The following is a 57,671-nucleotide window of genomic DNA, read 5'->3' on the forward strand; positions in this document are numbered from 1 at the left end:
GCGAGGGTCAATGTTTTATTTCAGCTTTTTGACAATTAAATGAATTTAGTATGAAAGCTATACAAATAAAGGGCTGCAGGATACTTTTAGTTTAAAAAACACCCATAACTTATGTATCAATTGATGATGTATTCGTAAGGTTTAAACTAAGCTGTATGTTAAACAAACAACACACAGCTTTATTTAAAATTAAAGATTTATTTAGATGCTATTTCCCATACGGCAATAGAGCCTGATATTTCATTTCCAACGATTAAGAGTGGGTTTCCAGTGGCACTTTGCTCTGCTGAAACGAATACTATTCCTTCAGGTGCTAAATCGCCTGTAATATTCGCTCCTTTAATTAAGCCTCTATTATAGAAGTAGTCTTCAAATTGCACATTGTATGGATTAGTAATGTCGTAAGCCATAATACCGCCCATACGTTCTAAACCAATAAAAGCAAATGTACGATCGTCAATTGTACCAATAGCCAGTGCTTCAGGCTCTGCGCCTTTATCATCTGAACGTGAGTCTCCATTGTTTTCATCTTCATTATTGTTAAATGATTCACCATGCACAGATGCTGTTATACGTGCTATATCGTCACCTGAATCAAAAACCACCAGCCCATTGCTATCCCAAATAGTAAAAGAACGTGCGCCATAGCCGTAAAGCGATTCGTATTGTCCGTCGTTATTGGTATCACCTTTTATTGTTGTTACTTTTAAGCGACCAATATCGTTATCGTCGTTATTTAAGTAATCAAAATTAGCAGCAAGATTTAAGTCTTCAACGCGGCTTTCATCTATATAAGCTAAGCAGCCATCGTCTTCATCGTAATCAAGTCCGCCCTTTGCTATACAGTCTGCTTCATCCGTTGTATCAAAAAAGTATTCTCTTGCGTCACCTTCGTTGGCAGTGACTATAAAGTTAGCGCCTTTCCAACTAAAGCTTGAGATAGTATCGGGCTGGTACATACCATAGAGCCCTGGGTATGATTTAAAATTAACGCCGCCATCTTTATCTGAGGCATCAAGTTGTAAGCTTGACCAATTTTTAAAGCCTAAGCCCTTTAGCTCAAGACTGTTGTCTTGTAGGTTAACTATTGCAAGTGCATTGTTTTCTTGAATAGATACATAAGCATATTTGTTATCTTTAGAAATGCTAACGTACTCGGGCTCTAAATCCATAGCTACTGTGGTATTTATTAGATTACCGTTAATAGTACGACCATTTGGATTTGCAAAAACTACCCCTTGCGCTTCTAGTTCGGTTTGTTTGTTGTTATAGGCTTTAAAATCAATATTTATTGCTGTATCGACTATTACATTATTTGTTATATCGATAATACTAATAGAACCTTCAGGATCTACGCTGTAGTCGCCACTTGGTTCACCTTCGTTAGCAACCACTGCCTTTGCGCCATCATGGGTGAACGTCACCATGTCTGGTAAAAATCCGACTGTAACATTTTTAATAAATACAGGTGAGTCGCCGCTTATATCGTAAAAAGCAATTTGACCTTCATCACCCGTGCTTTCAGCAGCCATTGCAACCGCTAGTAAATTATTGTTTTCATCAATAGCAATGCTGTTTGCATCGCCTTGGGTGTTGTCGTTTAAAGGTAGCGTAATGACCGAGGTTAAGTTTGTGGCGCTTATAACCCCTTCGTTATCTTTAACAAGTGCGGCAGTATCAAAGGCGTCTGCGGGTAAAATATTAACAACAGCATCATCACCTGAACTGTTAATAGCGTAAATCCATTTTTTAGATGCTTGATATGCAACTATTTCAGCTGCACCTTCTGGGCTTTGTGCATTTAATACACCTCTACCCACAAGGTTAATATTTAATGCTGAATTGGCATTTATACCATTTAACCCATTAGTTCCAGGTGTGCCCTGTTCTCCCTGTAATCCTTGAGAGCCGTTTTGACCATCGTCACCATCAAGTGAGCAACCAGTAAAAACAGATACAAGTGACAGCGCGATAATTGACTTTTTAAACATGTGATTTTCCTTAGTATTGTATTTGCTAAATATCAACACACCGGCATGACAAGATTATGGCAATTTTAATACAGCCTCTTAGTCTAAGTAATTAGCTTATACGCTAGCGGAGTTATTAAAATTAAAGCGGCCGTATAGCCAATCGTTTTTACAGTCGAGGAATACTCTCGTTTAATTGCAACCCCTAGCAAAGGTCTAAATACATCAATACGTGTAATACCCCATGCAATAACACCGCAAAAAGACCAAGTCCCTGTAATAATAATGAATGGTTCAACAACAGCCCCTAAACTTAAAGGTTGCAGTAAAAAACACAAAATAATCAATATGCTTTGATGCAATAAATAAAAGGGAAACACCCATGTATTGAGTTGCTTTAAATAGTAGATATTAAAATTTAAAAATCGGTGAGCGAGCGCAAGTACAAAAAATACACCTACAACACGTTGAATATTGTAGCTACCGCTTAAAATAAAATGAGGAAGAGTAAACACCTTCTGATAACTTAATATTATAAGTACAAACAAAACCGCAAAACTCAAAGCCAGTAATACCAAGTTTTTATTTAAGCAGTTCCAAAAATAAGTGTTTTTAGCAAGTATGTATCCTGCGAGTAGCAGTATTAAGCCGTTAGTTTCTCTGATTGAATCGCCAGTTAAGTAATGGCTTGTAAATAGTGTGGCAATAATAAGTAAGGTAATTAAAAACCCAAATGATATCCCCCCTTTAACAAAGGCTTTTAAAGGCGCAATAAAGGGCAAGCGTGCAAAAAGAGTTAAAACAATAATGATCAGCATAAATTGCCACAACGAGCGCAAATACCATAAGTGATTTACATCCACATTCGGCCACACACCAGACTGATAATTAATAAAAAGCGTATTGTTAGTCTCTATAAAAGCTAAATAAAATTGCCAATAGCTAATATCAATAACACCTTGCTGTGACATTTCTGCAAACAGCTGTAAAGGCACGATTAACCATAACCCCACCAGCAAGGGTAATAGTAAAAAAATAGAGCGGTATAAGGTGAAATGTAACCAAGACTTAAAGCTGCGTACTTTATCAATCATAAAACGCAGTGCTACGCCCGATATAAACCAAATGAGCAACATGCGCCAAGGTGAAAACACCAACATTAAATATTCAACATACTGTGATGTATAATTACTTTTAAAATGAAATCCCCAGTTTTCGCTATACAACATGCCAATGTGATAAAAAATTAGCAACGCAAATGCGATTACCCTAAGCCAATCAAGATAATATTTACGCGAATTAACTAATGAAGGTTGTTGTGTTTGAGTGTTCATGCTTTTACTACTTTATGAATTTTATGCGTTATTCATACCTAAAGCTCTCGCTAAAACTATCTATAAGTGCTTATATTACAAGCAATAGTGATAAAAGGTGGTATACAGGGATAAGCGTGCCACGTCAGCAATAAGCATACATTTATGAACCTACAGCACTTTCAACGTTTTCAAAGCATTTACGCATCAGTACTACTGTGTGCTTACGTATTAATTAATAATACAGTAAACGCTACAACCCAAATAATGGAAGCCCAAAGAGAAGGGGCTTTAACTTTTTTAGCGTGGGAACCATTTGTTTGGGAGTATTCAAGTGCCTTGAGTACTTTGCTTATATTCCCTATTTTAATTTGGTTTTTAAGATACTTACCTTTTAATTGGCAAAACATTACGGCCTCATTAGGTATGTACTTTGGTGCCTCTATTATATTTAGCGTGTTACACGTTGGTATTATGGTAGGAGTTCGTAAATTCATATATTTGTTGAATGATGGGTCTTACAACTTTGGACTTAGCTGGTTTGAGCTTATTTATGAATACCAGAAAGACGCTATAAGCTTTGTGTTTTTCATAGTACTTATCAAAGTATATCAATACGTGATGCAGCAGTTACTAGGTGAAGCCTCTTCAATTGAAGAAAGTGAGCAACAAACGACATCGACCATAAACCGCTTATTAGTTAAAAAGCTCGGTAAGGAATTCATTATAAAAATAGAGGATGTTGATTGGCTTGAATCGTCAGGTAATTATGTAAACCTACATATAGGCTCACGCATATATCCGTTAAGGGCAACGCTTACAGCATTGAGCAAACAACTTGAAGTACAGGGATTTTGTAGAATTCACCGCAGCCATGGCGTAAAACTCAATAAAGTGGAGTCCATTACACCACTCCCCAGTGGCGACAGTGAAATAAAACTAACAACAGGTAAAGTACTTAACTTATCTAGACGCTATAAAGAGCAATTTAAATTTCAACTTAAATAAAAAGGCTACCTAAGTAGCCTCTATTGTTATTTTTTAACAGGTCGTTTCCAGCCAGTTAAATTACGCTGCTTAGAGCGTGCGATTGCTAGTTGATCATCTTCAACAGTACTGGTGATCACAGAGCCTGCACCAATTGTTGCAGTTGCACCTATATTTACAGGGGCAACGAGTGATGAATTAGAGCCAATAAAGGCATTATCGCCAATAATAGTTTTTGCTTTATTAACACCATCGTAGTTACAGGTAATAGTGCCTGCACCAATATTTACTTTTTCGCCAATTTCAGCATCACCTAAATAACTTAAGTGGTTGGCTTTAGAGCCTTTACCTAATCGGGTTTTTTTCATCTCTACAAAGTTACCAATGTGCGAGTCTTCTTCCATTACAGCGCCAGGGCGAAGGCGAGCATAAGGACCCAGCGTACATTTATCAGCAACTGTGGCATCTTCAATCAGTGTATTAGCTTTAATGACAACGTTATCGCCAATACTACAATTTTTAAGTACGCAGTTAGGGCCAATTTGTACATTGTTACCAAGCGTGACTGTGCCTTCAAAAATAACGTTTACATCGATAAGTACATCTTCTCCGGTGGTAACTGTTCCTCGCACATCAATACGCGCAGGGTCAGCAAGTGTTGCGCCATTTAACATTAACTCTTCTGCTTGCCATGCTTGATAAGCACGCTCTAAGCCTGCAAGTTGTACGCGGTTGTTTGCGCCTTCAACTTCCATTGCATGGTCTGGCTGAGCTGAAGTGATCTCTACACCTTCACGGTGAGCCATAGCAACAATATCTGTAAGGTAGTATTCGCCTTGTGCATTGTTGTTAGATAGATTGCCTAACCATGTTTTTAAAAGCTTACCGTTAACCGCCATAATGCCGGTGTTTACTTCGCTAATAAGTAACTGCTCTGCACTTGCATCTTTTTGCTCAACAATACCAACAAGCTTGCCATTTTCACGCAGCATACGTCCGTAACCATTTGGGTTAACCAAATTAACTGTTAATACCGCTAAACCATTTTTAGGTGTTGTAGCTAATAAGCGCTCAAGCGTTGATTGCTTTGTAAGTGGTACATCGCCGTATAAAACAAGTACGGTGTCGTCGTCATTAATGTGTGGGTTAGCTTGAGCTACTGCGTGGCCAGTACCAAGTTGTTCTGCTTGGAGTACCCAATTTACATCGTTATCGGCAAGTTGTTTTTGTAATAGTTCGCCGCCGTGTCCGTAAACTAAGTTTGTAGTTGTTGCACCTAATGCCATCGCATTATCAATGACATGCTGCACCATTGGTTTACCTGCAACGTTGTGCAGAACTTTAGGTAGAGCAGAGCGCATACGAGTACCTTTACCCGCAGCAAGAATAACTGTTGTTAGAGCCATTAAAACAATTTCCTTTTTTCGTTGTTTTAGCTAAATAAGTTTTATGTTTGATCAGAAGATTACGTAAATCACTTCTTGTGCAAATACTCAGTAGGTTAGTTTATTAGTACTGAATCTTGACTGAAAAACACACTTAATTGAATGGCGTTATTGTAGCGAGGATTGGTTAAGGATATAAGTGTAAATGTGTAGATAACAATCTGATAAACCCATTATTTAGCATTTATAAAAAACGGCTATTAAATATCTAAATTATAGGCACAAAAAAGCCCACTCAAAGTGGGCTTTTAAAAACCGGATAGGCTTACTTGTGACGTAATTGCTGAATTACGCGTAACTGAGCAACTGCTTCTGCCAGTCGCGTAGCCGCTTGCTGATAATCAAACTCAACAGCTGACGAATTCGCCATATGTTCTTCAGCTTCACGTTTAGCTTTTTGTACAGAATCTTCATCTAAATCTTCACCACGAACCGCAGTATCTGCAAGAATCGTGATGTGATTTGGTTGAACTTCTAATGTACCGCCAGCAACATATATCACATCTTCGTGACCAAATTGCTTAACTAAACGTACCATACCAGGTTTAAGGGCAGTTAGTAGTGGAGCATGGCCTAGGTTTACACCCAGCTCGCCTTCACTACCAGATACTTGAATCGATTCAACAAGACCAGAGAACAAACTCTGCTCAGCGCTTACTACGTCAAGATGTACAGTCATAGCTGTCATACTACCCTCCTAGTTACATGCCTTTGGCTTTTTCTTGAGCTTCTTCGATAGAGCCAACCATGTAGAACGCTTGCTCTGGAAGGTCATCAAACTCGCCGTTTAAAATGCCTTTAAAGCCAGCAATTGTATCTTTTAGTGATACGTATTTACCAGACGCGCCTGTAAACACCTCTGCCACGAAGAATGGCTGAGATAGGAAACGTTGGATTTTACGTGCACGAGATACAAGTTGCTTATCTTCGTCAGAAAGCTCGTCCATACCTAGGATTGCAATGATGTCTTTAAGTTCTTTATAACGCTGAAGAACTGTTTGAACGCCACGTGCAATACCATAGTGCTCTTCACCAATTACTTGTGGATCAAGCTGACGTGAAGATGAATCAAGTGGGTCTACCGCTGGGTAGATACCAAGCGATGCGATATCACGTGAAAGTACTACTGTTGCGTCTAAGTGAGCAAAGGTAGTTGCTGGAGATGGATCTGTTAAATCATCCGCAGGTACGTATACCGCTTGGATTGAAGTAATTGAACCCGTCTTAGTAGAAGCGATACGCTCTTGAAGTACACCCATTTCTTCAGCAAGTGTAGGCTGGTAACCTACCGCTGATGGCATACGACCAAGTAGTGCAGATACTTCTGTACCAGCAAGTGTATAACGGTAGATGTTATCTACGAAGAAAAGTACATCGCGACCTTCGTCACGGAACTTTTCAGCCATAGTAAGACCAGTTAACGCTACGCGTAAACGGTTACCTGGAGGCTCGTTCATCTGACCGTATACAAGCGATACTTTATCAAGTACGTTTGAATCGTTCATCTCATGGTAGAAATCGTTACCCTCACGTGTACGCTCACCAACACCTGCGAATACTGAGTAGCCGCTGTGCTCGATTGCGATGTTACGGATAAGTTCCATCATGTTTACGGTTTTACCAACACCAGCACCACCGAATAAACCAACTTTACCACCTTTAGCAAACGGACATACAAGGTCGATAACCTTGATACCTGTTTCTAAAAGTTCAACTGAACTTGATTGCTCTTCGTAAGAAGGCGCTGCACGGTGAATAGACATACGGTCTTCTTCGCCGATTGGACCCGCTTCATCGATTGGCTCACCAAGTACGTTCATGATACGACCAAGTGTTGCAGTACCAACTGGAACTTGAATCGATTCACCTGTATTCATAACTAAAGCACTACGACGTAAACCATCAGTAGTACCCATAGCGATAGTACGCACTACACCGCCACCTAGCTGTTGTTGGACTTCTAAAGTCAAACCAGCTAAATCGCCATCTGTAACTCTTAGTGCGTGGTATACCGCTGGCACGCTATCTTGTGGAAATTCAATATCCACAACGGCGCCGATAATTTGGACGACCTTACCTAAACTCATGTCTATTCCTCTCGTTAATCTTTACCCGAAGCATTAAACTGCTGCTGAGCCAGAACAAATCTCACTAATTTCTTGTGTGATTGCTGCTTGGCGAGCCTTGTTATAAACAAGCTGTAGCTCATCCATAAGGTCACCTGCGTTATCAGTTGCAGCTTTCATTGCAACCATACGAGCAGCTTGTTCAGAGGCAGCATTTTCTACTACACCTTGGTATGCTTGAGACTCAATAAAGCGTACTAACAAAGACTCTAAAATAGCCTCTGGGTTTGGCTCGTATAAGTAATCCCATGTGTGAGCAGATACTTCTTCTTCAGCTTTTGGCAAAGGGAGTAACTGATCTATAATTGGCTCTTGCTTCATGGTATTAACGAACTTGTTATATACCAAGAATAAACGGTCTATTTTGCCTTCAGAAAATGCATCAAGCATTATTTTTACAGGACCAATAACATCTTGTACTGAAGGTTTATCTCCTAGGCCCGCTTTTTTAGCGAGTAGTTGACCACCAAAACGTTGGAAGAAACCAGCTGCTTTACTACCTAAAGTAGCAAATTCAGCATCAACACCTTTTTCTTTCCACGCTTTAACATCAAGTGCAACTTTCTTAAACTCGTTTGAGTTTAGACCGCCACACAGACCACGGTCTGTAGAGATAACAATATAACCAACTCGTTTTACTTCACGATCTTTTAAGAACGGGTGAGTAAAATCAAGATTTGCTTGAGCAACACGACCAATTACTTCACGTAATTTGTCAGCGTATGGACGGCTTGAAGCAACGCGTTCTTGCGCCCTTTTCATTTTAGACGCAGCAACCATTTCCATTGCGCTAGTGATCTTTTGAGTATTTTTAATACTCCCGATCTTGCTTTTAATCTCTTTTCCGCTGGCCATGACTCTCTCTCCGAATCAAGGTGTGCTTTAGTTTCCTAAAGCGCACCATTAATAACTAAATTACCAAGTTTGCGTAGACTTGAACTTCGTTAGAAGTTCTTTAAGCTGCGCTTCGATCTCGGCATTTAAGTTACCAGTTTCATTGATTTGAGCCACAAGCTCTGCGTATGTGCTACTTGCATAAGAAAGTAAAGCAGCTTCAAAGTCACCGATTTTCGAGATTTCGATGTCTTGAAGGAAGCCTTTTTCAGCAGCAAATAACGACAAAGACATATCAGCAACAGACATTGGCGCGTACTGTTTCTGCTTCATTAGCTCTGTTACACGCTCACCATGCTCAAGTTGAGCACGAGTTGCATCATCAAGGTCAGACGCGAACTGCGAGAACGCAGCTAATTCACGGTACTGAGCTAGGGCTAGACGGATACCGCCACCTAGTTTCTTAACGATTTTAGTTTGTGCAGCACCACCAACACGCGATACCGAGATACCAGCATTTACTGCCGGACGGATACCTGAGTTGAATAAGTCAGTTTCTAAGAAGATCTGACCATCGGTGATAGAGATAACGTTAGTCGGTACGAACGCAGAAACGTCGCCGCCTTGAGTTTCAATGATTGGCAATGCCGTCAATGAACCAGTTTTACCTTTTACTTCACCATTGGTGAACTTTTCAACGTAATCTGCGTTTACACGCGATGCACGCTCTAAAAGACGAGAGTGAAGGTAGAATACGTCACCTGGGTATGCTTCACGGCCTGGTGGACGCTTAAGTAGTAATGAAATTTGACGGTAAGCAACTGCTTGCTTAGACAAATCATCATATACGATTAATGCGTTTTCACCACGGTCACGGAAGTATTCACCCATAGTACAGCCCGCGAACGGTGCTAAGTACTGAAGTGCCGCAGATTCAGAAGCAGATGCAACAACTACGATAGTATTTGCTAGTGCACCATGCTCTTCTAATTTACGAACTACGTTTGCAATAGTAGACGCTTTTTGACCAATCGCAACGTACACACACTTAACGCCTGTGTCTTTTTGATTGATGATTGCATCGATTGCTAGTGCAGTTTTACCTGTTTGGCGGTCACCAATGATAAGCTCACGTTGACCACGACCAACTGGAATCATCGCATCAATAGATTTATAACCAGTTTGAACTGGCTCATCTACAGATTTACGCTCGATTACACCTGGTGCGATTTTTTCTACAGGTTCAAACCCGTCGTTATCTAGAGCGCCTTTACCATCGATTGGAGCACCTAGTGTGTTTACAACACGACCAAGTAGACCAGGACCAACAGGAACTTCTAAAATACGACCAGTAGTATATACTTTTACGCCTTCAGTAAGGTCAGCGTACGGACCCATTACTACTGCACCAATTGAGTCGCGCTCAAGGTTTAGTGCGATAGCATAACGGCTGCCAGGAAGCTCAATCATTTCACCTTGCATACAGTCAGCAAGACCGTGGATGCGGATGATACCGTCAGTAACAGATACAATAGTACCTTCGTTACGAGCTTCACTTACAACTTCGAACTTCTCAATACGTTGTTTGATCAGATCTGAAATTTCAGTGGAATTAAGTTGCATGCTCTTTTTCCCAATTACGATTGTAGTGTTGTAGCTAAGCGGCTTAATTTACCGCGAATAGTACCGTCGATTACAGTGTCGCCAGACCTAATAATAAGTCCGCCAACCACTGACGCGTCTTCACTACAATTCAGCTTAACTTTGCGTGCGAAACGTTTTTCAAGTGCCGCTACCAATGACTCTTGCTGCGCAGCAACAAGAGGAGTTGCAGAAATCACATCTACTTCGATTTCTTTATCGTATTCTGCTTTAAAATCAGCAAATAACTGTGCAACTTCAGGTAGAGCTATCAAACGTCCATTTTCAGCCATCACCTTAACTAGGTTCTGACCTTGTTCGTTGAGCTGCTCAGCACAAAGTTGAATAAATAATTCAGCTTGTGCAGTAGCTGTAGGCATACTCGCTAAAACAGATGATGCTTGCTCATTGCTGGCTACGTGGCCAGCAAAGAACAACATATCGTTCCAGCTTTCAAGAGTGCCTTTCTCAACGGCAAGTTCAAAAGCCGCTTTAGCGTATGGGCGAGCGATAGTAGTCAAATTAGACATGCTCATACCCTCCTAATTACAGCTCAGCGACAAGTTTTTCAACGATGTCACTATGTGCGGCTTGATTAATTTCACGCTCTAAAATACGTTCTGCACCAATCACTGCCAGCGTTGCTACTTGCTTACGTAGCTCTTCTGTTATGCGATTACGTTCAGACTCAACTTCAGAGTGCCCTTGAGCAATGATACTTTCACGCTCTTGCTGACCACGAAGTGTTTCTTCGTCAACAATTAGCACTGCACGCTTTTTAGCTTGATCAATGATATCAGCCGCTTGAGCTTTTGCATCTTTAAGCTGTTCAGCAGCTTTCTTTTGCGCAAGTTCTAAGTCTTTTTCGGCTCTATCAGAGGCAGCTAAACCATCTTCGATTTTTTTCTGGCGAGCTTCAATTGCACCGTTTAGTGGTGGCCATACGTATTTCATACAAAATAATACGAACACCGTAAACGCAATCAATTCACCGATAAGAGTGGCGTTTAAATTCACAACCGCTCCTCCTTAAATAGTAAGCTGTTCAAAAAATAAAATTAAAGTACGAACAACAATACCATAGCGATACCAACACCAATCATTGCTACAGCATCGATTAGACCAGCAAGAATAAACATCTTAACTTGTAGCGAAGGTGCAAGCTCAGGTTGACGCGCACATGCTTCAAGGAATTTACCGCCCATGTTACCAAAACCGATTGCTGTGCCGATTGCACCAAAACCGATTAGTAAAGCTACTGCGATGTATTTTAAGCCTGTTAATAATTCTAAAGCTTCCATTTATTTCTCCAAAGTTTCAATTGTAAAGTTAAAAGTAAAAGTAAAATTGTAAATCTAAAAATTAGTGATTATCTGAACTTGCCATGCTTAGGTATACAATCGTAAGCATCATGAATAAGAATGCTTGTAATGTAATAACTAGAATATGGAATACAGCCCAAACAAAGTGCAACGGTAGTTGCATAAAACCGATAGCGCCGATCAAGATGAAAATCAACTCGCCAGCATATAAGTTACCAAACAAACGTAGTGCTAATGAAAACGGTTTAGAAACGAGTGCAATCAGTTCAAGTAATAAGTTAAATGGTATCAAAATAATTTGAACAAACATGTTATTTGAGCTGAACGGATGAAGCGTTAACTCTTTAATAAACCCGCCAATACCTTTTATTTTGATTGAAAAACCAACCATTAGTATAAATACACCCAGCGCTAGCGCTGAAGTCATATTAATGTCAGTCGTTGGTACAATTTTCATGTACACATCGTGTGAATCCATGCCAAATGCAGTCTCACCAACGAAACCTGCAAATGCTGGAAGGAAATCAACGGGTATTAAATCCATTAAGTTCATTAAGAACACCCAAACGAAAATCGTTAAGGCTAATGGTGCAATAAGTTTGCTTTTACCATGGAAAGTATCGCGTACGTTGTCACCAACAAATTCTACGATTATTTCAATAAAACACTGAAATTTTCCAGGTACACCTAGTGTTGATTTTTTAGCGGCACTACGAAAGATCCATAAAAATATAAGACCTAAACCGATAGACCATGCAAGGGTATCTATATGCCATGTCCAGAATCCACTGTCCGTACATGCTTTATTGAAGGCGAGACCTGTATCGGTCGAACACATCTTAGCATTGGTCAAATGGTGCTGGATATGGCCAGATAGAGTAACTTCTTCTGCTGCCATGTTATATCCCAAAAGTTAATGTTTAAAAAAAACGGGTGCGAACAATCCAGTAAAGAGCGCCAGTATATAAGTACTAAAAAAGGGTAATAAAATTACCGGAAAATGCTTCAGTACTAGCGCAAACAATACAATTGTTAGCATAAACTTTAATCCGTTGCCGCGTTTCAACGAGGCATACGCTTGATTTGCTCGACTTGCACCCATATATCTGAATGCATAGAGTGCAAATACAAAGTGCGGAAGTACTGCTACAGCTCCACCAGCGAGTGATGAAGACGCGGCATTGACTCCCGAACTAAAAAAAATAATTACAGCAGCAACTAATGCTACAACACCCTGAAGGCAAATTAACTTTAATACGGCAAGTCGATATGGACTCGCTAACTTATCAGTCACGTTTAGTTAACCTTTATTGCGTTCTAATTGTTAGGGTGTGAAAACTGGCGAAATTATACTTAATCCTGCCAGTTTTGCAACTTGAGTAGATGCTTTGTAACACGAAATAGCTACAAATGTCCCTTTTTAGACATGTAGAAAACTAATGGTGGGTATTGTCGTGATTGATACGATTTAAAATGCCGTCAAGTTCATCTAGGTTAGTATACGAAATAACCAGTTTACCTTTGCCTTTTTTATTGTAGTTAATCTCTACTTTAGCACCTAGGTTTTCAGCGAGTTGTTGTTCTAACTGCTTAACATCTGGATCTTTTTCGGTTATTTCTTTGGCAGGTATAGGTTCTAAAATTGAACGTACGAGCTTTTCAGTTTCTCGAACTGTTAATGCTTTAGCGACAGCTAAACGAGCAGCATCTGACTGCGCTTCACCTTCAAGAGCCAAAAGACAACGAGCATGGCCCATTTCAATATCGCCATGCTCTAACAGAATTTTTACATCGCTATTTAGATTATTTAAACGAAGTAAGTTAGTTACTGTGGTACGTGATTTGCCCACCGCATCAGCTACTTGTTGATGTGTTAATTCAAATTCTATTAGTAAACGGTTAAGTGCAACTGCTTCTTCCATAGCATTTAAATCTTCACGCTGAATATTTTCTATCAGTGCAATCGCAACGGCAGCTTCATCAGGTACATCTTTAATAATACAAGGTACTGTTTCAAGCTTAGCTATTTGCGCTGCGCGCCAGCGACGTTCACCAGCAATAATTTCAAAGCTATTATGTGCAATAGGGCGCACAACAATAGGTTGAATAATACCTTGTGAGCGAATAGAACTAGCAAGCTCTTCTAGCGCCTCTTCAGACATGTCTTTACGAGGTTGGTATTTACCAGAGTGTAAAAACTCTATTGGAAGTTTTTGTAATTCACTGTTATTTGGCCCAGCTGCATTTTTTACAGCTTCAGTCACGTTTGATGTGTCTTGTTCCTTGCTTGCGCTCGGTGCAGGCTTTGACGAACTTAAAAGTGCATCGAGTCCTCGGCCTAAACCTCGTTTTTTAGCAGACATGTTATTTTTTTACCTCAAAGTTAGGCGACAACGGACGCTGTTTTTTCTTTTCTGCGTAACATTTCACCAGCGAGTGCTAAATAAGCTTTAGCGCCACTTGATGCCCGGTCATAGTACATAGCAGGAGTACCAAAACTAGGTGCTTCAGCTAAACGAACATTGCGCGGGATCACCGTACGGTATACTTTATCGCCAAAATGTTGTTTTAATTGTTCTGATACATCATTTGCCAAACGGTTACGCGGGTCGTACATAGTACGAAGTATGCCTTCAATTTGTAAGCTAGGATTCACTAACTTAGCAAGCTGCGTAATCGTATCCATTAATGCAGTTAACCCTTCAAGTGCATAATACTCACACTGCATTGGCACTAAAATAGAATCAGCAGCAGCCATTGCATTAACAGTTAACATATTTAGAGAGGGTGGACAGTCGATAAAAATAAATTCGTACTGGTCCTGAATTTTTTCAAGTGCGTTACGTAAACGCACTTCACGGGCAAACAATTCCATCAATTTAACTTCTGCAGCGGTTACATCACCGTTTGCAGCAATCATATGGTATTCACCAGACGTTTCTTTGATTATAACGTCTTCTATAGGTTTATCTTCAATAAGTAAGTCGTAAATAGTTGGCACGTCGCCATACTTATCTACGCCACTACCCATAGTCGCATTACCTTGCGGATCGAGATCAATTAACAGCACTTTACGTTTCGTTGCAGCCATAGACGCAGCGAGGTTAACAGCGGTTGTAGTTTTACCCACTCCACCTTTTTGATTTGCTAATGCGATGACTTTTGCCACGGTGTCTCTGATCCCTAGTCTTTAGAAAGAATAATTAAATGTCGTTGTGCATCTAACTTAGGTACTTCTAATGCAATTTTTTGCTCAAACTTAACGCCTGCAGGCAGTGACTCTAGCTCTTCGCTAGGGAACACTCCTTTAAGTGCTATAAATTTACCCGAATGATCGATTAAGTGCGAACACCAGTCAACCATATCTTGTAATGAAGCAAATGCACGACTTAGTACGCCGTCTAATTTAACACTTGGTTGATATTCTTCAACTCTTGACTGAACCGGGGTTACATTATCAAGACCAAGCTCATGTTTAACATGCATTAAAAATCGTACACGTTTACCTAAGCTATCTAATAACACAAAATGTGTATTAGGTAATGCAATTGCTAATACGATACCCGGTAATCCAGGACCCGTTCCAACATCAATATAATGATGACCGGGTAAGTGAGGCGCAACAACTAAGCTATCCATAATATGCTTAATCATCATTTCTTCAGGTAAGCGTACTGAGGTTAAGTTATAAGCCTTATTCCACTTATTCAATAACTCGACGTAACGAACTAGCTGTTGCTGTTGTTTTTCTGTTAGCGCAATATCAGTTTGCGCTAACAATGTAGTTAATTGTTGCTGTAACACTATGTACCCTTACCGTTACGCGGATTTGCGTAATAAGCCTTGCTTCTTCAGATACACTAATAATAGCGAAATCGCCGCTGGGGTGATACCAGAAATACGCGATGCTTGACCAATAGTGTCAGGACGCGACTCAATAAGCTTGGCAACTACCTCATTTGACAAACCAGATACGGTTTTATAATCAAACTCTTTTGGTAAAATTGTTTGCTCATGACGAAGCTGTTTGTTGATCTCATCTTGTTGACGCGCAATGTAACCTGCGTACTTAGTATGGATCTCAACTTGTTCAAGTGCCGCTTTGTTTGTAAATTCAGATCCTAACCCTTCTATAGCCATAAGATCGTTATAACGAATCTCTGGGCGACGAAGTAATTCTTCTAAACTTGCTTCACGTGTAAGCGGTGTTTTCAGTAATGCATTTACTTGATCTACAACGGCGTGATCTTTATGAATCCACGTATCTTTAATGCGTTGCTTCTCTTTTTCGATAATTTCCATTTTTTCGTTAAATGCCTGCCAGCGTTCGTCATTTACTAAACCTAGCTCACGGCCTTTTTCAGTTAAACGAATATCAGCGTTATCTTCACGAAGTAATAAACGGTATTCGGCACGACTGGTAAACATGCGGTATGGTTCTTTTGTACCCAATGTTGCTAAGTCGTCGATTAATACACCCACGTAAGCTTCATCACGACGTGGTGTCCAAGAATCTTTGCCTTGCACTTTTAGTGCAGCATTCATGCCTGCAATTAAGCCTTGTGCACCCGCTTCTTCATAGCCGGTAGTACCGTTAATTTGACCCGCAAAAAACAAACCTTCAATAAATTTAGTTTCTAAAGATTGTTTTAAATCACGTGGATCAAAGTAATCATATTCAATTGCATAGCCAGGTCGACAAATATGTGCATTTTCAAAACCTGTAATCGATTGCACAATCTCAAGTTGTACGTCAAACGGTAAACTAGTCGAAATACCATTTGGGTATAATTCGTATGATGTTAAACCTTCAGGCTCAACAAATATTTGATGTTTATCTTTATCTGCAAAACGAACAATTTTATCTTCAATTGAAGGGCAGTATCGTGGACCAATACCTTCAATAACACCTGAGTACATAGGTGAGCGATGTAAGTTTTTGCGAATAACATCATGTGTTTTTTCGTTTGTGTAAGTTATGTAACACGGTATCTGTTGTGGGTGATCAGATTGTTTACCCATAAACGAAAACACAGGTGTTGGCGTATCACCAGGCTGTGCTTCCATTTTTGTAAAATCAACAGTACGTGCATCAATACGTGGTGGCGTACCTGTTTTTAAACGATCAACTCTAAATGGATGTTCACGTAAGCGATCAGCTAAAGCGATTGAAGGGGGATCGCCTGCACGACCGCCTTTATAATTTTCTAAACCAATATGAATTAAGCCGCCTAAAAAAGTACCCACGGTTAAAACAACACTTGGTGCACTAAAACGTAAACCCATTTGAGTTACTACGCCAGTAACACGATCGTTTTCAACAATAAGATCATCACATGATTGTTGAAAAATCTTAAGGTTATCTTGGTTTTGTAATGTTGTTTGAATAGCCGCTTTGTACAAAGCGCGATCTGCTTGTGCTCGAGTAGCACGAACAGCAGGTCCTTTTGAAGAATTTAGTGTACGAAATTGGATCCCGCCTTTATCAATGGCCTGTGCCATTGCACCACCAAGCGCGTCGATCTCTTTTACCAAATGACCTTTGCCAATCCCACCAATTGCTGGGTTGCAAGACATTTGACCAAGGGTATCCATATTGTGAGTCAGTAGCAGGGTATTCATCCCCATGCGGGCAGCTGCTAATGCGGCTTCAGTGCCAGCATGTCCACCACCTACTACGATAACGTCAAAATTTTCGTGAAAAATCATTAATGGGATCCTACTTAAATCAAACCGGTAAACTTCAAAAGGGAGCGTATTCTACCTAGAAATTGGCAGAAGATAAATGATTAAACAAAGGGCAAGATCTAAGTATGTGATCTCTAATAATATAAAGGATCTTTTAAAGAGATCTTTAATTACTATTACTACTACTGATCGACTTTTCTGTTGATAAGGTTTAGATCTTCATTTAAAACATGAAATTAGATCAGATCTAAAGGTGTTAATATGATCGGAACATCCAGCAAATAAGCTCTGATCAAAAAGGTACTTTATGCACAGGGTTGAATCAGTTGGATCTTATCCAATGGATAAGCATGCTTTAAAACGCAGTTTATTCAATCTTTATCCACAAAACCTATTAAATTATTAGTAAATTGTGGGTAACTTTATATATAACTTTTTACTTGATCTATCTATTTTATGCCTGTTTGAGTTATCCAAGAGTCTAACCATGTTAATGCAGTGTCTTCTGGTAGTGCTTCATCGAGAATATTAAGCTCTAAACGTTCAGCTACTTTTATAGCGCCTTTTTGAGTTAATAAGGCATCTATATTACGTCCTGCTAGGTTATAAGTATCATAACTAGTGTCGCCTAAAGCGATTACAGAATATTTTAATTCAGATAAATCATCTGCTTGAGCTACATCTTCAACAAAACTAATAAGATTTTCAGGGTAATCACCTGCACCATAAGTTGATGTGCAGATTAACCAAATGGTATTTTGCTGATCAATATCGCTAAATTCAGGTTGATCATGTAGTTGCGTAGTAATACCAAGGTTATTAAGCGCGTCGCTTAATTGCTCTGCAACATACTCGGCCGATCCCATTTGGCTGCCGACAATAAGATTTACTGAACTCATGAATATTAGTGATCACATTGGTTTTAATTACCGCCTATGATAACTGAGTGAGGATAACAGTAAAGTTAAGAGTGCTTTTTTGTATAACTATTTTTGCGGTAATTTTACACTCAATCAAAATTGTGTCTTTAAGTTATTGATAATGCGATGTTTAACAAATTATCTTTAAATGTAATCTTCTGATCAAGTTGTTGATAACAGTGGGGAAAGCTCTGCTTAAAGTGTTTTTTTAGGTTGTTTTATATTCGCTAAGTTATTGATATTACTTGTCAGTAAAAAATTAAATTATAAATATCCCAATTAAAAATACATGTTGATCATAATGTGGATATAAAGCCTGTTGATAACCTTAAATTTAGATCGAAAATAATTTTTAAAAATGATCTAATAAAGCAGATCTAATGAAATTAATTAAAAATAAGTTCATAAATAGATAAATTACAATTGATCATGAGGTTTTTGCAGCTGATTTACCTAGTTTTGGTATTTATTTGAGCTGAAAATTAGGTATTGTGGATAAGTGATCTCGGTATTTTTAATTTTATGCGAATTTAGAGCTGCTATTTTTATTAATTTTGCTGGTGGAGTTAGCAGATCAAAAGTTTTGAATACTTAGCAGTTGAGTTATTTTATTTAAAAATCACAGTGATCATCAAATTATATGTTGTCAAAAGTAAGCTTTTTAGAGTACTAATCAGTGTTTTTTAGCTCTTTAATTGAGCGAATAGCATCATTTTTTGCGTGTATGGGGTGTGTTTTAGTGCATTTTTGTGAGCTAAAGTAAGTATAAGGAAGCCATTTATAACTACTTTTTGTATGACATATAACGCTATTAAAGCGTGCGCTTGTTTGAAAATGTAACTATTTTAACCTAAATAATAGGTGTGATTTTTGCTATTAACTCCTCAATAAGCACTCTCATTATTGTCTACTCTATATAATCAGAGCTCTCTGGCACGTAATAAAGATAGTTTTGGATATGATTTTATTGGCAGTAATTTGCAGGCATCAGGTGTATAAATATATATTTTAAAATGAAATATTTTACATAAAAAAAGAGCACCTAAGTGCTCTTATAATAAAAATATATCTGTAATAGTGTGTTTATTTACCAATACAAAACGAGCTAAATATTTTGCCAAGTAAGTCGTCTGAGGTAAATTCACCGGTTATTTCGTTTAAATACTGCTGTGTTAAACGCAGTTCTTCAGCGAGTATTTCACCAGCAATGTGCATTTCTAACTGTGTTTTACCCGTTTCTAAATGATACGCAGCACTTTCTAGTGCATCTAAATGACGGCGACGGGCCATAAAGCCACCTTCTGTTGCGCCTTGGAAGCCTATACAAGCTTTTAAATGCTCGCGAACGAGTTCAATGCCGTCAGCATTTTTAGCACTTAAGCTAATGACCGGGTATTGTTGCTCTTGCTCCATTCCTACTATGTCGCCAGATAAATCAGCTTTATTTCTGATGACCGTAACCCCCATACCTTCTGGTAATTTTGCCATAAATTCAGGCCAAATTTTGTGCGGGTCAGTATCTATAGTATCAGTGCCATCAAGCATAAATAAAACGCGATCGGCTTGGTTTATTTCATCCCACGCACGCTCAATACCTATTTGCTCTACTCTGTCTGGGCTTTCGCGTAGGCCTGCTGTATCTATAATATGCAGTGGCATACCATCTATATGTATATGCTCTCGTAGTACGTCCCGAGTGGTACCGGCTATTTCTGTTACGATTGCGGCTTCACGACCGGCTAGAGCGTTAAGCAGGCTTGATTTACCCGCATTAGGGCGGCCTGCAATAACAACACGCATACCTTCGCGCATTATGCTGCCTTGCTTGGCTTGATTGGTTACAGTGTTAAGCTGAGTAATAATAGCGTCTAAGTCGCCTGACACTTTACCATCTGATAAAAAATCAATTTCTTCATCAGGAAAATCTATTGCCGCTTCTACATACATACGTAAGTGAATCACTTTTTCTACGAGTGTTTCTATGTGCTTAGAAAATTCACCTTGAAGAGACTGTAGGGCGCTTTTAGCGGCTTGCTCGCTAGTGGCATTAATTAGGTCGGCGATGGCTTCTGCTTGTGTTAAATCAAGCTTGTCATTCATAAATGCGCGCTCAGAAAACTCACCAGGCTTTGCTAAACGAACGCCCTCTATTTTACTAATTTCTTTAAGTAACATATCCAGCACTACAGGACCCCCGTGGCCTTGTAATTCAAGTACGTCTTCACCAGTAAATGAATTAGGACCTGCAAAGTAAATGGCAATACCTTGATCAAGTTGCTCGCCAGCAAGGCTTTTAAATGGCACATAATCGGCGTAGCGGACTTTAGGTATTTTACCTACTACTTTTTCGGCGACACTTTTAGCAAGGCTACCTGAAACGCGAATAATACCAACACCACCACGTCCAGGTGCTGTTGCTTGTGCTGCAATTGTATCTTGATTGATCATGCTATTAATTTACCAACGGTGAGTAACTTTATGCCCGCATTGTAACCTATCGATTTATTGGTAGCGAATAGCTGTGGTGAAAAACAGGCAATAAAAAAGGCGACCGAAGTCGCCTTTATATAAGTAATATACTCAAACCATCTTGATGTGGCTTGGGTATAGGCAATTAGCCTCTTACTTTAATTCCTTTCTTTTCCATGCCACGGTAGATGATTAACATCTGGACAATAGAAATAAGGTTAGACACTAACCAGTAAAGAACTAAACCAGATGGGAACCATAAGAAGAATACAGAGAAGATAACCGGCATAAAGGTCATCATTTTTTGCTGCATTGGATCAGTAACCGTCATAGGTTGTAGCTTTTGCGTCACAAACATACTCGCACCAAATAATATCGGTAATACGTAGTACGGGTCTTGTGCAGAAAGGTCAGTTAACCAAAAAATAAATTCAGCATGGCGAAGTTCAGTAGACTCTAAGAATACGTAGAACAAGGCTAAGAAAATTGGCATTTGTAGCAAAATAGGGAAACAGCCACCCATAGGGTTAACTTTTTCTTTTTTGTACATTTCCATAGTTGCTTGGCCGAACTTTTGACGGTCATCACCAAACTTTTCTTTAAGAGCTGCCATTTTAGGCTGTAGGGCACGCATTTTTGCCATTGAAGTGTATTGCGCTTTAGTTAGCGGGTACATTAACGATTTTACGATAATAGTGATGGCAATAATTGCTACACCCCAGTTACCTAAAATGCTGTGTAACCATTTTAGCAATACAAATAAAGGTTGCGAAATAAACCATAACCAACCGTAATCTACAGTTAAGTCTAGGTCTGGGTGAATCGCTTCAAGAATATCTGATTCTTTCGGGCCCATATAATAAGTAGCAGTTAGTGTTTGCTCACTACCTGCTTGAATATTAACAGCAGGGTCTTTAGCACCAATAATAGCGGCATTACTTTTCGTAATTAAGCTATAAATAGTATTTGATTGATCCTGCATTGGAACCCAAGCACTTACAAAGTAATGCTGTATAAATGCAACGTAGCCACCTTGTGTGCTTTTATTTAGGTTTTTATCAGCCATATCAGAAAAACTATACTTTTCGTAAGGTTCTTCATCAGTACCGTATGCAGCACCTAAATAGTTTTGATCAACCATGCTGCCTTTTTCTTGTACAGTACGCTTAATTTGCGTGTATAGCTGAACTTGAAGAGGTGTGCTGGTGGTGTTGTTAATTTTGTATTCTAAGCCTACGTCATACTGACCTTTTTTGAATACATACGTTTTAGTAAAATTAACACCATTACTATCAGTAAACTGAAGTGGAACGCGAAGCACATCACCCGTTAAGGTATATGACTTTTGTTCGGTACTATAAGTAGGGCGACCATTCGCTGATCCGTCAGGGCCATTTAAACCAATTAAGCCACTTTGTGAAAAGTATTGTCTACCTTCAATAAGTTCACCAAGGAGCATAAAAGGCGTTTCACTGCCTTTTGTCTCTTCGTATTGAAGAAGGTCTGTTTCAACAATGTCACCGCCTTTGGTGTCAATTTTAACTTTAAAAACGTCAGTCGTAATTTCAATAACTGAACGCTTAGCTAAAGTTGCTGAAGCAGGTAACTCTGAATCTGACGATGAAGGAATATAATCATCCGACTCTGGTGAATTTGCTTGTAGTGTTTGTGTTGTGGCACTTGGATCGACTTTAGGCTTGTTGTAATCATTATCCCATTCTTGGAACAATAAAAACGACACTAGCATTAGGCCAATTAATAAAAACGTGCGTTGCGATTCCATAACAGCTCTTATTTCTCGTGTTGGTGGTTAATATGGGTTAATTTTTCAGGAACGGGGTCGTCTCCGCCTGAATGTAAAGGATGGCATTTTAGTATGCGTTTTAAAGCTAACCAACTACCTTTTATAAACCCATGCAAATTAATTGCTTGAATTGCATAACTAGAGCAGGTTGGATTAAAACGACAATGCGGACCTAACAGCGGGCTAATCCACTTTTGATAACCGCGGATAAATAACACTAAACAAAACTTCGGTAAAGCAACAAGTGGTTTAAGTAACCTCATGATGTTTATGCCCCTACTTAAGTTTAGTGAGATAGATATCATGTGTTTAAAGACTCAATTAGAAAATTTAAATGCATGATTAAAAGGTGAGCTAAAGATACATTAATTAACCCTGCAATTCTATTGCAATTAGGTTTGTTTATTAGATTTAGCTGATTTGTTTGGGCGTTTCTTAAAAGGTGGCGGTTTAGGTGCACCTGGTTTACAGCGTTCGTTAATTTTTCGCCATAATTTAGTAAGTTGTTTGGTTATTTCTTCATTAGACTGCTCATCAATACCATTTTTGACCATAAGCACAATATCAATATTATCGATGCTGTGTTGATTTAAACGAAAACTTTCGCGAGCGAGACGTTTAATACGGTTTCGTTGGCATGCCTTTTTTACACGTTTTTTAGCAACAGTAAGACCTAACCGAGGTTTTTCTTGGTCATTTGGTTTAGCTAATAGAGTAAAGAAAGGAGTTGCAGCCCGAGCGGGTTCATTAAATATGCGAGAGTAATGCGAGGGAGTTAACAGACGTAACTCCCTGCCAAAGCTAAAGTCTTCCACTTATAAATTAAGCAGAAAGAACTTTGCGGCCTTTAGCGCGGCGACGTGCTAATACTTTACGGCCATTTACAGTTGCCATGCGAGCACGGAAGCCGTGTGCACGTTTGCGTTTTAAAACGCTAGGTTGAAAAGTTCTTTTCATAACAATCTCATCCGATCGGTTAAAGTTAAAACATCCTATACAGGTCGCGATCCTGGCATAGGTGCCATTGCGAGCGCGAGATATTATAGAGTAAGTAATGTAAAGTCAATCATAATTACGTTAAGGGTATATAACCCACCTACTACTATATGAGAGATCATGTAAGGCGATCTGTTAGGATCATCATAAATAAGAAGTTTTCCACAGCCCTTGTATAAAAAGTGAATAAAAGCAGGGGAAAAGTAAATTGGATCGTAAATTTGGTTCGCGATCTTGGTGTTATTTTGTTATGATCTCCTCTCAGGATCTAAAATAAAAACTGTTTTAAATCAGCTTGTTAATGATTTTATACATCGATATCAACAATTTTATAAAAATCAATCTTTTACTTGTGGATAAAGTGTCTTCATAATACGCGGTCTTGGGTCGCTTATTGGACCATTTGAACGTAATAAATGTATGATTTATAATCATTAATGATGTGCGGGAATAAAAATTATATCTCTGGGAGTTTAACTGTGTATCTGTCGGTTTGGCAAAGTTGTTTATATGTATTGCAAGATGAGTTGCCTTCGCAGCAATTCAGTATGTGGGTAAGACCGCTACAAGCAGAAAGTACCGAAGATACCTTGACGATTTATGCACCTAATCGCTTTGTGCTTGATTGGGTGAGAGAAAAGTACCTAAATAGAATTAACGAATTACTAGTAGAAATTTGTGGTGTTGAAGCACCAAAACTACGTTTTGATGTAGGTAGTAAACCTTTATTAAATGCACAAGCTGCACCGGTTATAGAAACTCAATCAGCACCAAGTGCACACGCTTCAGCAAAACAACAGCCTCGCGAGCAAAAGCCAGTTGTTGAACCTGCACCTAAGTCAGGTTACAAATCTAACATTAAAGAAAACTATACTTTTGATAGCTTTGTTGAAGGTAAATCAAACCAATTAGCAAAAGCTGCGGCCACACAGGTTGCCGACAATCCTGGCTCTGCTTTTAACCCTGTATTTATATACGGTGGCACTGGTTTAGGTAAAACTCACTTATTACATGCAGTAGGTAACGGTATTATGGCAAATAAGCCAGATGCTAAAATTGTTTACATGCATTCAGAACGCTTTGTTCAAGACATGGTAAAGGCACTTCAAAATAATGCGATAGAAGAATTTAAGCGTTATTACCGTAGTGTTGATGCATTGATGATTGATGATATTCAATTTTTTGCTAACAAAGAGCGTTCACAAGAAGAGTTTTTTCATACCTTTAATGCATTGCTTGAAGGTAACCAACAAATTATTTTAACCTCTGACCGTTATCCTAAAGAGATTGAAGGCGTTGAAGACAGGCTAAAATCACGTTTTGGTTGGGGATTAACAATTGCGATTGAGCCACCAGAGCTTGAAACGCGTGTTGCTATTTTGATGAAAAAAGCCCAACAAAGTAAGATTAACTTACCACACGAAGTTGCCTTTTTTATTGCAAAAAAATTACGCTCGAATGTACGTGAATTAGAAGGTGCACTTAACCGTGTAATCGCTAATGCGAACTTTACGGGTCGTCCAATTTCTATCGACTTTGTAAAAGAAGCGCTACGCGATTTACTTGCCTTGCAAGATAAACTGGTTACCATAGACAATATTCAGCGCACTGTTGCTGAGTACTATCGAATTCGTATATCTGATCTGTTATCTAAGCGCCGCAGCCGCTCTATAGCGAGGCCGCGCCAAGTAGCTATGGCATTATCTAAAGAATTAACTAATCACAGCTTACCTGAGATTGGTGACGCATTTGGTGGACGCGATCATACGACCGTATTACATGCATGTCGTAAGATAAAATCACTACGTGACGAAAGCCACGAAATTAAAGAAGATTACCAAAATTTAATAAGAACATTGTCATCTTAGGGCTGACTTTATTATGCAAATAACAATATCAAGACAACAATTTTTAAAGCCATTGGTGCAAGTGTCTGGCGCAATAGAGCGCAAGCACACGTTGCCAATTTTATCTAACGTATTGTTAGTGGTAGAAAACGGACAACTTTCAATGACGGGTACTGACCTTGAAATTGAACTAGTTTCTGGTGTATTTGTAGGTGATGATATTGCCGATACAAAACTAACGTTACCCGCTAAAAAGTTACTCGATATTTGTAAAAGTCTACCTGATGGTTCAGACATTACTTTAAGCTTGCAAGAGCATCAATTACTTTTAACTAGTGGTAAAAGCCGTTTTTCATTAACGACTTTGTCTGCTGATGATTTTCCTAATTTAGAAGAGTGGGACGGAGAGGTTGAATTTCAACTTACTCGCTTAGAGCTTCGTAAGTTACTCGAAAGCACGCATTTTTCAATGGCAAATCAAGACGTACGTTATTACTTAAATGGTATGTCGTTTGAAGTAGATAATACCGATATAAAAACAGTGGCGACAGATGGTCACCGTTTGGCTATAGCGCAAAAGCAATTAACGCAATCGCTTAATACTCAACGCCAATTAATTATTCCTCGCAAAGGTGTGCAAGAAATTATGCGTCTTATGGTCGCTGACGACGAATTGGTAACAATTCAGTTTGGTGCCAACCATATTCGTATCATCGATCTTGAGTTTACATTTACAAGTAAACTAGTTGATGGGCGCTTTCCTGATTACCGTCGAGTATTACCACGCGGTGGGGATAAGGTAATTACAGCTAACCGTGAATGGTTACGAAATGCGTTTCAACGAGTGTCTATTTTATCTAATGAAAAGTTTCGTGGTGTACGCTTAAACTTATCAAACGGTTTATTAAAAATTACGGCTAACAACCCAGAGCAAGAACAAGCTGAAGAAGTTGTTGAAGTAAGTTACGAAGGTGCTGACCTAGAAATCGGGTTTAACGTGTCTTACGTATTAGACGTACTAAACACACTAAAAACAGAAGACGTACTATTTACATTAGCTGACTCAAATAGCAGTGCATTAATTGAAGGTGCAGGCGATGAAGAAGCAATGTATGTTGTTATGCCTATGCGTTTATAAGATTATAAATACATAATGAGCTTAAGTCATTTGAGCCTCAAATATTTTCGTAATATTGAGGCACTGACGCTAGAACCAGTCAATGGCGTTAATATAATTTATGGTGAAAATGGCAGCGGAAAAACCAGCCTTTTAGAGGCTATTTATTACCTTTCTCACGGCAAATCTTTTCGTACTCCAAAACACAAAAGTATTATCGCGCATCAGCATGAGCAGTTTGTAATTCACGGGCGCAAAACAATTCACGACTTATCTATTCCTATTGGCATTAGCAAAACTCAAACGGGTGAAACTAATTTAAAAATCCAAGGAAAAGCGAGCCGTAAAATATCTGAACTAGCTCAACTCATGCCAGTGCAAATTATTACACCAGAGAGTTATTCCTTATTTTTTGGTGGGCCGAAAGAGCGTAGAAAGTTTTTAGATTTAGGTTTGTTCCACGTGGAACATGAGTTCTTTTTTTTGTGGCAATCGTTTAATAAAGTACTTAAACAGCGTAATGCATTGTTAAAAACTAAGCCAAAGAATTATTTTGACCAAATTAAGTTTTGGGACAAAGAATTTGTTAGACTGGCTGAAGAAATAAATAAATTAAGATTGGCGTATATAAGTAGGTTTAAGCAGCAGTTTTTTGATAAAATGTGTGCAGAATTAACGCTTGTACGTGATTTAGAAATGACCTTTAACGCAGGCTGGAAAGAGACCGAATCTCTTGCAGATGCGTTAGAGCAAAACTTTGAGCGAGATGCTCGCCAAGGGTTTACAAGTAAAGGCCCTCATAAGGCCGATTTTAGTTTTAGTGTCGCTGGCAACAGCGTGGAGAATACATTCTCACGCGGTCAATTGAAGCTATTATTGTATGCGTTAAAAGTTACGCAAAATAGCTTAATTGAGTCAGAGACAGATAAGCAATCTATATTGCTAATAGATGATCTACCTTCAGAGTTAGGCGAAGATACAAAAGAGAAAGTGGGACAATTACTTGCTCACTGCAGTTCTCAAATTTTTATCTCTTCAATTTTGTCTGAAAGTATTTCTGCTGTGGTGGAACCCATGCAACGAGAACTACAAATGTTCCACGTGAAACATGGCAACCTAATAACAAGATAAGTGGGATTAACCATGTCTGAGAATTATGACTCGTCGAGTATTAAAGTACTTAAAGGATTAGACGCAGTAAGAAAGCGTCCTGGAATGTATATTGGGGACACCGATGATGGCACAGGCTTACACCACATGGTGTTTGAGGTCGTTGATAACTCGATCGATGAAGCCTTAGCAGGTCATTGTGATGATATTTATGTAACGATTCACTTAGACGGTTCTGTCTCAGTACGAGATAACGGTCGTGGTATTCCAACTTCTATCCATGAAGAAGAAGGCGTATCAGCAGCCGAAGTTATTATGACGGTACTTCATGCCGGTGGTAAGTTTGATGATAACTCTTATAAAGTATCAGGTGGCTTACACGGTGTTGGTGTTTCTGTTGTAAATGCACTTTCAGAAAAGCTAAAACTTACAGTTCGCCGTGAAGGTAAACTTCATGAGCAGTTTTACACTATGGGCGTTCCAGATGCACCTCTAGCTGTTATTGGTGACTCTGAAACTACGGGCACTGAATTACGTTTTTGGCCAAGTGGTGAAACATTCACAAACTTAGATTTTCATTACGAAATTTTAGCTAAGCGTTTACGCGAGCTTTCATTCCTAAATTCAGGTGTGAGCATCATTTTAAATGATGAACGTGAAGAAAATAAATCTGATCACTTTAAATACGAAGGCGGTATTCAAGCTTTCGTTGAATACTTAAACCGTAATAAAACACCTATACATAAAGGTGTATTCCATTTTACTCACGAACGTGAAGAAGATGGTATTAGCGTTGAAGTATCAATGCAGTGGAATGATGCATACCAAGAAAACATTTACTGTTTCACAAATAATATTCCACAACGTGATGGTGGTACTCACTTAGCCGGTTTTAGATCAGCGCTAACACGTACACTTAATAACTACATGGAAAAAGAAGGCTTTAACAAAAAAGCTAAAACAACCAGTAATGCTACCGGTGATGATGCCCGTGAAGGCTTAACGGCTGTTGTTAGTGTAAAAGTTCCTGATCCTAAGTTCTCATCACAAACTAAAGACAAGCTCGTTTCAAGTGAAGTTAAGTCTGCAGTTGAACAAGCAATGGCTGAAAAATTCACTGAGTTTTTATTAGAAAACCCAACTGATGCCAAAATTGTTGTAGGTAAGATTATTGATGCCTCACGTGCTCGTGAAGCGGCGCGTAAAGCCCGTGAAATGACTCGTCGTAAAGGTGCAATGGACTTAGCTGGTTTACCAGGTAAGCTAGCCGATTGCCAAGAAAAAGATCCTGCCCAATCTGAACTATATATAGTGGAAGGGGACTCTGCTGGCGGATCAGCCAAGCAGGGACGTAACCGTAAAAACCAAGCTATTCTTCCACTTAAGGGTAAAATCTTAAACGTAGAAAAAGCACGTTTTGATAAAATGTTATCTTCGCAAGAAGTAGCAACACTAATTACTGCATTAGGGTGTGGTATTGGTCGTGACGAATATAATCCTGAGAAATTACGCTATCACCGTATCATCATCATGACCGATGCGGACGTGGATGGTTCTCATATTCGTACGTTACTATTAACATTTTTCTATCGTCAAATGCCTGAAATTGTAGAACGCGGCTATATTTATATTGCTCAACCACCACTTTATAAAGTGAAAAAAGGTAAGCAAGAGCGTTATATTAAAGATGACCCTGCATTAGTTGAATACCTAACATCGCTAGCTCTTAATGGTGCTGCGTTGTATGCAAGTACAGATGCACCAGCTCTTGAAGGTGAAGCACTAGAAGAAATCGTTCACGATTATCAAAACACAGTTAAAGTAATTGAGCGTTTAAAACGTAAATACCCTAACACGGTAATGGAACGCTTAATCTATCAAACAGAGTTAAAAACGGATGACCTTTCTGACGAAGCGAAAGTAATTGCTTGGACAAAAGAGTTAGTTGATGACCTAGTTGAACGTGACGAAGATGCGACTATTTTCCATGCAGGTACAGAGCATGACACTGAGCGTAATATGTATTACCCGGTTGTGAATATTCGTCAGCACGGTGTTGATAAAGCGCACGTACTTCATTATGACTTTATTGCGTCACGTGACTACCAACGCATTGCTGTGACTGGTACTCACATCGCAAACATCCTTAGTGAAGGTGCATATATTCAACGTGGTGAGAAAACAAAACCTGTTGATAACTTTGTGGATGCTTTGGAATGGTTGATCACAGAATCTAAGCGTGGGATCTACATTCAACGCTATAAAGGATTAGGCGAAATGAACCCTAGCCAGCTGTGGGAAACAACAATGGATCCTAGTGCTCGTCGTATGTTACAAGTAACTATTGAAGATGCTGTTGGCGCGGATCAATTATTTGCAACCCTAATGGGCGATCAAGTTGAGCCTCGTCGTGAGTTTATTGAAAATAACGCACTACGTGTAGTTAACCTAGACGTGTAAAAATATTACTTACATTGAAAAAGGAGCCTAATGGCTCCTTTTTTATTTTCTACACAAACTGCTTAAAACCTGAGTGTACACACGGTATACTAAGGGTAATTTTCACGCTACTTCTTAGATAGTAAAAAGCCAAATATGCAAAAATATGACGTAAAAACCTTTCAAGGTTTGATCCTGGCTTTACAGGATTATTGGGCGCAGCAAGGCTGTGTCATTATTCAACCACTTGATATGGAAGTGGGCGCAGGGACATTTCACCCGCAAACATTTTTAAAGTCTATTGGTCCAGAGCCAATGGCAAGTGCATACGTGCAACCGTGTCGTCGTCCTACCGATGGTCGTTACGGTGAAAATCCAAATCGCTTACAACACTACTACCAATTCCAAGTTGTTTTAAAGCCATCGCCAGATAACATCCAAGAGCTTTACTTAGGCTCTTTAGCGGCTATGGGTATCGATACACTAACTCACGAAGTTCGTTTTGTAGAAGACAACTGGGAATCACCTACATTAGGTGCCTGGGGCTTAGGTTGGGAAATTTGGTTAAACGGCATGGAAGTAACGCAGTTTACCTACTTTCAACAAGTAGGCGGTATTGAGTGTTCACCTGTAACAGGTGAGATTACTTACGGCCTAGAGCGTTTAGCAATGTACATTCAAGGCGTAGATAGTATTTACGACCTAGTATGGGCAGACGGGCCGTTAGGGCGCGTAACCTACGGCGACGTATTCCATCAAAATGAAGTAGAGCAGTCTACTTACAATTTTGAACACGCAAACGTAGAAGACTTATTTGCTCAGTTTGATAAATGTGAAGCAGAGAGCCAAAAGTTAATTGAAGCAAACTTACCACTACCGGCTTACGAGCAAGTAATGAAAGCATCGCATGCCTTTAACTTACTAGACGCACGACACGCTATTTCGGTAACAGAACGTCAACGTTATATTTTACGCGTTCGTGCGTTATCAAAAGCGTGTGCACAAAGTTACTATGACAAACGCGAAGCGCTTGGTTTCCCGCTGTGTAAGGATAAGTAAGCATGTCAGCACAAAATTTATTAGTAGAAATTGGCACCGAAGAGTTGCCACCAAAAGCACTGCGTAAATTAGCAGAAGCTTTTGCTGCAAACTTAACTGCAGAACTTGAAACACTCGAATTAGCACACCAAGGCGTAAGCTGGTATGCATCGCCTCGTCGTTTAGGTTTACAAGTAAAAGCTCTTGAAGCTAAGCAACAAGACAAAGAAGTTGAAAAACGTGGTCCAGCGACTAAAGCCGCATTTGACGGTGACGGTAACCCAACAAAAGCAGCAATGGGTTGGGCGCGTGGTTGTGGTATTGAAGTAAAAGACGCACAAACACTCGAAACAGACAAAGGCGCATGGTTATTGCACATTGCTAAAGTAGCAGGGCAAGAAACTAAAACGCTAATGACAGGTGCAATTACTAAAGCGTTGGCTAAATTACCAATTCCTAAACCAATGCGTTGGGGCGCGAATAAAACACAATTTATTCGTCCTGTGCATACGGTAACTATTTTGTTTGGTGATGAGCTACTTGAAGGCGAGATCCTTGGTAAGAAAATAACTAATCAGCTTCAGGGTCATCGTTTTCATCACCCAGAAAAAATTAGCATAAACCATGCGGATGACGTTTTTGACGTACTTAAATCTGCTTACGTTATTGCCGACTACGAACAACGTAAAGCGCAAATTCGTACGCAAATAGAAGAGGCCGCAAAGGCAGTTAATGCTGTTGTTGCAATGGATGAAGATTTACTAGAAGAAGTAACATCACTTGTAGAGTGGCCAGTTACTTTAACGGCAACATTTGAAGAAGCATTTTTAGATGTACCAGCCGAAGCGTTAATCTATACCATGAAAGACGATCAAAAATACTTTCCGCTATTAGATCAAAACGGCAAACTTTTAAATAAGTTTTTGTTTGTATCTAACATCGAGAGTAAAGATCCCAGTGTGGTTATTTCTGGTAACGAAAAAGTAGTGCGCCCGCGTTTAGCAGATGCACAGTTCTTCTTTGAAACAGATAAAAAGAAAACACTAGAAAGCCGATTAGAATCGCTTGATAGCGTATTGTTCCAAAAACAACTTGGTACGCTTAAAGATAAGTCTCAGCGTATTAGTGAGCTTGCAGGTTATATTGCTGAGCAATTAGGTGCTGATAAAGTGCTAGCACAGCGTGCAGGCTTATTAAGTAAAACTGACTTAATGACAGAAATGGTAATGGAATTTACCGACGTACAAGGTGTAATGGGAATGCATTACGCTCGCCACGACGGTGAAGCCGAAGATGTAGCCATAGCGCAAAACGAGCAGTACATGCCACGCTTTGCAGGCGACAACTTACCTACAAACTTAATTAGCTGCGCAGTAGCGATTGCTGATAAGTTTGACACGCTGGTGGGTATTTTTGGTATAGGCCAAGCACCTAAAGGTGACAAAGACCCATTTGCGCTTCGTCGTGCTGCTATTGGTGCACTTCGCATTATGGTAGAAAAAGAACTACCACTTGATATTTTAGACCTAGTAGCTAAATCGCAAACATTATTTGGCGACAAGTTAACTAACTTAAATGTATCAGCTGATGTATTTGAATTTATGCTAGGGCGCTTCCGTGCTTGGTATCAAGACGAAGGGATTGAAGTAGACGTAATTCAAGCTGTGCTTGCACGTCGTCCGACTAAACCTGTTGATTTTGATCGCCGTGTTAAGGCTGTGAGTCACTTCCGCACATTAGACGCAGCAGAAGCGCTTGCAGCAGCTAATAAGCGTGTAGGTAATATTCTAGCTAAAAACGACATTACCAGCCAAGGTAGTGTTGATGAGAGCTTGTTAAGCGACGATGCTGAAAAAGTATTGGCATCACAAGTAGCAAAATTTGCCACTGACCTTGCACCACTTTATGCAGATGGAAACTACCAAGAAGCATTAAGCCAATTGGCCGGTATTCGACAAAGTGTTGATAACTTTTTTGACAACGTAATGGTTATGGCCGACGATGAAGCAGTTAAGCAAAATCGTCTTGCGCTATTAAGCCAGTTAAGCGGATTGTTTTTAGGTATTGCAGATATTTCTGTTTTACAAAAATAACACCGATTAGCAATTTTAAAAGCCAGCGTTTTGCTGGCTTTTTAGTTTTCACTGTATGCAAAGGAAACCCCATTGATGATTTCTATGAAACGAATTTTAACCTTAGCAATTGCTGGTTTACTTACTGCCTGTACAAGCCAAATTTCGATTAACGATGTATTGCCACAGCAAGAGCTAGATAAAACAATTTATCTAAGAGGCGACTTTACGCTTTGGGACGCTGAACCTCAGTATCAGTTTTCGCCAGTTGGTCCTGCGCTTTATCAAGCAGAAGTTAAATTTTCTAGCCCTGGTAAAGTGTACGAATTTAAAATAGCAGATGCCGATTTTAGCGAAGGTTATAACTGTGGTTATAGCGACGCACAACCAGAGGGGCAAAGCCTAACACTCGGCCAGCCAGCTATCGCAGACTGTAATACTATTTATAACTACTTTAGTTTCACACCAGCAATAAAAGGCACGTACATAGTAAGTATTGACTACAGTGACTACGATAAGCCACAAGTGACGATAACTAAAAAATAGCTGTAAGCTTTAGTTGTTTGAGAGAATTGATAGATTTGTGACAAGGACGTTGTATGAAAACTAAAGAATGGAACGAAGAAATAAAAATTGATGATATTACTTATCCTGCTGATCAACTAAATAGAAAGCAAGATGCAGAACTGCTTACTAAGATCCTTGTTCGTCGCTCAAATGCGAATAGAGAGAAGCCCAATAAATCCTCTTATGTAATTAACGTAAATGCGGAATGGGGGGCAGGTAAAACTTATTTCGTAAAACGTTGGGCTGAAAACTTAAGGCATGAACATCCGGTTGTTTACATAGATGCTTGGTCGAATGATTTTATGGATTCACCTATTATTACAGTGCTTGCTGAAATACAAGAGCAACTTTTAGAAACAATCAACAAAAGCCATTTAACTCAAGCCAAAAGAAAAAGCTTTAAAAATATAGGTATATCTGTCTTACCAAAAATTTTAGCTGCATTGGTTAAGCGATATGGTGGCTTTGATATTGAAGACCTATTTGTAGACGAAAACTCTGACATAGATGATACTTCTTCATCAACACAAAATAATAAACCATTAGATTTGTCAGCAGCTATGGAAGCAATGACAACACAAGCATTTAAAGAGCATAGTGACTATAAGAAGGGGGTAAAAGAGCTAAAGGGCACCATTAAAGAGTTAGTTAAATACTCGATTGAAAAGCCAAAAGGTGGCTTGCAAGCAACAGCTCGTGATTATCCCGCATTCATTTTTATTGATGAGTTAGACCGCTGCCGCCCAACTTATGCAGTAGAAATGCTAGAAGCAATAAAGCATATTTTCGATATAGAAGGGTTAGTAATAGTTGTTTCAACACATACAGAAGAACTGCAGCACACGATAAAAGCTTTATATGGGAACGATTTTAATGCTGATAACTATTTAAGGCGTTTCTTTGATACAAAGTACCATCTAGATGTTGGGATTTCTGCCAGTTTATTAGAAGCAAATTGTGATTTTACTGTATTAGATAATCACTATCTGGAACAAAAAAGCATTTTACTGTTTCCGCTTTTATCTCAAGGTGATGATATAAAGAGACAGCTATCGTCGCTCATTTCTGAGATATCCAATTGGCAAAACTTAGCACCTAGGTCAGCTATACAATTAGCAGATAGATTACTTACAAGTATAGAGTTAATTGGCGAAGAGAAAACAGTAGATATTTTAGTACTGCTAGTTTTACTTTGTTTATATATGTTCAATAAACCTCAATATGACTATATGTGCAGCATTTTTGATGAACAACGATTTGAAATAAATCCTAGGGTTACAGATTTAAAGCTTTCATCCAAACAACTAAATTTACCTAAGTACCTAAAAGAAATGCTTTTTGCAGCAGAGAAGCTAGATGGTATAAATCAATTACTAAAACTAGAAAGTTATGAGAAAGCAAGTTTGATGAATCTTAAAATAAACTTTTCAGATATTGATCTTTTAACTTATTTTCTGAGTTTCCAAAGCGTTTTAAACAGGAGCGATAAAGCTATAAAACCAGGCTATATGCATACGTTTGGTTATGATGGGAGGGGGGCTATACATGACTACCAGCTGTTAGAAGCACAAATGACATTCTTCGGATTAAGTAGTTTTACAGCGAATGATTACTTGAATCTAATTGGCTTAACGAGTAAATTTGCTGATAGCTGATAGCTGATAGCTGATAGCTGATAGCTGATAGCTGATAGCTGATAGCTGATAGCTGATAGCTGATTACAAACCTTTCTTCACCACATATCTATACGGTGCTTCTTCTGCATCTTTAGCCACCAGCGTGTGATCCATAAACGTACAAAAGCTCGGAATGTCGCGAGTTGTTGACGGGTCATCAGCGGTTATTAATAACGTTTCACCATCATTCATTTTACGAATAGCAGCACGTACCATCATTACTGGCTCTGGGCAGCGAAGGCCTATGGCATCTAATTGGTGATCGGGATTATCAAAGCTCATAATAAATTGGCCTGTTTAATTAAAGTGATTGCTGCGTATGCGAGTGCTTAGGTATAGCAATTAATAAGTTTGGCAGTTTAACGCAATTTTATGTGTAATTTAACTATTTTACTTAATGCTTTTAGCAGTTTCAAAATGCTTTATTTAATAATACGCCCGATCACATAATTACGCTGTTACATGCTTGTTTGATAAAGGGACGTTTTTATAAATTGAAGCTAATAAAAAAGGCGAACTGAATAAAATCAGTCCGCCTTTTTAATCACCAAGATGGTTTTACATGTTCAAACTAATTAGTCTTGAACACGTTCAAATACAGTTGCAATGCCTTGGCCTAAACCAATACACATAGTTGCTAAACCGTATCGTACATTTTTGTCTTCCATTAAGTGAATAAGCGATGTGCTAATACGCGAACCCGAACAACCCAGAGGGTGACCAAGTGCGATTGCGCCGCCATTTAAATTCACTTTTTCGTCAACAACATCCATTAACCCTAAATCTTTCATTACAGGTAATGATTGTGCTGCAAAGGCTTCGTTAAGTTCTACTACGCCTAGGTCATCAATTGTAATACCGGCTTGTGCAAGTGCTTTTTTACTTGCTGGTACTGGGCCGTAACCCATAATTGATGGATCGCAACCAGCGACTGCCATTGCTTTAATACGCGCACGAATTGGTAAACCAAGTTCTTTTGCTTTTTCTTCGCTCATTACTAACATTGCAGATGCGCCGTCAGAAAGTGCAGAAGAAGTACCGGCTGTTACCGTACCCGATGCAGGATTAAATACAGGGCGAAGCTTTGATAGACCTTCTACTGTTGTTTCTGGGCGAATTACTTCGTCGTCTTCAACTAAGATAAGCGAACCATCTGCATCGTGACCTTCCATTGCTAAAATTTCGCGACGGAAACGGCCTTCAACTGTGGCAGCTTGTGCACGTTGATGTGAACGGTAAGCAAATTCATCTTGCTGCTCACGGCTAATGCCATGAAGCGTTGCAAGGTATTCTGCTGTTAAGCCCATAGAGCCAGACGCTTGTGCAATTGATGTTGCTAAGCCTGGATGAAAGTCGTTGCCGTGAGTCATAGGTACGTGGCCCATGTGCTCAACACCACCAATTAGGTAAGTGTCGCCAGCGCCTGTCATTATTGCGCGTGCAGCGTCATGCAATGCTTGCATAGACGAGCCACATAAACGGTTAACCGTTACAGCAGGTACGCTGTGTGGGATACCGGCAAGTAATGCTGCGTTACGTGCTACGTTAAAGCCTTGCTCTAATGTTTGCTGTACACAACCCCAATAAATATCGTCAATTGATGCTGGATCAACTGCTGGGTTGCGATCAAGTAAGCCTTTCATTAAATGTGCGCTTAAGTCTTCAGCACGTTTATGTTTGAATACACCACTTTTAGAGCGACCCATTGGTGTGCGGATACAATCTACAATTACTGGATTATTCATGATATTAACCTTCCACCTTATAGAAAACACGACCTTCTTCGGCCCACTTGCGAGTTTGTTCAGATACTTGGTAAATCGCACCTAGGTGAGCGTATTTGTCTGCTGCTGCAACAAAGTTAGCTAAACCAGTTTGATCTAAGTAACGGAACGCGCCGCCTCTAAATGGAGGGAAACCAACACCGTAAACGAGTGCCATATCTGCTTCTTGCGGCGAGGCAACAATACCTTCTTGCAAGCAAAGTAGCACTTCGTTGATCATTGGAATCATACAACGGTCGATGATTTCTTGTTTATCAAATTCTTTTGGTGCGTCTGTAATTGGGCTTAGTAGCTCAATTGCTGTCTCGTCATGAGACTTTTTAAGACGACCGCGACGATCTGTTTCGTATTTATAAAAACCGGCTTTGTTCTTTTGACCAAAACGTTTTTCGTTAGCAAAAATAGTTACAGGGTCTTTATCCGCACGAGCCATACGCTCAGGGAAACCGTCAGCCATTACGCCAGTACAATGGAATGCTGTATCAATACCTACAACATCAAGTAAGTAAGCCGGACCCATAGGCCAGCCAAATACGTTTTCCATTACTTTATCTACTTTTGCAAAGTTAGCGCCTTCAACCACTAACTTGCTAAAACCTGCAAAGTAAGGGAATAAAACACGGTTTACAAAAAAGCCTGGGCAATCGTTAACAACAATTGGCGATTTACCTAATTTAAGCGCGTAATCAACTACTGCATTAATAGTTTTATCTGATGTTTTTGCACCACGGATAATTTCTACTAATGGCATTTTTGGCACTGGATTGAAAAAGTGCATACCACAGAAGTTTTCTGGCTTATCTAGCGCTTGGGCTAGTAAATCAATACAAATAGTTGATGTGTTTGAAGTAAGTACAGTGCCTTCTGGCATGTTCTTTTCAAGATCAGCTAGTACTGCTTGCTTAACTTTAGGGTTTTCTACAACGGCTTCAACAATAATGTTGGCACTTTGTAGATCTGACTCGTTAAGTGTTGGCTTAATTTTGCTAAGAGTTGCCAACATTTTTTCCATTGGCATATGGCCACGCTTAACTTTTGCACCTAATAGCTTAGACGCTTCACCCATACCTAAATCAAGTGCATCTTGTTGGATGTCTTTCATTATAATAGGCGTGCCTTTATAAGCAGACTGGTATGCAATACCGCCTCCCATAATACCAGCACCTAATACAGCGGCTTGCTTAATTTCTACATCGCTGTGCTTAGCAAATTTACGTGCCTTACCTTTAATGTATTGGTCAGCTAGGAAAATACCTGTTTGTGCAGCTGCTTCTGGTGTACGTGCTAATTTAGCAAAGTTAGCGTTTTCGATTGCCATTGCTTCATCGCGAGTACAGTTTGCCGCTGCTTTAATAGTACGTACAGCCATAACCGGTGCAGGATAGTGGCCTTTGGTTTTACCCATTACCATACCTTCTGCCATAGCAAAGCTCATGCCTTGCTCAACACGGTTTAATTTAAGTGGTTGTAGTTTTACGTTGCGTTTTGCTTGCCAATCTAACTTGCCAGAAATCGCTAGCTCAAGTGTTGATACACTTGATTCTAAAAGTTTGTCAGCACTAACTACCGCGTCAAACGCACCTACTTTAAGGGCATCTGCTGCGCGATTTTCGGCGCCTGAGGTAATCCACATCATTGCGTTATCGGCGCCAATGATACGTGGTAAGCGCACTGTGCCACCAAACCCTGGCATTATGCCAAGTTTAACTTCTGGTAGGCCCATTTTAGCTGTTTCGCTTGCCACACGATAATCGGTAGCAAGTGCCCACTCACAACCACCGCCAAGTGCCATACCGTTTATAGCGCTTAGAGTGGGAAATGGTAAATCTTCGATCGCATCAAAAACGTCGGTTGCGTTTTTGATCCACACTACTAATTCTTCTTCAGGTTTAGTAAAAGTAGGTAAAAATTCGAAGATATCGGCACCAATAATAAAGTGTTCTTTATCACTGGTAAAAATCATGCCTTTAATATCAGTATTGGCGGCTAATTCTTTTAATGCTGCTGCGCAATCTGAAAGAGTTTTTTGAGATAGTGTGTTTACAGAACCTGCAACACAAAACTTAAACTCGGCGATGCTTTCCTTTAGGAAGCTAACTTCAAAGGAATCGCTTTTATATAACATTATTATTCTCCCTAGTTGACGAACTAAGACTGGTACGATGAGTTTGCATTTCAATCAGTGTGCTTGCTTTAAATTAAAAATGCAACGAAAAATTTAACTCGGTTACAATCGACTGGTTAAAATATAGCTGGTTTGGTGCTAAGGTGGTTGAAAAGTTTTTATTCACTACTTTAATTTTTTATTAAAGGACATTATGAAAAAATATTTATTAAGTGTTGCGGCAGCTGCATTCATTTTCCCTCTTTATTCTGCCGAGGCAAGTATCGATAACGAGGCATTTTTAGATGCCGAAAAAAAAGTAAGGTACGGAAGCTACCAAGACTTTAAAGAAGCGGTTAGTGGCTTAAATCATCCGTTGAAACCTTACGTTGAAAAAACATATTGGCAGCGCCATCCAAATATTAAGTATCAAGCAGAAATAGAAGACTATTTAAACATATATCAACATACTCCGCTTGAGTGGCCGGTACGCAAAGCGTGGTTAGAGTATTTAAAAAAGAAAAACAAAAAAGCAGCTTATATTCGTAATTATCGTGAAACGTCTAATACTGGGCTTACCTGTACTTATCTAGATTTTCAGCTGGATTTGGGCGCACCTGAAAAAGCAATATTTAATCAGGTAACTGACCTATGGGCTGTGGGTAAGTCGCAGCCAAACGAGTGCGATAGTTTGTTTTCACAGTGGCGAAAAAAAGGCTACATGAAAGAAGAAATCGTTTGGAAGCGCGTTACACTCGCTGCAGATGGCGGTACGCAAAGCTTATTACCTTATTTAAAAACGCTGTTACCTAAAAATGAAAGCTACTTAGCAGATTTATATTTAAAAGTACGTAAAGATCCAAGCGCTGCAGCTGGATTATATAGATATAAAAATAAGTCGGCTAAAGAAGGCCAAATAGCACTTTATGGTGTTAAGCGTCTAATATGGCGCGATAAAGAGCTTGCTTTGAAGGCGTGGGAAAAGTTAGAAAAAATATTTAAGTACAGTGACGAGGAAAAAGCGGGTGTGTATTACACCTTTGCATTGTCACTTGCTTCAAGCGGGCATAAACAAGCGAGCTTTTGGCTAAATAAAGTGCCAAAAGAGCGACTAGACAGCAAGCTTATTCAGTGGCAATTGGGCAATATGCTTAAAATCCAAGATTGGGAAGGGATAGCTGCGTTTTTTACGGGTAAAGAAAACTTAAGCCTTGGCCAGCAATATTGGTTAGCTTATAGCTATGCTAAACGTGGTGAGCAGCAAAAAGCAGACGATATTTGGAAAAAAGTAGCGGCTAATCGTGATTATTACGGCTTTTTAGCAGCAGCTCGTTTGGGGTTGCCCGTTGATTTAAATAATCAACCTTTAGCTGTTGATCAAATGCTTGTAGATAAAGTAAGTAATGCGCCAGGCTTTAAACGTGCAAAAGCACTTTATGATATTGAGCGCTTTACGTCGGCGCGCCGGGAGTGGAATTATTTAACGGATACGTCTAGCGATGAAGAAAAGCTGGCAGCATCACAGCTATCTACCGATCTCGGTTGGCATGACAGTACTATTTTTACTTTAGCAAAAATTAAAGCATGGGATAACGTAGAGCAACGCTTTCCATTTGCGTTTCAGGATGTATTTGAGCGCTACAGTAAGCGCAGTAAAATAGATGTTGCATGGAGTATTGCTATTGCAAGGCGTGAAAGTTCTTTTGCACCAGATGCTCGTTCGCATGCTAATGCACGTGGTTTAATGCAGTTATTACCAAGTACGGCAGACTATGTGAATAAAAGCAGCGTTACGAGTAGTCGTTTATATCAACCTAAAACAAATATTAGGTTGGGTACGAGTTACCTACAGTACTTGAAAAAGAAAAACCACGGTAACGAAGTGCTGGCTACGGCTTCTTATAATGCGGGTTATCATCGTATAAAGCGTTGGTTGCCTGATGAAGCTATTCCAGCTGAGCTGTGGGTAGAGCTTATTCCGTATCGTGAAACCCGTGATTACGTAAAAAATGTATTTGCTTACAGACAGGTTTACCATACAAGAATGGGCCGAGAAGGTAATGTATTAGCGCCGCTACTAGATATGAAAATGGGCGGTTAGTAAACATAAGTTTAAAGTAGGGGGATATTTAATGCGTTTAGATATCCCCTTTTTTGAGCGCCCAGCGTATAAGTGGTAGACTCAAAGCAAGTTAAATTTAACAGATGGATTAACAATGGATAAATTAGCCGTTTTATACGCCGAACATATTGCAACACTGCAACAGCGTACTCGTACAATTTGTAATAGCGAAGGGTTAGAAGGATTAGTAATTCATTCAGGCCAAGCTAAGCGCCAGTTTTTAGATGATATGTATTATCCATTTAAAGTTAATCCACAGTTTAAAGCGTGGTTACCGGTTATTGATAATCCTCATTGCTGGATTGTGGTAAATGGTAGCGACAAGCCAAAACTAATATTTTATCGCCCGGTAGATTTTTGGCATAAAGTGCCAGATGAGCCTCGCGACTTTTGGGCTGAGTACTTTGATATAGAGCTATTACTGCAACCTGATCAAGTTGAAAAGTTATTACCATACGATAAAGCTAAGTACGCTTATATGGGTGAGTACATTGAAGTAGCACAAGCACTTGGTTTTAGTATTATGAATCCAGAGCCGGTACTTAACTATTTTCATTACCACCGCGCTTATAAAACGCAGTACGAGCTTGAGTGTTTACGCAACGCTAACTGCATTGCAGTAAATGGACATAAAGCTGCACGCGATACATTTTTTAATGGCGGCAGTGAGTTCGATATTCAGCAAGCGTACTTAATGGCTACACGTCAAAGCGAAAATGAAATGCCGTATGGCAACATTGTTGCACTTAACGAAAACTGCGCTATTTTGCACTACACGCACTTTGATCCAAAAGCGCCACAAACACATAACTCATTTTTAATAGATGCCGGTGCAAACTTTAACGGTTATGCCGCTGATATTACTCGTACGTATGATTTTAAAAAGCAGGGTGAGTTTGCCGAGCTTGTACAGGCGATGACGGTTCAACAAATCGAACTAGGTAAAGGTTTGAAGCCGGGTATGCTTTATGGTGATTTACACGTTGAATGCCATAACCGTATCGCACAAATACTTAGTGACTTTAAAATTGTTAACCTACCCGCTGAGGAAATTGTAGAGCGTAAAATTACCTCTACTTTCTTCCCGCATGGACTAGGGCATCACCTAGGTTTACAAGTGCATGATATGGGCGGTTTTATGAGTGACGAAAAGGGCACGCATCAGCCATCGCCTGAAGGGCATCCGTTCTTGCGTTGTACTCGCCTGATCGAAAAAAACCAAGTGTTTACTATTGAACCCGGTTTATACTTTATTGATTCACTGCTTAGTGATTTAGCGCAAACCGATAATAAACAGTTTATTAATTGGGAAAAGGTTGAGTCATTCAAACCATTTGGCGGTATTCGTATTGAAGATAACATTATTGTTCACGAAGATAGCCTAGAGAATATGACGCGTAATTTAGAACTCGATTAATTCTAGTTAACACTAATTAATTTATACACGTTAAAATACGTACATTACTTAAAGGGGCCTTTTGGCCCCCTTTTTACAAGTTTAAAATATGTCTGAATATAAATATCCTGCTGCTGACGTTTTTCACCAAGAAGAGATTAAAAAAAGTACGTTTATAGTCCACATTGCACATACCCCCGATTTAAATTCAGCCAAAGCATTTATTAAAAGCATTGAAGACAAGTATAGCGATGCGCGTCATAACTGCTGGGCACATGTAGCAGGCAACCCCGGTGGTAGTCATGTTTATGGTTTTTCGGACGATGGTGAACCAAACGGCACTGCAGGAAAGCCTATGTTAAATGTACTGGTGGGTTCAGGCCTTGGCGAAATCACAGCTGTGGTCACACGTTACTTTGGCGGTATAAAATTAGGCACAGGCGGATTAGTACGTGCTTATGGTGGCTCATTAAATAATGCATTAGTAAAATTGCAAACAGTGCTTAAAGTTCCCAGTGTTGAAATTACAGGGAGTAGCGAGTACAGCATGCAAGGTGCGATTGAGCAGTTATTAAAAACAAAGTATCAAGTGCTTAATATTGATAAGCAATTTACTGCTAATATTGAATGGGTGATTACAATAGATAGCCGCGAAGCTCAGCAAGCAATCAAAGATATTTTTGATTTAAGTCACGGCGCAGTTGAGTTAACTATTAAAGAGTAATAACCTAGACAAATTGCATGTAATGCATACTGACCCTATTTAATTTGGTTGATACTACTCAGCCTGAATTTACTAATAATAAAAGCGACAAGCTAAATGCAATTTCGTACCATCATAAAAATTCTTGGCCAACTTGTTGCGCTGTTTAGTATTACCATGGTGCCGCCGGCACTGGTGTCTTTAATATATAAAGACGGTGGTGGTGTTCCTTTTGTTTTAGCATTTATCTTTAGTGTTGTTATTGGCATGATGGCTTATTACCCAAACCGCCATGAAAACGGTGACTTAAAAGCGCGTGAAGGCTTTTTAATTGTTGTCCTGTTTTGGCTGGTACTTGGGGCGTTTGCGTCCTTGCCGCTTATCTTTTTACAAGAACCTAATTTATCGCTCGCCGATGCGGTGTTTGAAGCATTTTCTGGCTTAACCACCACCGGCGCTACAGTACTTACCGGTATTGAGTACTTACCCAAGTCGGTGTTGTTTTATCGCCAGCAACTCCAGTGGTTTGGCGGTATGGGTATAATCGTACTCGCTGTTGCTATACTCCCCATGCTAGGTGTTGGTGGTATGCAGTTGTACCGCGCTGAAATACCAGGGCCTGTAAAAGATTCTAAAATGACCCCGCGAATTGCCGATACAGCAAAGCATCTTTGGTATATATATGTGTCGCTTACTATTGCTTGTATGCTGGCTTATTGGGCTGCGGGAATGGAGTGGTTTGATGCTATATGTCATGCATTTTCAACGGTCGCGATAGGTGGTTTTTCTACTTATGATGCATCCATGGGGCACTTTGATAGCCCTGTAATTAACTTTATTTGTGTGTTCTTTTTAATTATTGCCGCTGTTAACTTCTCCCTGCACTACGCCGCAGTGGCTAGTCGTAACATACAAGTTTATATTCGAGACCCTGAGTTTAAGGTGTTTTTGTGTATTCAATTAGCGCTGGTGGTTATTTGTTTTACTGTGCTTTCCTCTAATGAAATATTTGCTAATGGCGATGAAACCCTCGATCAGGCGCTATTTCAAGCTGTTTCAATGAGTACAACAGCAGGCTTTGCTACTGATAACTTTTCAACATGGCCTTTGTTTTTACCTATTTTACTTATATTTTCGAGCTTTATTGGTGGCTGTGCAGGCTCTACCGGTGGTGGTATGAAAGTAGTGCGTGTGTTCCTACTTTACTTGCAGGGAGTACGTGAGCTTAATCGTTTGGTGCATCCTCGTGCCATATATTCAATCAAGCTGGGTCGAAAGGCGTTGCCAGATAAAGTAGTAGAAGCCGTATGGGGCTTTTTCTCTGCGTATGCACTGGTATTTATTATTATTATGTTAGCGCTTATGGGCACGGGTATGGATAACATAACGGCGTTCTCAGCCACTGCGGCTTGTTTAAATAACTTAGGCCCAGGCTTGGGTGATGTAGCCTCGCATTACGGCGCTATAACCGATGGCGCTAAATGGTTACTGACCATTGCAATGGTGTTTGGGCGCCTAGAAATATTTACCTTATTAGTGCTATTTACGCCTACATTTTGGCGTGGGTAAAAAGCCAATAAATTCATCATTGGGAAAGGGATATGCCAACAAATTTAGAAAAGCTAAAGCATATAGGTGTAGGCAGCTTAGTCGACCTAGAAATATTAACACCTACAAGCAGTAAGCGTGTTAAAACTGAATTAGTTGGTTTACTCGATAAACAGTTCATTATTTTAAACTATCCTAATGCCAAGCGTTTGCCGGCCGCGACTGACTATTTACGAGATGGCGTAATGGTTGTTGTAAGAGCGCTTATTGAAGGCAGTGGTGGGCAAGTTATAGCGTTTCGCCAACAAATTATGTCGGTAGCTTCTCACCCGGCTAAGCTCGTGTTTATTAACTACCCTAAGCAAGTGCAGTTATTTTCACTACGCTCGCAAACGCGAATACCTACCTTATTACCTGCAAAACTAAAACTAAGTGACGACAGAGTACTCGAAGGCCTTATTAAAGATATTTCACTTACCGGTGTAATGTTTGATATTAGAGGCGATCAGCAAGTTGAAAGCATTAAAGATATGCAATGCACTGTCATACTTAATAGCAGCGATAAAGACTTTGAAGGTGAAGTTTGCAGTGTTAAAGAGCATGCCGAAGGTGTGCACTGTGGGATTAAGCTACTAGCAAGCGAAGATGAAATGAAAACCTTTATGAAAGAGCATTTTATAGACCCTTCTGCACTCGAACCTACCGTCGAATAAATAGCTTTCGCTTATTTGCAACAAAAAGGCGTTTTATGTCAGTGCTTATAAAATATTTTTTATTATTTTCATAATTAAAATATTATTAATATAAAACAATACATTAAGTGTTGCTTTTGGCAGCTTATTTTGTGTTATTAAATCTACCTCGTTAAAATTTATCTCAATTACTCTTTAAAACCACTCATTTTAAAACCATGCATTTAAAAATGTATCTTTTTATATAAACATAACTATATGTTTTTAATCGTTTTAATATATCCACTATAAAGTGCGTTGCTAAAAGGCAACAGTAATTACTTTAAAAACCCCTTCTTTTTATGCCTTTTACATTTAACTATCTGAAATTTAATAGCTTTTAAATATTGGCATCTAAGTTGTAATAGTCTAGGTGTACTGAACGAAATCGTGATTCAAAGTGAAATACTTAATCGCACACACATAAATTTGAAGGATACATATTATGAAAAGCATTAATAAAACTTTAGCACTTATCGCATTAGCATCATCTTCAGCCGTTTTTGCTGCAACAGACTTTGACACACTTGATGTTGATGGCAGTGGCACAATCAGCCAAGCAGAAGCATCAGTAGATGCGAAGTTAATGAGCATGTTCTCAGAGCTTGATACTGACCAAAATGGTGAGTTATCAAAAGAAGAATTTTCAGAAGCATAATTTAAAAGTATTTGTCCTGAGTTGCCAAAGACAACCTAAGTAGGCAAGGGAGCTTACGAAAGAGGATAACAAGGAAGTGAAAATTACGTTTTAAGTTAAACGAAGCAATTTTTTTGATAGAACATTGAAGGATTAAGTTATGAAACATTTAAATAAAGCATTAGCACTTATCGCACTAGCGTCTTCTTCAGCTGCATTTGCAGCATCAGATTTTGACAGTCTTGATATCGATGGTAGCGGCACAATTAGCCCAAGCGAAGCTGCAGTAGATACAGACTTAATGGCTGAATTTATTGAGCTAGATACCGACGGTAGCGGTGAGCTTTCTAAAGAAGAGTTCGCTAATTACTAATTAATCTTTTTCAGGTTAAACATTTTTTCACAGTCAGGGATCTTTGAAAAGGACTTCCCATCTTACTAGGAATATTATTATGAAAACATTAAATACAACACTTGCAGTTATCGTTTTAGCATCTTCATCAGCAGCATACGCAGCAGTCGATTTTTCTTCTTTTGATGCAGATGGCGATGGCGTAATCTCAATGGAAGAAGCAAAGGTTAACCCTCAGCTTGTAAAAATCTTTGATGATTTAGATACCGATGGAAATGGTGAGATTTCTAAAGAAGAGTTTTCAAAAGTACAGTAAGCAAACGCTTCATACTCCACTAAAGCCGCCTTAGTCAGCGGCTTTTTTGCGTTTAAAAACAATGATTATAGGAATATAGCGCTTACTTGGAAGAGCTTTTCTACAACGGTAATATGTTTTTTGTCGATTAAAAACATGATGACATGATCGCCCGACATAATAATTGTATCGTCGTGGGCTATCAGCACATCGTCATTACGTACTATTGCCCCAATAGTTGTTCCTGCAGGAAGTTTTATATCGGCAATAGCACGACCAACCACTTTAGATGTGTTTTCATCACCATGAGCAACGGCTTCAATGGCTTCTGCTGCGCCTTTACGCAGTGAATACACGTTAACAATATCACCACGGCGTACGTGCGTTAATAGCGCAGATATAGTGGCTTGTTGTGGTGATATGGCAATGTCTATTTCGCCGCCTTGGACTAAATCTACGTAGGCACCACGCTGAATAAGCACCATGGTTTTTTGTGCGCCCATACGTTTAGCAAGCATGGCTGACATAATGTTAGCTTCATCGTCGTTGGTTACGGCAATAAATACATCGACTTGTTCAATATGTTCTTCTGAAAGAAGTTCTTGATCAGATGCGTCACCACAAAAAACGACCGTGTTATCGAGCATTTCTGAGAGTTGTTCAGCACGTTCTTTACTGCGCTCAATTAATTTAACGGTGTGGTTTTTCTCAAGTGAGCGGGCAAGGCCAGCGCCAATGTTACCGCCACCAGCTATCATAATTTTTTTGTAAGAGCGTTCAAGCTTTTGCAGCTCGTTCATTACTGCGCGTATATGTTTTGTAGCGGCAATAAAGAATACTTCATCATCTGCTTCAATAACGGTTGTACCTAATGGTTTTATTGCTTTACCTTGACGATAAATAGCGGCAACACGAGTTTCTACATTAGGGATGTGTTCTTTAAGTGCAGATAACGCATAACCCACAAGTAAACCGCCATAGTAAGCTTTCACTGCTACTAATGAGAGCATACCATCAGCAAACTGCAACACTTGCAGAGCACCAGGGTAGTCAATTAAACGGCGGATATACTTAGTGACCAGTGCTTCGGGAGCAATGTAATGATCGATTGGTAAATCATCATTTTGAAAAAGCTTCTCGCGGTACTTTAAATATTGCTCCGAGCGAATACGGGCAATCTTAGTGGGAGTATTAAAAATACTGTACGCCACTTGGCATGCAACCATGTTCACTTCATCTGAACTGGTTACGGCTATAATCATATCGGCATCTTCAGCGCCAGCACGGCGTAATACATCAGGATGTGCGCTGTGGCCCATAACCCCTTGTAAGTCGTACTTATCTTGAAGTTCACGTAATCGGTTACCGTCAATATCAACAACAGTAATTTCGTTTTGTTCGCCAACTAAGTTTTCAGCAAGCGTAGCGCCAACTTGCCCGGCACCGAGTATAATTATTTTCATTATTTACCCGTGGTATTGACCATAATTTAATTAAAAAAATAGCCATTTAATATTTCATAAATGGCTAACTATTCAGTGTACGGCTATTAGGCTTTTTTAACTAGTTTAGCGTAATAAAATCCATCACTTTCACCGGGTAATAACTGCAAACCTGGAGTTGTTAAGGTATCGTTTTCGTGTAGCGGTATATGTTCTACATCATCGTTATTAGCTAAAAACTTAGCAACTTGCTGTTGGTTTTCTTGTGGAAGAACCGAACACGTAGCATATACCAATGTGCCACCTGGTTTTAACAGTGGCCAAATGCTATCAAGAATATCGCTTTGTAACTTAGATAAGTCTTCGATGTCAGATGCGCGACGTAACCATTTTATATCAGGGTGACGGCGGATTACGCCAGTAGCCGAACAAGGCACATCAAGCAAAATACGATCAAATAATTTTTCGTCCCACCAAGTATGTGGTTGTGATGCATCGCCACATTGAAGATCTGCGCCTAAGCCAATACGCGTTAAGTTTTGCTTAACACGTTCAAGGCGAGTTGCATCGCTATCAAGTGCAAGTACTTCTGCATCAGCAAGCTCTAATATATGACACGTCTTACCGCCAGGTGCTGCACAGGCATCTAAAATGTAGTCATCTGCTTTAGGTTCTAAAAAGCGTGCTGCAAGTTGTGCTGCGGCATCTTGTACTGAACATGCACCCGTATCAAACTCAGGCAATGAAAATACATCGCGTGGCTTAGCAAGCTTAATCCCATCTACAAAATCTGGGTTTAAGGTGTGTTCAATATCATTAGCGCTAAGCATATCGCTGTATTCTTGTGTACTAAACTGCGACTGATTTACACGTAACCACATAGGTGCTTGTTGTTGGTTTTCTGCAAGTATATCTTCCCAGCTATCTGGATAGGCTTCTTTAACTTGTTTGATAAACCAATTTGGGTGGTTGTATAAGCACACAGGGATCAGCTTTGCTTTTTCTTCAAGCTCTGCTTGTTGGCGCTGAAAACTACGTAAAATGGCGTTTATTAGCCCTTTTAATCCTAAAGCGCGAAGTTGAGCCAGTGCGTTTACAGTTTCTGAAATAGCAGCATGCGGTGGTACGCGCATATGCTGTAGCTGATAAATACCTACGTACAATAAAAACTGAAATATTCTACGTTTACCTTTTAATGGCTGCTCTACTAAGTGTTGGCAGTAATTTTCAAGGCTCGGTAAATAGCGTAAAACGCCATAACAAATTTGCTGTAGTAACGCTTTATCTTTAGGCGGCAAGCCTTGGCTTGCAAATGGAAGTTCTTGATTAAGCGATGCGCCTTTATCAACGACGTTATATAAAGTTTCAGCGGCAAGCGCTCTTACGTTTGGAACATTACTCATTGTTTTCGCCTAATATTGTGCCAGGGGTAACCCAGTCGCTACGACCATTTAAAAAGTCGTTAATTGCCATTGGTTTTTTACCTTGCGGCTGTAATTGCGTAATACATAAAGCGTGTTCGCCACACGCCACTACTACGCCATTTTTGTCGCTTGATAAAATTTGCCCAGGATCACCTAATTGCTGCACAACCTGCGCTTGATAAATCTTTACTGTTTGCCCACCCATTTGGGTAAAGCACACTGGCCATGGATTAAAAGAGCGAATGTTGCGCTCAATTTGCAGCGCACTCATAGACCAGTCGATATTAGCTTCCTCTTTAGAAAGCTTTTTAGCGTAGTTAGCAAGTTCATCATTTTGAGGTTCAGGGGTGATCTCGCCATTAGCTAATTTATTAATGGTTTCAATTAATGCGTCTGGTCCTAGCTCAGCAAGTTTTGTGTATAAGCTTGCGCTAGTTTCTGTCGTGCTAATAGGGCAGCGACTTATATGTAGCATATCGCCGGTATCTAGCCCTTCATCCATTTGCATTATTGTTACGCCGGTTTGTTCATCACCAGCCCAAATTGCGCGTTGAATAGGTGCAGCACCGCGCCAGCGCGGTAATATAGAACCATGTACATTTAAACAACCTAAACGCGGGGCTTCTAATATAGCTTTAGGTAAAATTAAGCCATACGCTACAACAATCATAATATCGGCATTTAAGCTTGTTAGCTCTGCTAGTGCTTCATCATTTTTTAATGACTGTGGCTGAAAAACCGGTAAGTTGTGCTCAAGCGCTAGCTCTTTCACTTCACTGGCTTTTAATTTTTTACCACGACCAGCAGGGCGGTCTGGCTGGCTATATACACCCACTATTTGGTGTTCGCTTTGTATCAGCGCTTGTAAATGACGTGCTGCAAAGTCCGGCGTACCGGCAAATATAATGCGTAATGGTTGAGTCACTGAGTTTTCCTAAGGTGCTTATTACTGATCTGCAAATTTGGCTTCTTTTTCAAGCTTTTTACGAATACGTTGGCGCTTTAATGGAGATAAGTAATCAATGAACAGCTTACCTTGAAGGTGATCTAGTTCATGCTGAATACAAATAGCCAGTAATTCATCTGCATCTAGTACAAATTCTTCACCGTTTTCGTTAAGTGCAGCGACTGTTACTGTTTCTGCGCGATCTACTTTTGCATACGAGTTGGGTACTGATAAACAGCCTTCTTCGCTAACGGTAGAGCCGTCTTTTTTAATGATTTGTGGATTAATTAACACCAGTGGCTCATCACGCTCTTCTGATACATCAATAACAACGATTCGTTGATGAATATCTACTTGCGTGGCCGCAAGTCCAATGCCATTTTCATCGTACATTGTCTCTAGCATGTCTTTTACAATTTGGCGTACTGTGTCGTCAACTTGTGCAACATCTTTTGCTATAGTACGTAAACGCTCATCTGGAAATCTTAAAACTTCTAACCTAGCCATAGTTACCTTTTTCACTTGTGCTTAATTTAGGGTATTGTATGCTCTTATTTTAGCCATTCGCGTTCACCTTTAACAGGTTTTGGGCAATAATAATGAAAAAACAATACAAGGAAGCTCAATGAAATCTCCATTACTTGCAATCATGCTTACGTTAAGTGCTGCATTCCCCGCAGTTGCTGACGTGCTTAAAATAAAAAAAGATGCACCAAAACAGTATGTTGTAAAAAAAGGCGATACACTTTGGGATATTTCTGGCATCTATTTAGATGAGCCTTGGCTATGGCCTGAACTTTGGCAAATGAATCCACAAATTGACAACCCGCACCTAATTTACCCCGGCGATGCATTAGCGCTGATATACGATGCAGATGGAAACCCACGTTTAGTGATCAATAAAGGATATAGAAAGTTATCTCCTCAGGGGCGTATTACACCAAAAGGGCGTAATGCTATTACTACCTTGCCGCTTGAAATGATTAAACCTTATATCAGTTACGAGCAAGCAATGAACAGTGATGATATTAAAGGCAAACCTTATATTTTAGGTGCTAACGAAAACACTAAAACACAAACGTTAGGTCATATTTTATATGCTAAAGGCGACTTACAAGTACATAAAGCGTATGCCATTTACCACAAGGGCGATGCTTACACCGACTTAACTGGTGAAGTGTTAGCAACGCGTGCATCTTACGTGGGTATCGCACGTGCGTTTAGAGCAGGTGATGAACACAATGGCGTGCCTTCGTCATTACGTGTTGAATCTGTTAAACGAGAAATTCAGCAAGGTGACTTTTTAATGCCGGCAATGGAAGGTCAAATGCTTCCTGCGTACTTTAATATACACCGCCCTTCTGAGCCTGTAACAGGGAATATTATCGCTTCCCCGCGCCACGTTAGAGAATTCAGCACAATGGATGTTGTAGTGCTAAACTTAGGCAGTGAACAAAATATAGAAGAAGGTCATGTATTAGATCTAGAGCGTCAATCGCCAACGGTTATTGATGGTCCTCGTGGCCCTCGTTACCCAGAAGACTCTAGTAAATACGAGAAGCTTTTATCTGATGTGAGCCAATTATTTGGTGATGAGTCTGACGAAGAAAATACAACGTGGACTATGCCTAAAGAAAAAGTTGGCGAGCTAATTGTCTTTAAAGTGTATGACAAAATAAGTTATGCATTAATAACTAAAAACCAGCACCCAATTCGCATTGGAGATATTGCAGTTATTCATTAAGAAGTAGCGAGTCGGTGCTCTAGGAGAGAGCATGGATCAGTCATCTGGCAAGCTAGCCCACTGGCTTGCCTTTTATATGTGTAAAGGGTTGGGTATAAAAACCCTTTTAGCACTATCTACAAACTATTCCCTTGGGTCGTTATTCGACTTACCTCATGACAAGCTTTTACAGCTAGGATTAACCGCTAATCAAGCGAGTAATTTACTCAACACTAATTGGCAACAAATCAGCCATTATGAGCAATTAATTGCGCAGCAGGGCATTACCGTAGTCTGTATTTTTGATGCGCTTTATCCAGAAGATCTCCGGCAGATTGCCAGTGCCCCTTTATTACTATTTTGTAGGGGTGATGTCTCGTTACTATCTACCCCACAAATTGCAATTGTAGGGAGTCGTAATGCCACACCTACCGGGCTTGAAATAGCATCAGAATTTGCATACGAGTTAACTTTGGCGGGGATTACAGTTACCTCAGGTATGGCGCGGGGAATAGATGGAGCAGCACATAAGGGCTCTCTTGCTGGTACGGGTAAAACCATAGCTGTGCTTGGTACTGGGGTTGATATTTACTATCCTAAACGCCATAAACTATTAACAGACCAAGTGTTAGAAAGCGGCCTGCTGGTGAGTGAGTTTTTACCAGGAACAGCTGCTCATGCTCATAACTTTCCGCGCCGTAATCGTATTATTTCTGGTTTATCTTTGGGGGTGCTCATTGTTGAGGCTGAAATCAAAAGCGGTTCGTTAATTACAGTACGTTATGCGCTTGAACAAAATAAAGAGGTATTTGCAGTACCAGGTTCTATTAAAAACCCGCTAGCACAGGCAAGTCACTTTTTAATAAAGCAAGGCGCTAAGTTAGTAGAAAACGTGGCTGACATTCTTGATGAGGTGAGTTTTACTTACGACAATAGCGTATGTAATAAAGAACAGCCAATTCAGGCAAATTCTCAATGTGAGGTTTTAAATAGTATTGGCTTTGAAGTAACCAGTGTAGACGACATTGTGCGTCGCGCTCGGTGGCCAATAGACAAAGTACTCGCTAGATTGCTCGATTTAGAATTAGACGATCAGATTGAGCGCGTCCTAGATGGTTATATTAAGTTAAGCGCAGGAAGGTAATATGTTTGATATTCTTTTATATCTTTTTGAAAATTACATTCATAGCGAAGCAGATATATTTGCAGAGCAAAATGAGTTAACCGATGAGCTACTGCGCGCGGGTTTTAATAAGCCTGAGATATTTAAAGCACTCGATTGGTTAGAGCAACTCGCCGATTTACAACACAGCGATGAGTCTCCTTATCTTATTGATAATCCTAAAGATGCAGTTCGTATATTTACCGATAGCGAATGCCAAAGGCTCAGTGCTGAGTGTCGTGGCTTTTTAATGTTTATTGAGCAAATTGGCGTAATTAACAATGTAACTCGTGAGATGGTAATGGACTGTTTAGCCTCTCTGGATAAACCAACCATAAGCCTAGAAGACTTAAAGTGGATTGTACTTATGATTTTGTTTAATGTTCCTGGCTCTGAGGAGGCGTATGAGCAAATGGAAGATTTGATTTTTGATGAACCCAGCGAACTTCTCCATTAGAGATAATTATCTTAATTGTACTCAAATTACTTAAACGTATAAGCACAGCATTGCTTGTATCTTTAAGTGGTTTGGGTATATTAGGCGAAAATTCACCAACCTATTAGGATCACCATGAGTAAAATCGACCATTCGCTTTTCTCGGCGAACAAGCACGCCCTCGAAAAAGAATACGAGATATGCCCACAGTGTGGTTCAGAGTTAGTGATCCGCAATAGTAAATCAGGCCCTTTTTTAGGATGCGCAAGTTATCCTAAATGCGACTTTATTAGGCCGTTGGCACATCACGACAGTAACGAAATCAAAGTATTAGAAGATTCAGCATGCCCTGAGTGTAGCAAACCGCTGGTGGTTAAAAATGGCCGCTACGGTATGTTTATTGGGTGTACGGGATATCCAGAATGTCATTATATTGCTAACGAAAATGAAGAAAAACAAAGCGAAGACACTTTGCCAAGTTGCCCCAAATGCAAAAAGGGTCATTTAGTCGCGCGCAGTAATAAGTTTGGTAAAGTATTTTATTCTTGTGATTGCTACCCAAGTTGTAAATACACGCTTAATAATAAACCGGTCGAACACCCGTGTCCTGAATGTGGCTGGCCCATCGTCATAGAGAGAAATATGGCAAATGGCACATTATTGCAATGCCCACAAAAAAGTTGCATGCATAAGCTGACCCCAACTGAATAACGTTTAATTATATCTGGAGACTACTTTGTCAGACCTTTCAAATACGCCCACTGCAATAACGTGCTTAACGCAAGGCGAAGTTATTTTATACCCAACAGAAGCTGTATATGGTTTAGGTTGCGATCCAGATAATCAACAAGCCGTTGAGGCACTATTAGCTATTAAGCAACGCCCGGTTGAAAAAGGGCTTATTTTAATTGCTGATAACTACGGACAATTATTAAAATACGTAGATGATGCAAAAATACCTATGGATAAACGCGCTGATATATTTTCGAGTTGGCCTGCTGCAATTACGTGGGTTATGCCTGCATCTAAAAATACACCCAAGTGGTTAACTGGGCAGTTTGATACTATCGCAGTAAGAGTAACTAACCATCCAACAGTAAAACGTTTATGCCAAGAGTTTGGCAAACCGCTTGTATCAACGAGTGCAAACTTAACAGGGCAAGAAACGGTCATTAGTATTGAGCAAGCTAAAACGCAATTTGCAGAGCAAGTTGGCTTTTACGTTGATGAGCCATTAGGTGGCAATACTCAACCAAGCACGATAAAAGACGCCATGACTGGCAAAATATTTAGAGGTTAATATGCAAAGCGAATTATTAGATCAAGTAAAAGCATACTTTATGGCTTTGCAAGACACTATTTGCCAAGGTTTGGAGGCTGCAGATGGCAGTGCTAAATTTATAGAAGATAACTGGCAACGAGCAGAGGGCGGTGGTGGCCGCACACGTGTAACCACTAATGGCACAGTGATAGAGCAAGGTGGGGTAAATTACTCACATGTATTTGGCGCTTCAATGCCAGGTTCGGCAACAGCGCATAGACCAGAGCTTGCAGGACGCAGCTTTCATGCATGTGGTGTGTCGTTAGTTATTCATCCAAAAAACCCTCATGTACCAACAAGTCATGCCAATGTGCGCTTTTTTATTGCTGAAAAAGAAGGCGAAGAGCCAATATGGTGGTTTGGTGGCGGGTTTGATCTCACTCCTTTTTATCCAGTATTAGAAGACGTACAGCATTGGCATCAAGTTGCTCATGATATTTGTGCACCATTTGGTAGTGAAGTTTATCCAAAATACAAAACATGGTGCGACGAGTATTTTTATTTAAAGCACAGAGACGAGACGCGCGGAGTCGGCGGTTTATTTTTTGACGACTTAAACGAACTTGGTTTTGAAAAGAGCTTTGCGTTTATGCAATCGGTTGGTAATGGCTTTTTAGATGCCTATTTACCTATTATTGAACGCCGTAAAAATGATGAATACACAGAGCAACAACGTGATTTTCAGCTTTATCGTCGCGGACGCTACGTTGAGTTTAATCTAGTGTGGGATAGAGGTACGTTGTTTGGGCTACAAAGTGGCGGGCGCACTGAGTCTATATTAATGTCTATGCCACCACTTGCACGCTGGGAATATAATTATAAACCAGAACCAAGTAGCCCAGAAGCTAACCTATATCAGTATTACTTACGCCCGCAAGAGTGGTTAACGAGTCAACCAAGTGAGTTGATAGCCAGAGAATGGCAATTATAACAATTACACAGTAATCAAAAAGGCGCTAATCAGCGCCTTTTTGCATTGTGGCTAAATACAAATTTAATGTTGATTGATCATGTGCGTTGCTAGTTGAGAGAATGATTGCTTTAAGCCTTCACGTAACAACGGGTTGTCTATTTCTATATCCAGCGTTTTATTCATGCAGTACATCCATTGATCGCGCAATGCTTTATCTACAGTAAAAGGCATATGTCTTTTACGTAGCATTGGCTGGCCATGTTTTTCAGTAAATAGGTTCGGCCCGCCTAACCAACCAGATAAAAATTCAAAAAATACTTGGCGAATTCGATCTAATGGCAGAGGATGCATATCATATAACGGTTTAGCGTATTCATCTGACTCCATTATGTCGTAGAATCGATTGGAGATAGCACGCGCCCCTTTCTCTCCACCTATTATTTCATACGGTGTTTTTTCAGGAGTAGGAGCCTGTTGCTCGGGAGCTGGCTTAGATTTAGAGAAAAGTCGTTTAATCATATAATTTATCATCGTTAATAGGCAGTTTATGCTGCAAAGAGGTTGCTTTAAAATGGACAAATATGCGGTTTTTGGAAATCCAATTAAACATTCAAAATCCCCCGCGATACATAAACAATTTGCTGTATCACTGGGTGAGCAAATCGACTATCGCGTAATATTAGCACCTATCGATAACTTTGAAAAAACAGTATTGTCTTTTTTTGGGCAAGGTGGTGTTGGCGCTAACGTTACGATGCCATTTAAAGAGCAAGCCTATGCAATGGCTGATGAGCTTACGCCATTAGCTAAAATTGTAGGGGCTGTTAATACATTAAAAAAACGAGATGATGGCACATTACTCGGTGATAACACCGATGGTGTGGGCTTTGTAAATGATTTACTCGCTAATAAAGTAGCCATAACTAATAAACGCATTTTAATCATAGGTGCGGGCGGTGCTGCTCGAGGGGTTATTTTACCTTTGTTAGAGCATAACCCTCAGGAAATAATAATAGTTAATCGCACAGCACAAAAAGCCAAAGAACTCGCAGAGCTGTTTACTCAATATGGACCAGTATCTGGCTTCGGCTTTAGTGATTTACCAGTAAGCGATTACTCACTAATTATAAACTCTACATCTAGCAGTATGAATGATGAGCTTCCAGCTCTTGATGAAAAACACATAACTAACTGTGAAGTAGCTTATGACATGTTTTATTCACTGCAAAATACCATTTTTATGAATTGGGT

General features: G+C 39.7%; 54 protein-coding genes (1 of these 54 running past the window's edge). 24 read left to right on the plus strand and 30 right to left on the minus strand.

Translation table 11 applies throughout. The features are described 5' to 3' along the window. Positions 1 to 197 precede the first annotated feature (197 nt). Positions 198 to 1,991 (minus strand): choice-of-anchor I family protein, encoded by a 1,794-nt coding sequence (locus I6E80_RS19325; protein WP_197186255.1) that lies wholly within the window; start codon positions 1,989 to 1,991, stop codon positions 198 to 200. Positions 1,992 to 2,074: 83 nt separating this feature from the next. Beyond that, entirely contained in the window at positions 2,075 to 3,304 is a 1,230-nt protein-coding gene (locus I6E80_RS19330; protein WP_197186256.1) for an acyltransferase family protein, read from the minus strand. Between the two features lie 144 nt (positions 3,305 to 3,448). Here I6E80_RS19330 and I6E80_RS19335 point away from each other — a divergent pair, with 144 nt between their 5' ends. Beyond that, positions 3,449 to 4,291, plus strand: coding sequence for a LytTR family DNA-binding domain-containing protein (locus I6E80_RS19335; protein ID WP_197186257.1), 843 nt, complete (start codon positions 3,449 to 3,451; stop codon positions 4,289 to 4,291). 26 nt (positions 4,292 to 4,317) lie between these two features. Here the strand turns inward: I6E80_RS19335 and glmU are convergent, their stop codons facing one another. The 20 genes from glmU to rpmH all read right to left on the minus strand — a co-directional run bounded on the left by glmU (position 4,318) and on the right by rpmH (position 23,476). After that, positions 4,318 to 5,676, minus strand: coding sequence for a bifunctional UDP-N-acetylglucosamine diphosphorylase/glucosamine-1-phosphate N-acetyltransferase GlmU (gene glmU / locus I6E80_RS19340; protein ID WP_197186258.1), 1,359 nt, complete (start codon positions 5,674 to 5,676; stop codon positions 4,318 to 4,320). A 304-nt stretch (positions 5,677 to 5,980) separates the two neighbouring features. Beyond that, on the minus strand, positions 5,981 to 6,403 hold the full coding sequence (locus I6E80_RS19345; protein WP_007377666.1) for a F0F1 ATP synthase subunit epsilon: 423 nt from the start codon (positions 6,401 to 6,403) through the stop codon (positions 5,981 to 5,983). A 13-nt stretch (positions 6,404 to 6,416) separates the two neighbouring features. Beyond that, complete coding sequence (gene atpD / locus I6E80_RS19350) at positions 6,417 to 7,802, minus strand: F0F1 ATP synthase subunit beta (protein ID WP_024599969.1); 1,386 nt, start codon at positions 7,800 to 7,802, stop codon at positions 6,417 to 6,419. Positions 7,803 to 7,835: 33 nt separating this feature from the next. After that, complete coding sequence (atpG, locus tag I6E80_RS19355) at positions 7,836 to 8,696, minus strand: F0F1 ATP synthase subunit gamma (protein ID WP_008172041.1); 861 nt, start codon at positions 8,694 to 8,696, stop codon at positions 7,836 to 7,838. A 60-nt stretch (positions 8,697 to 8,756) separates the two neighbouring features. Then, the gene (atpA, locus tag I6E80_RS19360; RefSeq protein WP_024599968.1) at positions 8,757 to 10,298 is read right to left on the minus strand and encodes a F0F1 ATP synthase subunit alpha; all 1,542 of its coding nucleotides are present in this window, start codon (positions 10,296 to 10,298) and stop codon (positions 8,757 to 8,759) included. 14 nt (positions 10,299 to 10,312) lie between these two features. Then, positions 10,313 to 10,846, minus strand: coding sequence for a F0F1 ATP synthase subunit delta (gene atpH, locus I6E80_RS19365; RefSeq protein WP_024599967.1), 534 nt, complete (start codon positions 10,844 to 10,846; stop codon positions 10,313 to 10,315). A 16-nt stretch (positions 10,847 to 10,862) separates the two neighbouring features. After that, positions 10,863 to 11,333 (minus strand): F0F1 ATP synthase subunit B, encoded by a 471-nt coding sequence (gene atpF, locus I6E80_RS19370; RefSeq protein WP_004335264.1) that lies wholly within the window; start codon positions 11,331 to 11,333, stop codon positions 10,863 to 10,865. 41 nt (positions 11,334 to 11,374) lie between these two features. After that, a complete protein-coding gene (gene atpE / locus I6E80_RS19375; protein ID WP_007585980.1) occupies positions 11,375 to 11,617 on the minus strand; it encodes a F0F1 ATP synthase subunit C in 243 nt (80 codons plus the stop codon). A 61-nt stretch (positions 11,618 to 11,678) separates the two neighbouring features. Continuing rightward, positions 11,679 to 12,536, minus strand: a complete 858-nt coding sequence (gene atpB / locus I6E80_RS19380) for a F0F1 ATP synthase subunit A (protein ID WP_004335244.1) — start codon at positions 12,534 to 12,536, stop codon at positions 11,679 to 11,681. Between the two features lie 15 nt (positions 12,537 to 12,551). Then, positions 12,552 to 12,932: an ATP synthase subunit I gene (locus I6E80_RS19385; protein WP_197186259.1), complete on the minus strand. Its 381-nt coding sequence runs from the start codon at positions 12,930 to 12,932 to the stop codon at positions 12,552 to 12,554. Positions 12,933 to 13,074: 142 nt separating this feature from the next. Beyond that, the gene (locus tag I6E80_RS19390; RefSeq protein WP_197186260.1) at positions 13,075 to 14,001 is read right to left on the minus strand and encodes a ParB/RepB/Spo0J family partition protein; all 927 of its coding nucleotides are present in this window, start codon (positions 13,999 to 14,001) and stop codon (positions 13,075 to 13,077) included. Between the two features lie 20 nt (positions 14,002 to 14,021). Further along, on the minus strand, positions 14,022 to 14,807 hold the full coding sequence (locus I6E80_RS19395; RefSeq protein WP_004335235.1) for a ParA family protein: 786 nt from the start codon (positions 14,805 to 14,807) through the stop codon (positions 14,022 to 14,024). 14 nt (positions 14,808 to 14,821) lie between these two features. Then, a complete protein-coding gene (gene rsmG / locus I6E80_RS19400; protein WP_007377658.1) occupies positions 14,822 to 15,442 on the minus strand; it encodes a 16S rRNA (guanine(527)-N(7))-methyltransferase RsmG in 621 nt (206 codons plus the stop codon). Positions 15,443 to 15,457: 15 nt separating this feature from the next. Beyond that, a complete protein-coding gene (mnmG, locus tag I6E80_RS19405; protein WP_024599963.1) occupies positions 15,458 to 17,347 on the minus strand; it encodes a tRNA uridine-5-carboxymethylaminomethyl(34) synthesis enzyme MnmG in 1,890 nt (629 codons plus the stop codon). A 428-nt stretch (positions 17,348 to 17,775) separates the two neighbouring features. Further along, on the minus strand, positions 17,776 to 18,225 hold the full coding sequence (mioC, locus tag I6E80_RS19410) for an FMN-binding protein MioC (protein ID WP_170072867.1): 450 nt from the start codon (positions 18,223 to 18,225) through the stop codon (positions 17,776 to 17,778). Between the two features lie 1,104 nt (positions 18,226 to 19,329). After that, a complete protein-coding gene (mnmE, locus tag I6E80_RS19415) occupies positions 19,330 to 20,694 on the minus strand; it encodes a tRNA uridine-5-carboxymethylaminomethyl(34) synthesis GTPase MnmE (RefSeq protein ID WP_007584209.1) in 1,365 nt (454 codons plus the stop codon). A 166-nt stretch (positions 20,695 to 20,860) separates the two neighbouring features. Continuing rightward, positions 20,861 to 22,498, minus strand: coding sequence for a membrane protein insertase YidC (yidC, locus tag I6E80_RS19420; protein WP_170072868.1), 1,638 nt, complete (start codon positions 22,496 to 22,498; stop codon positions 20,861 to 20,863). Positions 22,499 to 22,506: 8 nt separating this feature from the next. After that, on the minus strand, positions 22,507 to 22,782 hold the full coding sequence (gene yidD / locus I6E80_RS19425) for a membrane protein insertion efficiency factor YidD (RefSeq protein ID WP_024599961.1): 276 nt from the start codon (positions 22,780 to 22,782) through the stop codon (positions 22,507 to 22,509). A 129-nt stretch (positions 22,783 to 22,911) separates the two neighbouring features. Continuing rightward, positions 22,912 to 23,334, minus strand: a complete 423-nt coding sequence (gene rnpA, locus I6E80_RS19430; protein WP_007584204.1) for a ribonuclease P protein component — start codon at positions 23,332 to 23,334, stop codon at positions 22,912 to 22,914. Between the two features lie 7 nt (positions 23,335 to 23,341). Beyond that, positions 23,342 to 23,476, minus strand: a complete 135-nt coding sequence (rpmH, locus tag I6E80_RS19435) for a 50S ribosomal protein L34 (RefSeq protein WP_004335215.1) — start codon at positions 23,474 to 23,476, stop codon at positions 23,342 to 23,344. Positions 23,477 to 23,994: 518 nt separating this feature from the next. On the opposite strand from rpmH, the gene dnaA reads away from it, so the two are divergent. The 8 genes from dnaA to I6E80_RS19475 all read left to right on the plus strand — a co-directional run bounded on the left by dnaA (position 23,995) and on the right by I6E80_RS19475 (position 35,360). Further along, the gene (gene dnaA / locus I6E80_RS19440) at positions 23,995 to 25,383 is read left to right on the plus strand and encodes a chromosomal replication initiator protein DnaA (protein ID WP_010555148.1); all 1,389 of its coding nucleotides are present in this window, start codon (positions 23,995 to 23,997) and stop codon (positions 25,381 to 25,383) included. A gap of 13 nt (positions 25,384 to 25,396) precedes the next feature. Continuing rightward, a complete protein-coding gene (gene dnaN, locus I6E80_RS19445) occupies positions 25,397 to 26,500 on the plus strand; it encodes a DNA polymerase III subunit beta (RefSeq protein WP_024599960.1) in 1,104 nt (367 codons plus the stop codon). Positions 26,501 to 26,515: 15 nt separating this feature from the next. Beyond that, the gene (recF, locus tag I6E80_RS19450; protein ID WP_024604765.1) at positions 26,516 to 27,610 is read left to right on the plus strand and encodes a DNA replication/repair protein RecF; all 1,095 of its coding nucleotides are present in this window, start codon (positions 26,516 to 26,518) and stop codon (positions 27,608 to 27,610) included. 12 nt (positions 27,611 to 27,622) lie between these two features. Continuing rightward, the gene (gyrB, locus tag I6E80_RS19455) at positions 27,623 to 30,049 is read left to right on the plus strand and encodes a DNA topoisomerase (ATP-hydrolyzing) subunit B (RefSeq protein WP_024599958.1); all 2,427 of its coding nucleotides are present in this window, start codon (positions 27,623 to 27,625) and stop codon (positions 30,047 to 30,049) included. Between the two features lie 135 nt (positions 30,050 to 30,184). Next, positions 30,185 to 31,087 carry a glycine--tRNA ligase subunit alpha gene (gene glyQ, locus I6E80_RS19460; RefSeq protein WP_007584197.1) on the plus strand — a complete coding sequence of 301 codons (903 nt, stop codon included), beginning with the start codon at positions 30,185 to 30,187 and terminating at the stop codon, positions 31,085 to 31,087. A 2-nt stretch (positions 31,088 to 31,089) separates the two neighbouring features. Beyond that, the gene (glyS, locus tag I6E80_RS19465) at positions 31,090 to 33,159 is read left to right on the plus strand and encodes a glycine--tRNA ligase subunit beta (RefSeq protein WP_197186261.1); all 2,070 of its coding nucleotides are present in this window, start codon (positions 31,090 to 31,092) and stop codon (positions 33,157 to 33,159) included. A 75-nt stretch (positions 33,160 to 33,234) separates the two neighbouring features. Then, entirely contained in the window at positions 33,235 to 33,684 is a 450-nt protein-coding gene (locus tag I6E80_RS19470) for a hypothetical protein (protein ID WP_024599956.1), read from the plus strand. Between the two features lie 53 nt (positions 33,685 to 33,737). Then, the gene (locus I6E80_RS19475; RefSeq protein WP_197186262.1) at positions 33,738 to 35,360 is read left to right on the plus strand and encodes a P-loop NTPase fold protein; all 1,623 of its coding nucleotides are present in this window, start codon (positions 33,738 to 33,740) and stop codon (positions 35,358 to 35,360) included. A 63-nt stretch (positions 35,361 to 35,423) separates the two neighbouring features. Here I6E80_RS19475 and tusA read toward each other — a convergent pair whose 3' ends face one another. The 3 genes from tusA to fadB all read right to left on the minus strand — a co-directional run bounded on the left by tusA (position 35,424) and on the right by fadB (position 39,290). Then, entirely contained in the window at positions 35,424 to 35,663 is a 240-nt protein-coding gene (tusA, locus tag I6E80_RS19480; protein ID WP_004335190.1) for a sulfurtransferase TusA, read from the minus strand. A 293-nt stretch (positions 35,664 to 35,956) separates the two neighbouring features. Next, a complete protein-coding gene (gene fadA / locus I6E80_RS19485; protein ID WP_197186263.1) occupies positions 35,957 to 37,126 on the minus strand; it encodes an acetyl-CoA C-acyltransferase FadA in 1,170 nt (389 codons plus the stop codon). A gap of 4 nt (positions 37,127 to 37,130) precedes the next feature. Next, complete coding sequence (gene fadB, locus I6E80_RS19490; protein ID WP_024599953.1) at positions 37,131 to 39,290, minus strand: fatty acid oxidation complex subunit alpha FadB; 2,160 nt, start codon at positions 39,288 to 39,290, stop codon at positions 37,131 to 37,133. Between the two features lie 193 nt (positions 39,291 to 39,483). On the opposite strand from fadB, the gene I6E80_RS19495 reads away from it, so the two are divergent. The 8 genes from I6E80_RS19495 (at position 39,484) to I6E80_RS19530 (ending at position 47,074) form a co-directional block, all read left to right on the plus strand. Next, positions 39,484 to 41,370: a transglycosylase SLT domain-containing protein gene (locus I6E80_RS19495; RefSeq protein WP_170072872.1), complete on the plus strand. Its 1,887-nt coding sequence runs from the start codon at positions 39,484 to 39,486 to the stop codon at positions 41,368 to 41,370. 115 nt (positions 41,371 to 41,485) lie between these two features. Next, positions 41,486 to 42,808 carry a Xaa-Pro dipeptidase gene (gene pepQ / locus I6E80_RS19500; RefSeq protein WP_197186264.1) on the plus strand — a complete coding sequence of 441 codons (1,323 nt, stop codon included), beginning with the start codon at positions 41,486 to 41,488 and terminating at the stop codon, positions 42,806 to 42,808. Between the two features lie 88 nt (positions 42,809 to 42,896). Next, positions 42,897 to 43,511: a YigZ family protein gene (locus tag I6E80_RS19505; RefSeq protein WP_197186265.1), complete on the plus strand. Its 615-nt coding sequence runs from the start codon at positions 42,897 to 42,899 to the stop codon at positions 43,509 to 43,511. Between the two features lie 96 nt (positions 43,512 to 43,607). Next, positions 43,608 to 45,059: a TrkH family potassium uptake protein gene (locus I6E80_RS19510; RefSeq protein WP_007584186.1), complete on the plus strand. Its 1,452-nt coding sequence runs from the start codon at positions 43,608 to 43,610 to the stop codon at positions 45,057 to 45,059. Positions 45,060 to 45,091: 32 nt separating this feature from the next. Next, on the plus strand, positions 45,092 to 45,751 hold the full coding sequence (locus I6E80_RS19515) for a flagellar brake protein (protein WP_024599949.1): 660 nt from the start codon (positions 45,092 to 45,094) through the stop codon (positions 45,749 to 45,751). A gap of 463 nt (positions 45,752 to 46,214) precedes the next feature. Next, positions 46,215 to 46,427 (plus strand): EF-hand domain-containing protein, encoded by a 213-nt coding sequence (locus tag I6E80_RS19520; RefSeq protein WP_024599948.1) that lies wholly within the window; start codon positions 46,215 to 46,217, stop codon positions 46,425 to 46,427. A gap of 139 nt (positions 46,428 to 46,566) precedes the next feature. Continuing rightward, entirely contained in the window at positions 46,567 to 46,779 is a 213-nt protein-coding gene (locus tag I6E80_RS19525; protein ID WP_024599947.1) for a calmodulin, read from the plus strand. Positions 46,780 to 46,858: 79 nt separating this feature from the next. Next, complete coding sequence (locus I6E80_RS19530; RefSeq protein WP_024599946.1) at positions 46,859 to 47,074, plus strand: EF-hand domain-containing protein; 216 nt, start codon at positions 46,859 to 46,861, stop codon at positions 47,072 to 47,074. Between the two features lie 65 nt (positions 47,075 to 47,139). On the opposite strand, the gene trkA is transcribed toward I6E80_RS19530, so the two are convergent. From trkA to def, 4 genes are all read right to left on the minus strand, one after another. Next, a complete protein-coding gene (gene trkA / locus I6E80_RS19535; RefSeq protein WP_024599945.1) occupies positions 47,140 to 48,516 on the minus strand; it encodes a Trk system potassium transporter TrkA in 1,377 nt (458 codons plus the stop codon). 86 nt (positions 48,517 to 48,602) lie between these two features. Further along, positions 48,603 to 49,898: a 16S rRNA (cytosine(967)-C(5))-methyltransferase RsmB gene (gene rsmB, locus I6E80_RS19540; protein WP_024599944.1), complete on the minus strand. Its 1,296-nt coding sequence runs from the start codon at positions 49,896 to 49,898 to the stop codon at positions 48,603 to 48,605. Further along, positions 49,891 to 50,844 (minus strand): methionyl-tRNA formyltransferase, encoded by a 954-nt coding sequence (fmt, locus tag I6E80_RS19545; protein ID WP_024599943.1) that lies wholly within the window; start codon positions 50,842 to 50,844, stop codon positions 49,891 to 49,893. Before fmt ends, rsmB begins: the two co-directional genes overlap by 8 nt. A gap of 21 nt (positions 50,845 to 50,865) precedes the next feature. Next, positions 50,866 to 51,372: a peptide deformylase gene (gene def / locus I6E80_RS19550; protein ID WP_024599942.1), complete on the minus strand. Its 507-nt coding sequence runs from the start codon at positions 51,370 to 51,372 to the stop codon at positions 50,866 to 50,868. 118 nt (positions 51,373 to 51,490) lie between these two features. Between def and I6E80_RS19555 the strand changes: the two genes are divergently transcribed. The 6 genes from I6E80_RS19555 to hemF all read left to right on the plus strand — a co-directional run bounded on the left by I6E80_RS19555 (position 51,491) and on the right by hemF (position 56,438). After that, positions 51,491 to 52,609 (plus strand): LysM peptidoglycan-binding domain-containing protein, encoded by a 1,119-nt coding sequence (locus I6E80_RS19555; RefSeq protein ID WP_024599941.1) that lies wholly within the window; start codon positions 51,491 to 51,493, stop codon positions 52,607 to 52,609. Between the two features lie 31 nt (positions 52,610 to 52,640). Then, complete coding sequence (gene dprA, locus I6E80_RS19560; protein ID WP_170072877.1) at positions 52,641 to 53,732, plus strand: DNA-processing protein DprA; 1,092 nt, start codon at positions 52,641 to 52,643, stop codon at positions 53,730 to 53,732. Position 53,733: 1 nt separating this feature from the next. Next, on the plus strand, positions 53,734 to 54,207 hold the full coding sequence (locus tag I6E80_RS19565) for a DUF494 family protein (protein WP_197186266.1): 474 nt from the start codon (positions 53,734 to 53,736) through the stop codon (positions 54,205 to 54,207). Positions 54,208 to 54,321: 114 nt separating this feature from the next. Then, entirely contained in the window at positions 54,322 to 54,897 is a 576-nt protein-coding gene (locus I6E80_RS19570; RefSeq protein ID WP_197186267.1) for a type I DNA topoisomerase, read from the plus strand. Between the two features lie 25 nt (positions 54,898 to 54,922). After that, on the plus strand, positions 54,923 to 55,486 hold the full coding sequence (locus I6E80_RS19575) for an L-threonylcarbamoyladenylate synthase (protein WP_024599938.1): 564 nt from the start codon (positions 54,923 to 54,925) through the stop codon (positions 55,484 to 55,486). A gap of 1 nt (position 55,487) precedes the next feature. After that, entirely contained in the window at positions 55,488 to 56,438 is a 951-nt protein-coding gene (gene hemF / locus I6E80_RS19580) for an oxygen-dependent coproporphyrinogen oxidase (protein ID WP_024591292.1), read from the plus strand. Positions 56,439 to 56,501: 63 nt separating this feature from the next. Here hemF and I6E80_RS19585 read toward each other — a convergent pair whose 3' ends face one another. Next, positions 56,502 to 56,939, minus strand: coding sequence for a group II truncated hemoglobin (locus I6E80_RS19585; protein WP_004335148.1), 438 nt, complete (start codon positions 56,937 to 56,939; stop codon positions 56,502 to 56,504). Between the two features lie 52 nt (positions 56,940 to 56,991). Here I6E80_RS19585 and aroE point away from each other — a divergent pair, with 52 nt between their 5' ends. Further along, positions 56,992 to 57,671 carry the 5' portion of a shikimate dehydrogenase gene (gene aroE, locus I6E80_RS19590; RefSeq protein WP_197186268.1) on the plus strand. 145 nt of this gene lie beyond the right edge of the window, so 680 of the gene's 825 nt are visible here — the first part of the coding sequence; its start codon is at positions 56,992 to 56,994; the stop codon falls past the right edge of the window.

This window comes from Pseudoalteromonas sp. NSLLW218 (genome assembly GCF_015864775.1).
Taxonomy (GTDB): domain Bacteria; phylum Pseudomonadota; class Gammaproteobacteria; order Enterobacterales; family Alteromonadaceae; genus Pseudoalteromonas.

What these genes read in the sequence shown, in the direction of transcription:
- I6E80_RS19325 (WP_197186255.1), bottom strand. Translation starts at nt 1,991, where the DNA reads ATGTTTAAAAAGTCAATTATCGCGCTGTCACTTGTATCTGTTTTTACT.
- I6E80_RS19330 (WP_197186256.1), bottom strand. Translation starts at nt 3,304, where the DNA reads ATGAACACTCAAACACAACAACCTTCATTAGTTAATTCGCGTAAATAT.
- I6E80_RS19335 (WP_197186257.1), top strand. Translation starts at nt 3,449, where the DNA reads ATGAACCTACAGCACTTTCAACGTTTTCAAAGCATTTACGCATCAGTA.
- glmU (WP_197186258.1), bottom strand. Translation starts at nt 5,676, where the DNA reads ATGGCTCTAACAACAGTTATTCTTGCTGCGGGTAAAGGTACTCGTATG.
- I6E80_RS19345 (WP_007377666.1), bottom strand. Translation starts at nt 6,403, where the DNA reads ATGACAGCTATGACTGTACATCTTGACGTAGTAAGCGCTGAGCAGAGT.
- atpD (WP_024599969.1), bottom strand. Translation starts at nt 7,802, where the DNA reads ATGAGTTTAGGTAAGGTCGTCCAAATTATCGGCGCCGTTGTGGATATT.
- atpG (WP_008172041.1), bottom strand. Translation starts at nt 8,696, where the DNA reads ATGGCCAGCGGAAAAGAGATTAAAAGCAAGATCGGGAGTATTAAAAAT.
- atpA (WP_024599968.1), bottom strand. Translation starts at nt 10,298, where the DNA reads ATGCAACTTAATTCCACTGAAATTTCAGATCTGATCAAACAACGTATT.
- atpH (WP_024599967.1), bottom strand. Translation starts at nt 10,846, where the DNA reads ATGTCTAATTTGACTACTATCGCTCGCCCATACGCTAAAGCGGCTTTT.
- atpE (WP_007585980.1), bottom strand. Translation starts at nt 11,617, where the DNA reads ATGGAAGCTTTAGAATTATTAACAGGCTTAAAATACATCGCAGTAGCT.
- atpB (WP_004335244.1), bottom strand. Translation starts at nt 12,536, where the DNA reads ATGGCAGCAGAAGAAGTTACTCTATCTGGCCATATCCAGCACCATTTG.
- I6E80_RS19390 (WP_197186260.1), bottom strand. Translation starts at nt 14,001, where the DNA reads ATGTCTGCTAAAAAACGAGGTTTAGGCCGAGGACTCGATGCACTTTTA.
- mnmG (WP_024599963.1), bottom strand. Translation starts at nt 17,347, where the DNA reads ATGATTTTTCACGAAAATTTTGACGTTATCGTAGTAGGTGGTGGACAT.
- mioC (WP_170072867.1), bottom strand. Translation starts at nt 18,225, where the DNA reads ATGAGTTCAGTAAATCTTATTGTCGGCAGCCAAATGGGATCGGCCGAG.
- mnmE (WP_007584209.1), bottom strand. Translation starts at nt 20,694, where the DNA reads ATGATCAATCAAGATACAATTGCAGCACAAGCAACAGCACCTGGACGT.
- yidC (WP_170072868.1), bottom strand. Translation starts at nt 22,498, where the DNA reads ATGGAATCGCAACGCACGTTTTTATTAATTGGCCTAATGCTAGTGTCG.
- yidD (WP_024599961.1), bottom strand. Translation starts at nt 22,782, where the DNA reads ATGAGGTTACTTAAACCACTTGTTGCTTTACCGAAGTTTTGTTTAGTG.
- rpmH (WP_004335215.1), bottom strand. Translation starts at nt 23,476, where the DNA reads ATGAAAAGAACTTTTCAACCTAGCGTTTTAAAACGCAAACGTGCACAC.
- dnaN (WP_024599960.1), top strand. Translation starts at nt 25,397, where the DNA reads ATGCAAATAACAATATCAAGACAACAATTTTTAAAGCCATTGGTGCAA.
- recF (WP_024604765.1), top strand. Translation starts at nt 26,516, where the DNA reads ATGAGCTTAAGTCATTTGAGCCTCAAATATTTTCGTAATATTGAGGCA.
- gyrB (WP_024599958.1), top strand. Translation starts at nt 27,623, where the DNA reads ATGTCTGAGAATTATGACTCGTCGAGTATTAAAGTACTTAAAGGATTA.
- glyQ (WP_007584197.1), top strand. Translation starts at nt 30,185, where the DNA reads ATGCAAAAATATGACGTAAAAACCTTTCAAGGTTTGATCCTGGCTTTA.
- glyS (WP_197186261.1), top strand. Translation starts at nt 31,090, where the DNA reads ATGTCAGCACAAAATTTATTAGTAGAAATTGGCACCGAAGAGTTGCCA.
- I6E80_RS19470 (WP_024599956.1), top strand. Translation starts at nt 33,235, where the DNA reads ATGATTTCTATGAAACGAATTTTAACCTTAGCAATTGCTGGTTTACTT.
- I6E80_RS19475 (WP_197186262.1), top strand. Translation starts at nt 33,738, where the DNA reads ATGAAAACTAAAGAATGGAACGAAGAAATAAAAATTGATGATATTACT.
- tusA (WP_004335190.1), bottom strand. Translation starts at nt 35,663, where the DNA reads ATGAGCTTTGATAATCCCGATCACCAATTAGATGCCATAGGCCTTCGC.
- fadA (WP_197186263.1), bottom strand. Translation starts at nt 37,126, where the DNA reads ATGAATAATCCAGTAATTGTAGATTGTATCCGCACACCAATGGGTCGC.
- fadB (WP_024599953.1), bottom strand. Translation starts at nt 39,290, where the DNA reads ATGTTATATAAAAGCGATTCCTTTGAAGTTAGCTTCCTAAAGGAAAGC.
- I6E80_RS19495 (WP_170072872.1), top strand. Translation starts at nt 39,484, where the DNA reads ATGAAAAAATATTTATTAAGTGTTGCGGCAGCTGCATTCATTTTCCCT.
- pepQ (WP_197186264.1), top strand. Translation starts at nt 41,486, where the DNA reads ATGGATAAATTAGCCGTTTTATACGCCGAACATATTGCAACACTGCAA.
- I6E80_RS19505 (WP_197186265.1), top strand. Translation starts at nt 42,897, where the DNA reads ATGTCTGAATATAAATATCCTGCTGCTGACGTTTTTCACCAAGAAGAG.
- I6E80_RS19510 (WP_007584186.1), top strand. Translation starts at nt 43,608, where the DNA reads ATGCAATTTCGTACCATCATAAAAATTCTTGGCCAACTTGTTGCGCTG.
- I6E80_RS19515 (WP_024599949.1), top strand. Translation starts at nt 45,092, where the DNA reads ATGCCAACAAATTTAGAAAAGCTAAAGCATATAGGTGTAGGCAGCTTA.
- I6E80_RS19520 (WP_024599948.1), top strand. Translation starts at nt 46,215, where the DNA reads ATGAAAAGCATTAATAAAACTTTAGCACTTATCGCATTAGCATCATCT.
- I6E80_RS19525 (WP_024599947.1), top strand. Translation starts at nt 46,567, where the DNA reads ATGAAACATTTAAATAAAGCATTAGCACTTATCGCACTAGCGTCTTCT.
- I6E80_RS19530 (WP_024599946.1), top strand. Translation starts at nt 46,859, where the DNA reads ATGAAAACATTAAATACAACACTTGCAGTTATCGTTTTAGCATCTTCA.
- trkA (WP_024599945.1), bottom strand. Translation starts at nt 48,516, where the DNA reads ATGAAAATAATTATACTCGGTGCCGGGCAAGTTGGCGCTACGCTTGCT.
- rsmB (WP_024599944.1), bottom strand. Translation starts at nt 49,898, where the DNA reads ATGAGTAATGTTCCAAACGTAAGAGCGCTTGCCGCTGAAACTTTATAT.
- def (WP_024599942.1), bottom strand. Translation starts at nt 51,372, where the DNA reads ATGGCTAGGTTAGAAGTTTTAAGATTTCCAGATGAGCGTTTACGTACT.
- I6E80_RS19555 (WP_024599941.1), top strand. Translation starts at nt 51,491, where the DNA reads ATGAAATCTCCATTACTTGCAATCATGCTTACGTTAAGTGCTGCATTC.
- dprA (WP_170072877.1), top strand. Translation starts at nt 52,641, where the DNA reads ATGGATCAGTCATCTGGCAAGCTAGCCCACTGGCTTGCCTTTTATATG.
- I6E80_RS19565 (WP_197186266.1), top strand. Translation starts at nt 53,734, where the DNA reads ATGTTTGATATTCTTTTATATCTTTTTGAAAATTACATTCATAGCGAA.
- I6E80_RS19570 (WP_197186267.1), top strand. Translation starts at nt 54,322, where the DNA reads ATGAGTAAAATCGACCATTCGCTTTTCTCGGCGAACAAGCACGCCCTC.
- hemF (WP_024591292.1), top strand. Translation starts at nt 55,488, where the DNA reads ATGCAAAGCGAATTATTAGATCAAGTAAAAGCATACTTTATGGCTTTG.
- I6E80_RS19585 (WP_004335148.1), bottom strand. Translation starts at nt 56,939, where the DNA reads ATGATTAAACGACTTTTCTCTAAATCTAAGCCAGCTCCCGAGCAACAG.